Here is a 57,671-nt window from a genome sequence, read left to right on the forward strand (position 1 = left end):
GACGTGCTTGCGGCGGTCCTGAACGGGGACACCCCGGTTCATATCGCGCTCCGAAGGCAGGTTCCGCACCTCGGCGTGCGAGCGCGCTGCGCCTGTGGGTGTGGCACCGCCTACTTCGAGCTCGACACCAGCAAGGTGGAACCTGCGCCCACTGGCCCCGGCACGGCAGTAGCGGGCGAAGCGCGGCTCGTCACCGAAGCCGGCGAGTGTCCCGGTGAGGTCCTGGTCTTCACCCAGGGCGGCTTCCTGTCGTGGCTGGAAGTCTGTTCATGGAGCGACGGCATCGAAGTGACACTGGCCGCCGCGCGTCACTGGTTGCAGACACGCTCTTGATCCCCAACGACCGGCGCCCAGCGGGCTGCGCGACACAGCCGGCATCACGAGTTCAAGTTCAGTAGCCGGCTTCGAGTACGCCCTCTCCCCGTATGCGGTGCCACTCGTGTCAGTGGCAGCCTGCACCATTGCTTCCATGACCCACGACACCACCGACGATCTGCACTCGCTCGCTCGCACGCATCTCCCCGCCGACATCGCCGAGCGCTGGATCGGCCTGCTCAGGCCAGGATTGAGCCTGGAGCACGCCGCGCACTCGGATGTCCCTTCCCCGCCGGTCGTCGGCCGGCTGGGAGGCTTGCCGGCGCTTCCGGGGGACGTGGAGTGGCCCGAGTGGGAGGGCCATGGACCACTGTCGTTCATAGCGTCGGTGAACTGCACCGCGCTGCCCTCCGACGCCTTGGACATCGATCTGCCCACCGACGGCACGCTGGCCTTCTTCTATTTCGACGGGCAGTTGGACGACGGGCGGTCGAGGGTCGATCCCAGGGTGCCGGAGAGCCTGGCCGGAGCGCGGGTGCTGTACATACCGGCGGGCGTCGCCGTCGCCGAGCGGGAAGCGCCGGAAGGTATTCGGCCGTACTCGGAGGTGGCCCTGACGGCGCGCATGCGGATGACGGCGCCGTACCTCTGGCATCCCTTGGTCTACCGGGAGTTCGCGTCGGCATCCGACGACCATCCACTGTGGGACGAGGACTTCCGGGAAGCCCTGTGGGACATAGGAGCAAGTGTCCACCAGATCGGCGGTCATGCGGACCCGGACCAGGACGAGGTGGAGTCCGAGGTCGCCCACGGAGCACTGGGCTGCCCGCCGTGGAACGACCCTCGCATCCAGGAGGAGGCACTGCGCTGGGTGCTGCTCGCCCAGTTCGGCTCGGACGAGCACGCAGGCATGATGTGGGGCGACCTCGGCACGCTCTACTGGCTCATACGGCCGGAAGACCTGGCCGAACGCCGTTTCGATCGTGCCATGTTCACCTGGCAGTGCAGCTGACGAGGCTGCCAACGCGGATGTAGTGGCCGGGGGGTGCCAAGAGGCCCTGTGCAAGTCTGTGCCGGTCGGCTCGTCCGCGCCTCCCGTAAGGCAGGCACTCCGCCGTGAGAGCGGGCACGAGCGGTGTGGACCAAGGAAGGTGGGGCAGTCGGTGGAGCGAAAGCGCAGAAGACCTACACGCCGCCCAAGACTTGGAGACTGAGATGGTCATCGGCATCGTCATAGCCGCCTGTGTGGTCCTGGCCGTGCTGGCCTTCCTGCTGCCGCGACTGTCGCGGCACCCGCAGAACGGCGCCCAGCGTGGCCTCGGGGCTGGTGCGCGCGCCGGATCGCAAGCGCCTGGCGTCCTCGGCCGCCTGCTGAGCAAGCCGTTCAGCTCCAGCTCGCGGGCGATGGGCCGCAGCGGTGCCGCCGGACGGCGGGCCCGTGGTCGTATGCCGTTCTGAGCCCTGATCGGCCCCTCGTACAGCAGCGGGTCGATGCAGTCGATGCCCTCGGGTCCGCCGGCGGTGACAGCTGCGGTGACCGACGTCTGTGCGGCGGTACCGACGACAAGGGGTCTGCCGCCGTTGACGGATGCGGAGAGGATCTGCGTGTCGCCGACGCGGGAGCCCGCTGTGGCCGTCGAGGTGCTCAGGCACATGAGGGCGAGTGAGGCGACCACGGTCGCCGAGGCACGTATCGCCGTCGAGACCCCCAGGCGGAACAGCGGTCCCTGAATCCCGCGATGAGGCGGAACCCAAGCAGCGGCGTGATGCTGGTCGCCTTGCAGCCGCGCACCGGAGCGGGAGGTGGCCCGCCGCGGCGCACACCGGAACCGGCGCGGCCGGGCGCGTGCCGCTGTGCGTGCCCCACGCGGCATGGTGATCTTGGCTACGTGATGGCCGTTGCCCTGTGGTCATGTCTGGTTTCGCGGTGTAGCGTCGCTGGCAGATGTCGTGGTTCGCAGTTACCGCCCGCGCTCCGGCGCGGGCGCTTCGCTGTACGCAGTGCGAGGACCAGGACATCCCGGGTCCGCGCGGTGCGGGTCCGATCTCGACCGGAAGGCTCAGCATGGCCAGCGGAACCGTCAAGTGGTTCAACGCCGAAAAGGGATTCGGCTTCATCTCTCAGGACGGCGGCGGGCCGGACGTCTTCGCGCACTACTCCAACATCAACGCTTCCGGCTTCCGTGAGCTCCAGGAGGGCCAGAAGGTGACGTTCGACGTCACCCAGGGCCAGAAGGGCCCGCAGGCGGAGAACATCACGCCCGCCTGATCCCACATGGCGCCAGGTCCCGGAGCATCTCCGGGACCTGACCCATACCGCGCCCCCGGCTCCCGCCCCGGAGCCGGGCAGCGCTGATCGCCGGGGGATGGGGGGCGATTCCCGCCTTCGTCGACCGTGCGCCGAGGGCCGCGTGTACACGGCCCCCCACCGTACTTCCGAAGCTCGGTGCAGACACGGCAAGGTGTCCGTATGAGCGGTCCGTCGAGCCAGCCTCCGACCGGTGTCCACGGTGATCACGTCGAGATCCACGACAACGTCATCGTCGGCGACGTCGTGGGCAAGCAGGTCATTCACCAGCATCCGCCCCGCCCTCCGGCCTCGTGGCCGCACCAAGTCGGAGTGATCCCGCCGAAGGCGGGCTTCTTCCAAGACCGTGCCGAGGCCGCCCGGCTGCGCGAGGTGCTCTCGGGCAGCGCGGCTGCGGTGCTGGTCGGGCAGGACAGTGTGCGCGGACAGGTCCTGACGGGGATGGGCGGGGTCGGCAAGACCCAGCTGGCCGCCGACTACGCCCGCGCGGCCCGGCAGGCCGGTGAAGTGGACCTTCTGATCTGGATCACCGCGAACACCTCCTCGGCAGTGGTCAGCGGATACGCGCAGGCCGCGGTCGAGGCGCTGGGTGCCGATCCCACCGATCCGCAAGCGGCCGCACGCGCGCTCCTGGCCTGGCTCGAACCCGCGCCCCGGACCGAGCCACCATGCAGGTGGCTCATCGTGCTCGACGACGTCTCCGACCCCGCTGATCTACACGGACTGTGGCCGCCGAGCAGCCCGCACGGCCGCACTCTGGTGACGACCCGCCGCCAGGATGCAGCCCTCACCCGCCAAGGGCGTCAACTGGTCACCATCGGCTTGTTCACGGAGGCCGAATCCCTGGACTATCTGAGGGAGGCACTGGCCGCCCACGACCGCCACGATCCCGCCGAGCAACTTGCCGCCCTGGCCGGGCAGCTGGGCCATCTGCCCCTGGCCCTGTCCCAGGCCGCCGCCTATCTGGCAGACACCGGCATCAGCGTCAGCGCCTACCAGTCCCTTCTGGCCGACCGCGGTCTCACGCTCGCCGACGCCTCCCCCGACGCCCTCCCCGACGACCAGCCCCACACCATGGCCGCCGCCTGGGCACTTTCCATCGACCGGGCCGACACGCTGCGCCCGCACGGCCTGGCCCGCCCCTTGCTCCGCCTGGCCGCGTTCCTTGATCCCAACGGCATCCCGGAAGACGTGCTGACCAGCGGTCCGGTGCTCACCTACCTGACGGACAGCCTCCGCGCCGACACCGCCCAGGCAGCGCCGCCCGTCACCGCGGAGCAGGCCAAGCTGGCTCTGAGCGCACTGCGCCGTCTCAGCCTCGCCCACCGCACCTCTGCCGGCACCGGCTTCCCCACGGCCCGTATCCACCAGCTCATCCAGCACTCGGTCCGCGACGCCCTCACGCCCGATGAGCACTGCGCACTCGCCCGCACCGCCGCCGACGCCCTGTGCGCCGTGTGGCCCGACCTCGAACGTGACCCCACTCTCGCCCAGAGCCTGCGCTCCAACACCACTGCCCTCACCACATGCGCCGAAAGCGCCCTGTACCTGCCGGACGTCCACACGGTGCTTTTGCGGGCCGGCCGCAGCCTGGGCGAAAGCGGCCAGGTCAACGCCGCTGTCGAATACTTCCGGCATCTCGCCGACACCGCTCACGGCCATGTGGGCCGGGACGGTCCCAAAACCCTCAACGCCCGACACAATCTGGCCCACTGGCTGGGCGAGGCGGGGGACGCGGCCGGGGCGGCCCACGCCTTTGCCGCACTGCTCCAGGACATGGTCCGGGTGTTGGGACCGGACCACGTGGAGACCCTCATCGCCCGGAACAACGGGGCCTACTGGCAAGGGCAGGCGGGCGATGCGGCCGGGGCCGCCAACGCTTTCGCCGCACTGCTGAGGGATCGCCTGCGCGTGCTCGGAGTAACGCACCCGCACACCATGGAAACCTGTATCAACCTCGCCCACTGGCTGGGCGAGGCGGGGGACGCAGCGGGAGCGGCCGAGGCCCTCGCCGAACTGTTGCAGGTCATGTCGCCGGCGCTGGGACAAGACGACACCCGCATCCTGGCGATGTGCCGGCTCCTGGCCCACTGGCGCGGGACGGCGGGAGACGCGGCGGGGGCCGCCGCCGCGTACCCCGAGCTGGTGGAGCGCCTGGCACGCGTGTTGGGACCGGACCACCCGGACACCCTCACCGTCCGTTCGCAAAGGGCCTACTGGCGGGAGAAGGCCGGGGATGCGGCAGGGGCCGCTGCCGAGTTCGCAGAGCTGCTGGACGACATGGTGCGAGTGCTGGGACCGGACCACCCGAACAGCCTGGAGACGCGGAACCTCCTCGCGCACGTGCGAGGGCAGGCCGGCAACGCGGCTGAAGCCGCCGCCGCTTACCCCGAGCTACTCGACGACATGTACCGAGTGCTGGGACGGGACGCCCCGAGCACCCTCGCCGCCCGCAGTAATTTCGCCGACTGGACCGGCCAGAGCGGAGATGCGCGGGGGGCGGCCGACGCCTTCGCCGAATTACTCAGGGACATGACACGGGTCATGGGTGCGCATCATCCGAGCACACTCGTCGCCCGCGGCAACCTGGCCTACTACCGCAGGCAGGCGGGCGACGTCGACGAAGCGGTCACGGAGTACGGCGCCCTGCTGAAGGACATGCTGCATGTGCTGGGCGCAGCCCACCCGCACACCGTCTCCACGCTCGTCAGCCTCCTCGATTGCCGCCTGGAAAAAGCTGCGACGAGCGGAGAAGCCGCCACGCCCTCCGACTTGTTGCAGGAAATGACACAGCTGTTGGGACCGGAGCATCTACGCGCCATGGCGACCAGCAGGTACTTCAGGGACTGGGCGCGCGACATGTCCGGTGGCACGTGATCCTGACGACGCGGAGCACTCGTGTACACGCGGCGATGATGGTGTCGACGGCCTACTCGGCGTCGCGGGTGGTGGCCTCGGGTCCAGTCGGTTCCGCAGTTCGCGTGCCGGTGCTCTCGCTCTTCTTGTCCGCCTCGATGGGGGCGTGGTGCCGCCGTCGAAGCTCATCGCGTTCAGTGTCCGGGATCGTCATCGACTCGGCGAGCACGGCGGCGAGCGCGTCGACTTGAGTGCTGTCGATGTCCGCGTGGAAGAGCCACCGGACGTTCTCGTCGCGCGTGATCAGGTCGATCGCCAAGCGCGCGCTTCTGTCCTGTGTGGTCGCTGCTCGGACGTAGCGCACCCGGTCGACCGGGATGTCCTGACGGATCTCGCCCTGCTCGAGGAACGCGTTCGTCTTGGCCGTGAGGATGCGGCGATCCGTGACGGCGACCAGTGTCTTCGCCGCGGCCTTGTCCCTCGCTGCCGCCAACTTCTCCTTCGCACCGGTGAAGATCGCGGAAATCGGACCGAGGGCGTCGAGCTGGTCGGGGAAGCCGAGGACACGCAGGGCCTCACCGTCCTCCAGGAACCACCGCAGGATGCGGAGGTACGGCTCGAGGACCAGCGATCCGGGTGCGCAGACGATGCCCGGAGCCACGAGCGGAGAGGCCGGCGGACGGAGGGCGTCGGAAAGAGGCTCGATCGCCTCCAGAAGACGGGTGGAGGTCTGGCGGGCTTCCTTCGAGTCCCGCCGCTTTCCGGGCAGTTGCAGTGTGTCGCGTCCGGGAAGCTCGGCGAGGATGCGCAGCTCCCGGGTCAGCGAGGCGACGAGCCTCGTCGCCTCGGCGAGGGCGGAGTCGAGTTCCGTGCGAGTGTCGCGCGCGATGACGTCGACGAGTCGTGCCTCGTCAGCGTCCTCGCGTCCGGTGGCCCTCGCCTTCGCGGCCCGGAGCGCCTGATACCCGGTCCATGCCTTGAGGGAGGACAGGAGGGCGTTGGCGTCGAAGACGATCGCCTCGGCGTTCGCCTGAAGATACTCACGGAGGCGACGTGCATCGGGCTGATCGATGTGCCCGACGTGGCCGTGGACGTTCCGTCGGTAGGGTTCGAGCTGCTTGCGCAGCGCCGCTTCACTGCCCGCGACGTTGTCCCACAGGGAGGCGGGGACCGATTCGACCTTTCGCGCCTGGTCGACCGCACGGTCGATGGTGGCGACGAGCCCGGTCAGTTCCGCCCACTGCTCGTTGCGGATGGTGGTGAGTACCTGGCTCGTCAGCGCGATGTTGGTCCTGACGAGGCCCGTGATCTCGGTCAGCTGCATCTGGAGGGCGACCATGGCCAGCGCCGGCCCCACCGTGGCCGCGTTCTGCGCGGTGTTCACCGAAGCCACGGGGATGAGGCGGGCCTGATGGACTATTTTGCCGTTGAGGAACACCGCTCCGAGGTTCGCGCCGTCCTTGACGGCGAGCGTTCCGCCGGCTTTCAGCACGGCCTGTGTCGCGCTGCTGAACCTGTAGAGCCCCTGCGCGCCGGCGAACGCGTTTCCGAGGTGGCCGGCCACGGTCGCCGTGCTCGCGACCGAGGCGAGGACTGTGGAGATCTGCTTGCGGTCGGCGGCCGGTACAAGCCCGAAGTCGAGCAGACCGGGCTTGAGTTCCGGCCCCGCGAGGGCACGCAGCGGCGAGACGTCGTCGGCGCCCACTGCCCGAAGTGTACGGCTCGACACCCTGCGGGCACGCGCTCATGCGGGAGTTGAGTGCGATGCCCTGCGGGTGCGGCGCGGTTACCAGGCGTAGGCCTCGGGGGCGGGCTTGGCCCCATTCGGTGCCGGCGCCGGGAACAGCCGGTCCAGTTCGGCCAAGGTGCCGTCGTCCAGCGTCAACTGGAGCGCGCGCAACGAGCCCTCGAGGTGCCCGACGGTGCGCGGACCGATGATCGGCCCCGTCACACCGTTCTGCGCCAGCAGCCACGCCAGCCCGACGTGGGCCGGCTCTTCCCCGATTCCGGCGCACAGCTTCTCGTACGCCGCGATGGTCTCCAGGTGGTGGCCCAGCGCGACGGCGGCGCGCCCCGAGCCGCCCCGCGGTGATCCGCCCTGTTTCTGCTTGCGCAGGACGCCGGCGAGGACGCCGCCGTTCAGCGGTCCCCACGGGATCAGGCCGAGGCCGTAGGCGCGGGCCGCGGGCAGGACCTCCAGCTCGGCCCAACGGGTCATCAGGTTGTACCTCGACTGCTCGCTCACCAGCCCGAGGAAGTGACGGGACCGTGCGGCCTCCTGCGCCTGCGCGATGTGCCAGCCGGCGAAATTGGACGAGCCGAAGTACAGGACCTTGCCCTGCTGACGCAGCACGCTGAACGCCTCCCAGACCTCCTCCCAGGGTGTGTTCCGGTCGATGTGGTGCATCTGGTAGAGGTCGATGTAGTCGGTGCGCAGCCGTTTGAGCGACGCTTCGCACGCGCGCCGGATGTGCAGTGCGGACAGGAACGACTCGTTGGGGCCGTCCCCCGTCGGCAGATAGGCCTTGGTGGCCAGCACCGTCTTGTCGCGGCGCCGGCCGCCGGTGGCGAACCACCGTCCGATGATCTCCTCGGTGACGCCGTCTCCCGGCGTGACGCCGTAGACGTTCGCCGTGTCGAAGAAGTTGATGCCGTGCTGGTGGGCCCGGTCCATGATGGCGTGACTGTCGGCTTCCGACGTCTGCGGCCCGAAGTTCATGGTCCCCAGGACCAGCCGGGACACCGAGAGGCCGCTGCGGCCGAGGTGGGTGTACTCCATGCGCGTCAACCCTTCAGGCGGTGGGACCGAGCTGCTCGATGAACCGGCCGGTGAACAGGTCCGCGCCCTTGTACTCGGAGACCATCGACCGGGGAGCGACGAACGGGCCGTCGGGGGAGGGCAGTTGCCCGACGCCCCCGGTCGATCCGAGCGGCAGGAGCACCATGGGGTAGGGCAGGGGCCGGTAGGTCGCCGTGGGGCGCTCACCGTTGAGCTGGGCGGTGATGTTCTTGACGACCACTTCGGCGTGCTGCATCGCGTAGCCGGCCATCTTGGCCTCCGCGACGTCGGTGATGTCGCCGACCGCGTACACGTGGGCGTGGCCCTTGACGTTGAGGAGGTCGGTGACCGGGACGCGGCCGCGCGGGTCGAGGCCGGTGAGCCTGCTGTCGGCGAGGTAACCGCTGTTGACGGTCGTCCCGTGGGCGCGGAACCAGATGTCGGCGGTGATCCTCTCACCGCCGCTGGTGGCCACGGTGAACACGCCGGCCAGGCCGGGGCCGGTGTGCGGCGGCGCCTGTAGATCGGCCCCGAGATGCAATTCGATGCCCAGGGCGTCGAGCTGGCCGCGCAGGTCCTCGACCATGGCCGGCTGGAATCCGGGGAGCAGTTCCCCGGCCGGGTCGACGACGGCCACGTGTTTGCCGGGCCAGGCCTCCTTGATCTCCCCGGCGAGTTCCAGGCCGACCGGGCCGGCGCCGAGGATGAGCACCCGGGTGGCCCGGCGCAGTTCCTTGTGCGTCCGGCGGAGATCGTCCAGGGCCTCGGCGACGGAGTCGGACGTCGGCTTGGCCGGGTAGGCGTAGCCGGATCCGGTGGCGAGGACCACGTAGTCCGCTGCCACGTGTTCGCCCGAGGCCAGGGTGACACCGTGAGGGTCCACCGAGACCGCGCGGTCCCGGATCACCCTGCCCCGGCCGATGAGGGTGGCGAACGGAAAGAACATGTTGTTCGCCCACTCTGGTCGGGTCAGTGCCCTGAGTGAGGCCGCCGCGTTCACGAACGCCTCCCGTGGGTCGATGAGGACGACGTCCGCCTTCGATTCCAGTGCCTTGGCGACCGTGGCGCCCCCGTAGCCACCCCCGACGACCGCGACTGTACGACGCATGTTTCCCCCTCTGAGCGAACGTTCCGGCGGCTCCGGAACGAGTCCGCCGGCCAGGAGTGAAACGTAACGTTACGTTTCGAATCTGGACCGTACAGCTCGCGATGGGTGCTGTCAAAACTGAACGTTACGTTTCGCTAGACTGGCCGGGTGACCGCCACGAACACCGGCCGGGGGCCCCGCTCCCGGGACGCGATCCTCCAAGCCGCCAGCGACCTCTGCGGCGAACTGGGCTATGCCGCCGTGACCATGGAGGCCATCGCCACCCGGGCCCGCGTGGGCAAGCCGACGTTGTACCGCTGGTGGCCTTCCAAGGGGGCGGTCTTCCTCGACGTGGTCCTCGACAGGATCGTCGAGCCCGCCATCGAGCTTCCCGACACCGGAGACATGGCCCGCGACTTGCGCACATGGATCCGCGGCTTCGCCGATCTGTTCACCGACCCGCACGCGCGGCAGCTCCTCGTCGGACTGCTGGGCGCCGCCCAGACCGACACCGAACTCGCCACCATGCTCCGGGAGAAGGTGCAGCGGCCGCTCCAGGCCGGCAACCGGCAGCGGATCGCCGCCGCCCAGGCGGCTGGTGAACTGCCCGCCATGGACCCGGTCCTGCTCGAGGAACTCCTCATCTCGCCGCCTTGGTACCGGCTTCTGGTCTCCGGGGAGCCCGTCACACGGGAGTACGCCGACGAACTCGTCGACGCGGTCCTCAGCATCCGGCTGGAAAGGCCCTCGGCAAAACAGCCGCCCCGGTAGCCCCTGACAAAACACGTAGGGCGGGCCCGGGACACGGCCCGCCCGCCCTACGAGGCTGCACCTACTCGATGTTGATCTTGAATGTGCTGGTCTTGTTCCGGATGTCCTCGGCGTTGCCGCTCATCCGCAGGTTGCGGAACGTGGCTTCACCCACCGCCGGGCCCTGGCCGGGTTCCGGCAGTTCGTTGGCCCAGATGCCGAAACCGGACTTGGCGTCGAAGGCGTCTCCGCTCTTCTTGGAGCCGGTGATGGAGATGTCGGTGAAGATCGTGTCCTTCACCGGGAACTGCGGCTGTCCGCCGACGTAGTTGGTCTGGAACATCACGCCTCCGTAGGTGGAGTCGTCGATGTCGACGTCGTTGACCCGGATGCCCTGGAAGACCTTGGAGGCGGAGAAGGCCCAGATGGCGGGGAAGACCTGCGAGCCCCAGAAGTGGCCGCCCGTCCGTTCCAGGGAGACGTTCTCGATCGTCGTGGGATCGGTCCCGAAGCCGTTCATCGGGTAGCCGAAGTCCAGCGACGAGATCGTGATCCCGGAGTACACCAGGGTGTCGGCGACGCGTATGTTGCGGAAGGTGTTGTCGTAGCCGCCGTAGACGGCGATACCGGCCGCGCGCCATGTGAGTGTCGACGTCAGGTTCTCGTAGAGGTTGTTCTTCTCGTCGGCGCCGCCCGCGTCGATGGCCGAGAAGAGGGCGAAGCTGTCGTCTCCCGTCGCCCGGGCGTCGTTGTTGACGACGTGGTTGTCCGTGGAGCCGTTGGTCATGTTGATGCCGTCGGCGAACGTGTCCCGGATGCGGGAGTCGCTGATGGTCATGTGGTCGGTGTTGGCGCCCCAGTAGAGGCACACCATGTGCTCGGCCCAGACGTTGTCGATGGTGATGTCCGAGACGTTGGAGAAGTCGAACACCTTGCCCGGACCGTCGATCCGCGAGGTGTAGTTGCCGAAGTAGGCGAACCCGGCGAACGTGGAGCCCTTGGCGCCGGCATCGGCCCGGAAGCCGATATCGGTGTTCTCCTGCGAGGACGGTGCGTGGAAGCGGGTGAACCACGGCCCGGCGCCGATGACCTTCACCGCCTTGCCGTAGACCTGGAACTTGCCGGAGGTCTCGTAGTCACCGGCTGGCAGGTAGACGCCGATCAGCTTGCCCGTCGTGTCCATCCGGACCTTGTCGAGGGCGTTCTGCACGTCCTGGTGCGAGTAGCCCGCCGGAACCGCGTAGGCGGCCGGGTCCGGGTTCGGGGCGGCCGTCGCCTGCTCGGTGTTGACGAAGTCGATGGCGTAGCTGGAGGTGTTGGCCGCGTCCTTCTGGAGCCGGATCTTCGAACCGGCCGGAACCGTCTTGCCCAGCAGCAGGTTCGCCTCGTCGTAGATGTGCCGCGGCGCGCCGGAGCCGGGAGAGTTGCCGGGCGAGGTCTCGTTGCCGTAGAGCCAGGCGTACTTCGAGGTGAGGTCGATCGCCTTGAGGAACTGGCCGTCCACGTAGACGTCGAGCGTCGTGGTGGTGCCGTCCGGGATCGAGAAGCGGGTGACGAGCGTGTTGGTCGCCGCCCGGGTGGTCCACTCGACGTACTGGCCGGTTCCCGTGAGGGTCACGGCCTTGCGGCCGCTCGCCTCGCCGGCGAGGTCGCCGACGGTCCGGTTCGGGCCGACGATCTTGGCGCCGCCGCCGAGTGTGCCGTCCTCGGCCTCGTACATGTCGTACGGCATGTCCGCTCCGCGGCCGACGAACAGCGGTTGTGTGCTGGTGTTGTTGGCCCGCTTGGCCGGCAGCTCGTCGGCGTCGTCGGCGATGACCGTCCTGACGGTGTACTTGCCGTTGCCGGCCGTCCAGGAACCGAGTGCGACGGGTGCGGTCGTCCGGCCTGCCGCGATGGTGCCGTCGTAGGACCCGGTGAGGGTCTTCACGGTGGCGCCCTTGGCGTCCTGGATCGCGAGGGTCACGTTGTGGGCGCCGGAAGCCGAGTCCGCCGTGCCCTGGTTCTTGATCGCGACGGAGAACTTGACCTCGTCACCGGCCGAGGCGCTGGAAGGGGTCCAGGAGACCGGCGCGGCGAGCAGGTCGGAGCTGGACACGGGCTTGACGACGAGGGCGTCGGCACGGGTGAAGGCGTTGTTCGCCTCGTCCTGTTCGATGACCTTGTGGGACGGGTCCACCTCGGCGCCGAGGGAGTAGCTGCCCGCGTCCCGGGTGCCTATGCTCGCCGTGACCGTCCTCGACTCGCCGGCCGCGAGGGCCGGGACGTCCGCGGTGGCGGCCTTCGTGCCGCCGAGCGTGAAGTTCAGGTCGGTGGCCTTCGCCGCTTTGCTGCCGCTGTTCGTGACGGTGGCCGTGAGGCTGACGGCGTCCGACTCGACCGGTGCGGCGGGCGTGCTGGTGATGCCGGTGACCTGGAGGTCGGGGTTGGCGGACGGCGTCCCGATCACGTGGAACTCGGCGACCTGTGCCCCGGGTGCGCCGGTGTTCTTGGTGAACTTGAGCTGGATGTCGGCGGCGGAACCGGAGACCGGGATGGTCACCGAGTTGCCGGTGCCGGGGGAGAAGGTGTAGTCCTTCGCCGCCGCGAGGGTCGTGAAGGACGTCGCGTCCTGGTCGCGGCCGAGTACCTGGATGTTCTGGGTGCGCGTGGACCAGGCGGCGTCCGGGTTCAGCTCGACGACGATCTGGCCGAGGTCGGCGTTGGCGCCCAGCCTGGTGGTGAGGGTGGCCGGGTAGGCACCGCCCGCGCTTTCCCAGTAGGTGCTGGTGAGACCGTCGTTGGCGTTGGCGGCGACGTAGTTGTAGACGTCCGAGGAGGCCTCGATGGGCTTGCCCTGGGCGAGGTCGGAGCCCGACGTCCCGGGCCGGGTGACGCTGTTGCTCGGCGCCGATGTGTTGCCGGCCGCGTCCTTGGCCTTCACGTAGTAGGTGACGGTGGAGGTCGCCGGCGGGTTGTCGGTGTACGTCGTGACGTCCCCCGCGACGGACTTCACGAGCCGGCCGTCGGCGTAGACGTCGTAGCCGGTGACCTTGACGTTGTCGCTCGACGGCTGCCAGCTGAGCAACACGTCGCCGCCGGACTGCTTGTAGGCGAGGCCGCCGGGTGCGGTGGGTGCCTGGGTGTCGCCGCCGGACCCCTTGCGGGTGACGCTGTTGCTGTCGGAGGAGACGTTGCCCGCCGCGTCCTTGGCACGGACGAAGTAGGTGACGTCGCTGCCGGCGGGCTGGGTGTCGGTGTACGTCAGCACGTTTCCGGCAACGCTCGTCCGCAGCTCACCGTTGGCGTAGACGTCGTAGCCGGTGACGCCCGTGTCGTCGTCGGCCGCGTTCCAGGTGAGCTTGATCTGCCCGGTGCCGGGTTCGGTGTAGCTCAGGTTCGCCGGCGCGGTGGGCGACCGGGTGTCGCCGGTCGCCGGCCCGTACACCTCCAGCTCGGACACCTGCCCGGCGGGCCAGCCCGTGTTGGCGGTGAAGAGTACGCGCACGTACCGCGTCGTAGTCGTGTCGAAACGGATGGTCGCCGACTGGTCGTCGCCGCTGTCGAAGGTGTACGCCTTCGCCGCCGTCAGGTCGGTGAAGTTCTGGTTGTCGGTCGAGCCCTGGACCTTGAGCGTCTGGCTGCGGCTCGGCCATCCGCTCGGCAGCCGCAGCGTCACCTGGTCGACCTTGACCGAGGAACCGAGGTCGACCTGCACCCACTGCGGGAAGGCGTTGTTCTTGCTCTCCCAGTACGTGGCGCGATTGCCGTCGCCGGCGTTGGCCGCGCCGTACACGTCGGCATGCCCGCTCTCGGTGAAGGGCCTGCCCAGGGCGAGGTTCGGCGTCGAGGCGTCGGTCGTGAGCACCTGCATCTCGGCGAGCTGTGCGGTGCCGCCGACCGAGTTGCCGCTGAAGTCGGCCCGGACGTAGCGGGCGAGGGTGGCGGGGAAGGAGATCTTCACCGTGTTGCCGTTGCCGGGGCTGAAGACGTACGACGCCGACGATTTCAGCGTGGCGAAGCTCTTGCCGTCGGCGCTGCCTTGCAGGGCGAGGGTCTGCTCGCGGGTCTGCCAGTGGGCGGGCAGGCGCAGCACGACCTGTCGCACGCGCCGGGAGCGCCCGAGGTCGGTCTGCACCCACTGCGCCGACTTCCTCCCGGCCTGCCAGTAGGTGCCGGCGTCGCCGTCGTTCACGTTGGCGGCCGCGTGCTTGCCGAGGGCGCTGCCGGCCTTGGCCGTCGCGGCGGCGGTGTCCGGACCGCCGGTCGCGTGTGCGCCGAGGGCAGGCAGTCCTAGAACCATGATGGTGGAGGCCAGCGCAGCGGTGGCTGTGCGCCGTCTCCACGAGCTGGGTTTGTATCGAGTCATGTGGGGGTCACTCTCGTCGCGGTATACAGGATCGACCGTGCGCAGCTTCTTGCGTTTGTTCATCGAAATATTGCAGACGATTAGTGAGTTCGTCCACGGTCGCGGCAGCACGAGTTTCGACGGATCACCCTGTGGTCCGGTGAAGGAGGGGTTTGCGCGTTACACGGGTGCGACCTGGCCCCTGTGCTGCCGGGTTTACGCATCCTTCAATGGAGTCGAGAATTTGCGTGAAATAGCAATGTTTTTGCGCTCGATCTGTGTCGTGACGCGATGACTTGCGGTTCGCGGCCACCGCCGGGTCTTCACCCCCCGGCTACCCCTGGTTCTTCACCCTGCGGCTTCTGCCGGAAGCACCACACGGACTTCGTAGCCGCCATCGCTCGTCGGCCCCGAGGCCATCGTGCCGCCGAGGAGTTCGGCGCGCTGTCGCAGGCCGATCAGACCGTGGTGAGCACCGGGCAGGGGGAGGGGCGGCTGGGTCGGCGCGGTGTTGGTGACCCTGACGTGCACGGAGCCGTTCGTCTGGAACAGGTCGATGCGTGCGGTGGCACCGGGAGCGTGTTTGCGGGTGTTGGTCAGCGCTTCCTGGACCGTGCGGTAGACAGCGCGCTGGACGGTGGGGGGAAGACCCTGGGGCAGGTCCATCTTCAGCTCGGTCCGGATGCCGCAGTTGTCCGCCAGTCCCTGGATGTCGACGAGCGCGGGCTGGGGAGTCAGTTCGGTGGGGTGGCCGCCGGCGGCACGCAGGACGCCGACCATGTGGCGCAGCTCGTCCAGCGTCTGCACGCTCAGCCGCCGGATCGTCGCCGCGGCCTCCTTGGTGTCCGCGTCACGCGTGCCCACCTGCAGCGCTCCCGCGTGCACGGCGATCAGGCTGACCTGGTGGGAGACGACATCGTGCATCTCCCGCGCGAGCTGGGCGCGTTCCTTGGCCAGAGCGGCCTGGGCGGTCAGCAGTTGTTGATGGTCACGGGCCTCCGAGATCTCGGTCAGTCTCATCGACAGGTCGCGCCGGGTCTGCACGAGTTGCCCGAGGAAGACGGCGGCGGCCGCCGTGGCGGCGCTGTAGCCGAGCGCGATGAACGTCGCCGTACGGGTCAGATCCAGGTTCGCCGTCGGCAAGGACGTGACGTCGCTGAAGGCGAAGGCCAGGGCCCCCACGACCAGCAGCGTCCGAGGGCGGCCCAGGGAAGCGAGCGTGTACAGCGCGGCCAGGCAGGCGAACACGGCGTCGGACAGCAGCACGGCCGGAAGGGTGAGGAAGAACGTGAGCAGCGGCCGCCGGCGGCGCAGCAGCAGGGAGAGGGCGGCGCCGACGCCACAGGCCATCCGCAACGGCTCGTCGACATCCCAGTGAGCCCACACGTCGAGGAGGGCCATGGCCACCGCCACGCCGTCCAGGAGCAGGGGGGACGGGCGGTTCATCCTGATCCCTCCGCGAGGAGTCCGGCCCGCTGGGCGAAGAGGGCGGCCTGCACCCGGCCGCTCACCTCCAGCTTGGTGAGGATCGCGCTGACGTGATCCTTCACCGTGCCGGTGCTCAAGTGCATCCGGGTCGCGATGTCGGCGTTGGACAGGCCCTCGGCGACGAGGACGAGCACCTCACGCTCGCGGTCGGTCAGCCGTTCCAGCGCCTTCGACGGGCGCTCCTGCGGTCCCGCGCTCAGATAGCCGTCCACCACCGTGCGTGTGACCTTGGGCGACAGCACCGTGCCACCGTGGGCCAGGCTGTGCACCGCCAGCGGCAGCGCCTCGGGATCCGTGTCCTTGAGCAGGAAGCCGGCGGCGCCCGAGCGCAGCGCCGTCTCCACGTATTCGTCCATGTCGAACGTGGTCAGCATGGCCACCACGGGAGGGTCCGGCAGTCGACGGATCTCGCCAAGCACGGTGAGCCCGTCCACGTCAGGCATGCGGATGTCCAGCAGCACCAGGTCGGGGTGGCCCTCGCGCACCGCCGCGAGGGCCTGGCCGCCGGACACCGCCCCGACGACCTCGATCCCGTCGGCGGCGTCGAGGATGCGCCGGAAGCCCGTGCGGATCAGGGCTTCGTCGTCCACCACCAGTACCCGGATCACGTGTGCTCCAGCCTCTATCGGACCACTGTCCGATTCGTACCACGCCGGGGGCGGCTTCGCCGCTGGGCGCGGTCCGGCGCGGGAGGCAACAGGACCGGTCAGGGGCGGACGGCGTGGTCCCGTGTCCTCAGTATCGGTGCGCTCCGCCTCTTCGGCGGTGTTCACCTCGCCGTGGTGGTCGCACGGCTGGGACGGGAGGGACCAGGGAGGTCAGCCGGGATGGACGGGGAGGTGACGGTCGGCCGGTGAGGCACATGTGACGCCGGGTGGACCGGATGGTCGGCGCCGGGAGGGACCAGGGAGGTCAGGGTCGGCCGGTGAGGCACACGTGGCGGCGAGTGGACCGGATGGTCAGCACCGGGATGGGTGAGGAGCCGTCGATCGGCAGATGCTGCTGCGGGGCCGCCAGGCGGTCGAGCCGGACGTTCCAGCCGCCGTCGCGCATCGTCAGCGTCACCGAGGAGAAGCGCGGCACCTCCAGGTGCCAGAACGCGCGGAAGGGCACGGCCAGAGCATGCACCAGTGAGGCCCGGATGAGGGTCGACTCGGTGATCGCGAGTACGGATCCCGGCTCGGCGCGCAGCCGGTCCAGCCACGCCGCCGTCCGACGGCAGAGCTGCGCGATGGACTCGCCCCCGTGCGGTGCGGCGGCGGGATCCGTCAGCCAGGCGGAGAGCCCGAAGGGATCCTCGGCCGCGATTTCCGTGAGCGGGCGGCCGTCCCACGTGCCGTAGTCCAGATCGCGCAAGGCGTTCTCGGGCGTGGCTTCGACGGCCAGGGCCTCGGCGATCTGCGCGCAGCGGGCGGAGGGCCCCCGCAAGGCCCGCGAGTACGGCGGGAGCGCCGCTCGCGCGGCTGCGACCTCACGCCGGTCGTGCTCACTCAGGACACCGTCCCCGAAGACTTGGTCGTGGCTGCCTTCCGCGGCGGTTGCGCACAGCATCGTCAGTCGCCTCACGATCCGACCTCCTTCTCCGATGGGACGGCATTTTCGCCGGCCCGGTCAGATGATCAAGCGGGCGGGTTGGTGGCGCTCCGGAGAACCTGTTTCGACGGTTCCTCGGAAGGTGCCCGGCGTACGGACTGGCCTGACTGGGAACGGCCCGGCGTCTGACGACCCCGCCGCGCCCTCGTGCGCGGCTGTGACGGCGAGCGAACCTCGTCGTGGACGGACCGCCGGAGCAGAGAACTGCCCCATCGACCACCACGTTCCAGCAATGCTGCCGCTTCAACCATCCGGCATGTGGCCGGAGTACCCCCGCCGGGCGGGGGGATCCTCGTCCTCGGCTGGTCGGGCTGTCCGGCGTGGGGCGGGACGTCCCCGGCGGCCGGACGCGAGGCTGCACCGGGTGGGGGAGGGGCGCATGCCCGCCCCGGCCGGCAGGAAGCGATCCAAGGGGGCTCCGCCGGCACACCCGGAAAGGCGGCCGTGCGGCGCCGCCCGGCGGGCTACGTCAGGAACGCGAGGTCGCACTGGTACCAGGTGCCCCGCTTGCCGCCGAGATCGGTCACGTCGGCCGGGCCGATCGGGACGAATCCGGCCTTGGTGAGCACCCTGTGGGACGCGGCGTTCTCGTGGGCCGTGGCCGCCCGCAGCGTGCGCAGCCCGTGCCGCTGCGCCGCCAGGCGGCACAGCTCTCGGACGTTCGCGGTGGCCACTCCACGGCCGGTGACGTGCTGGGCGACCCGGTAGCCGAGTTGTGCGGTGCCGTTCTCGATGTCGACCAGGTTGAACCTGCCGAGTACGGAGCCGTCGTCGGCGACGAGTACGTAGAAGGCGCAGATGCCGTCCTCCTGCTCGGCCAGCAGGGCGTCGTACCGGTCGGTGAACCGGTCGAAGTAGTCGTCGCCGCGGTCGGGGACCGAGGCGGCGAAATAGGCGCGGTTCGCCAGCTCGAACGCCAGGACCGCCGGGGCATGGCTGGCATGCAGCCGCTTCAGCTCGGGCACTGCCCGACTGTACCCGGAGGGGGTGCCGGCACCACCTGAAATACACCGCCGTCGGCCGTCCGGTAACCAGGACCGTCGTCAGCCGTGGGTGACCGACCCCGTCAGCCGTGGGTGACCGCGACCCTCGTCGTCCGTGGGTGACCGCGACCCCCGTCGGCCGTGGGTGACGGCGACCCCCGTCGGCCGTCCGGCGACCGGGAGGTGGCCCGGTTGCGGCTGGTGGTCCCGCCGCTGCCCGGGTGGTCTGCGGCGACGCTTCATGCTCCGGTCAGCTCGGCGTTCGCCCTCTCCGTGACCAGGCCCAGCACGCGGCCCGCGATCGCCAGGTCCTCGGCCGGGATGTCGGCGTACAGCCGGGCCGCGATCTTGCCGGATTCGGCGGTCGTGGTCTCGTACAGCTCCCGTCCGGCGTTCGTGAGCCGTATCCGGGACGTCTTCGACGGGTCCGTCACCAGCAGCTTCGCGGCCGTCAGCTCCTCGATCACGCCGTGCACGACCGATTCGTCGGTCTTCAGCGAACCGATGACGTCGGCGACGAGGTCGTCGCGGTCGATGGAGTCGCCCGCGACCGCGACGACGCGGAGGGTCACGCTCTGGTTGAACGTGACGCCGTGCCGGGCCAGCACGTCCTCCAGGAGGGCACGCGAGGCGTAGTGCGCCAGGGCGACGACTCGGCCGTTGACGGCGGGTGCGGTGGTGGTCATGACTGCTCCTTCTGGTTTCAGGTACGTGGGACGAGTGGTGCGTCGGACTCGGTCGCCGGCTCGGAGCACGGCTGCCGGGTGTGCGAGCCGGTCCGTTTCCCGGCCTCACCTCCGATATAGTACATGGCAACTATGTACATGGCTACTATTTTCTCGCGGGCACCCGAAGCGGGATCACGATCGGCCCAGGATGCGGCACCACCGGTGGTGGATCACTCTGCCGATGGGGGGCCGCCCCCGGCGCCTGGCCGGGCTCCGGACGGCCGGACATCTGCCGGATCATTCGGAGGGTGTCGACCGGGCGCTTGAGGGTTCCCTGGCGTAGAGGGCGTGGTCGGGAAATCCGGGCTGCCCGGCTGTCAGGGGGTGCTCGGGATCAGGAGGCGGGCGGCCCGGACGGTGCCTTCGGGATCAGGAGACGGGCGTCCAGACGGTGCGCCAGGGATCAGGTGCGGCGGGCGGCCCAGACGGTGCGCTCGGTGCGCACCGCCAGGTCGTCGCGGCGCAGGATGCTGTGCGGGCTGCCGGTGTCGAGGAGCCGGTCGAGCGCGGCGAGGTCCTCGGGAGACAGTTCGGTGGCGACGGCGCCGCGGACGCGTTGCAGGCCGCCGAGGGCGTAGCGGCCGATCGCTTCGCTGCGCGAGCCCTCGATGTTCACGGCGATGGTGCGTTCGCCCTCGACCGTGAAGCCGGCGGCGGTCAGCATCGGGCCCCAGTCGGCACCGCGGTGGGGCATGCGCTCGGCGTGGAAGCGGTCGGTCGCGGCGTGGCAGCGCTCCTCCAGGCCGGGCCGGTCCTCGGGGGCGCTCTCGGGCAGGAAGCGGGGGAAGCCGGCCAGCTCGACGACGGCGAACAGGCCGCCCGGCGCGAGCACGTCGTGGACGGCGCGCAGTGTGCGATCGGGGTGGGTCAGGTGGTGCATCGACGCCGACGCCCACGCCAGGTCAGGTGAGCCGAGGTCGGGCCAGGCGGGGCCGTCGAGGTCGGCGTACAGGGTGCGCACGCGTCCCTCCACGCCGCGGGCGCATGCCTTCGCGCGCAGGTGCCGGAGGTGTCCGGCGGACGAGTCGACGGCGGTGACGTGCGCGTCGGGGAAGCGGTCGAGGAGGGCGAAGGTGCCCGCACCGGTGCCGCAGCCCAGATCCACGATCCGGCGCGGGCCGGTCTCCAGCGGCAGCCAAGCGGTGATGGAGGCCAGGTGCTCGGCGAGGACCTCGGCGTCCAGGTCGAGGATCTCCGCCTGATCGTCGGCGCCGTGCCCTTGGTGCCGGCCGTGCGCGTGGTCGGGGCCGTGTTCCTGCCGGCGGTCGTGTTGTTGGTCGCGGTCGTGCTGGGTGACGTGGTGAGGGGTGTTCGGGTGCGCTTGGTCCATGCCGTCACGGTAGGGCGGTCATGCTCCTGGGGCATGGCCTCTCCCTATTTACGCAAGGTCGGGCCCGGATGTGCTGCCCGACGCGCAAGAGGATGTCGCCGCCGCTCGGTCATGCACGGGTGGTGTCCTCGGTGTCGCTGTCGCCGCTCTCGCGCTGGTGGCCGCGGCGGGCGTCGCGGTCGAAGATGCCCAGGATCTCGCAGGGGCCGCCCTCGGCGCCGATCGCGTGCGGCATCATCGTGGGGAACTCGGCGGCCTGGTTGGTCTCGATGCGGAAGCGGCGGTGGCCGAGCATGAGGACCGCGGTGCCGGACAGGACGACGAGCCATTCGCGTCCCGGGTGGGCACGCATGCGCGCCGGGTTCTCGGGTGGCGGTTCGGTCATGCGCTGACGCACCACACTCATGCCGGGATCGCCCTTCACGGGCCAGCGCATCAGACCGTGCGCGCTGTCGATCACCGGGCTGGTGACGACGTCGTCGGCGCCGGTCTCCACGAGCTGATCCAGCGTGGTGTCCAAGGCGCGGGCGAGGATCACCAGTTGATCCAGCGCGAGGCGGCGCCGGCCGGTCTCGATGCGGCTGAGGGAGGACTGGCTCAGGTTAGCGCGAGTGGCCAGCTCCTCCAGTGACCAGCCCTGCGCGACCCGCAGGGCGCGGATGCGTTTGCGTACGAGGCTGTCCAGATCGCCTTCTTCTTGCGTCATGGGCAACATCGTATGCTCACGCCGCAAACCGTGATTAGCGTCGTGGGCGGGATGAACGGAACCCGGTCCACCGCTGACCGCCCCGACGAAACGCGCGGTGGCCGGGCCCCGCCCCCTACCCGTCACTCGTCGACCGGCCCTGCTCCGGCGCCGACTCGGCAAGGTCGGCGGAGTCGTCGTGGCCCTCGTGGCACGGTCGATCAGGGCGACGCGGGCCGCTTGTCATCCGTCAGGTGGTACACGCTGTCACCCGTCGGGTGGTACACGGCGAATGATCTTGCTACATACGCTGAGAAACATGAACCTTTCCCCGCTTCGTCGGACCACTTTCCGTGCGGGACCCGTCGTTCTCGCGACCGTTTTCGCCCTGCTGCCGACCGGGACGGCCGCGGCGGCCCCCGGCCGGGTCAAGGCGGAGCTGGAACTCGGTTGTGACCCGGGCACGTGGCACGTGGAGTACACCGCGGGAAGCAGCGGCCACGTGCCCGGTTCGACGGTGCGGACGCGGATCGACGTCCACACCGTCGACGAGTACGGTCCGGACAAGGAGACCGGCGAGGGCCCGTACGGTCTGGGCGCCGCCGTCACGACCGGCGACGTGAAGCGGAAGGTGGACGCCAAGGGGCGGTGGTCCACCCACGAGGTCCTGAGCCGGGGTCCTCGCCCGGCCGGCTACCCCCGCTCGCACACCCGGACCACCACGGTCATCCTCCAGGTGGCTGACGGAACCGGTTGGGCCACAGTCGAGAGCGAGTGCACGCTGACGGTGTGACGACGTTGCTCGGCCCGATCGACGCATTCGGCGCGTGGGCCTTCGAACATGGCGATGAGGTCACGGCCGCCAGGCAACGGCTCCTCGCCAGGCTTCGGAGCGCCCACCAGGGCGGCCCGGCGGCGGCCCCGTTCGGTGCCCGCCGGTGTCGATGTCTGTTTCTGCAAGTTGGACGGCATTGCTGACGCATCGTGCGTCCACGTAGCGTTCAGGGCGGGCCGCAATCGCCGGTCCAAATCCTTCCCGCGACGTATGACTTGAGGTACAGGCATGCCTACGACCACCCTGCGCCAGCTCAACGCGTTCGACGACTCTCCTGCGTCGCTCGCCTCCGCCACGGTGATCCTGATCGACTACCAGAACACCTACACCCAGGGCGTCATGGAGCTGTCCGGCTGGGAGGCCGCGCTCGACGCCGGCGCCCAGCTGCTCGCGAAGGCCCGCGCGGCCGGTGCGAAGGTCATCCACGTCATCAACGACGGTGGCGAGGGCACCCCCTACGACATCCGCGCGGAGATCGGCCGCATCCACCCGAAGGTCGCGCCGGTGGACGGCGAGGTGACCGTGGTGAAGACGAAGCCGAACGCGTTCCTCGACACCGACCTCGGGGATCTGGTGGACGCGGCCGGGAACAAGGACCTGGTGATCGCCGGGTTCATGACCCACATGTGCGTCGCCTTCACCGCTCAGGGCGCGTTCCTGCGCGGCAACCGGCCGACCGTGGTGGCGGACGCCTCCGCCACCCGGCCGCTCGAGACCTCCGTGGCCGAGGTGTCGGCCGAGGCCCTCCACCTCGGTGCGCTCGCCACGATCGGCGACCTGTACGGCGTCGTGGTGCCGTCGGCGGCCCAGCTCGGCTGACACCGGTGACGTGCCGTCGCGGGGGCCGGTGTCGCGTGCCGTCGGCGCGTGGTCCCCGCAACGGCCATCGGTACGTAATGTTCCGTTTGCCCGAAACGAAAGCGGAACTTCCATTCGTGAAAAATGACCCGTGATCACACAGTGTGTGGCGAGAACTGCGGTGTGATCCACTAATAGCCCGGCCAACTCCCGTACAAATACGGTCATGTGGTGGCGGGCGCGGACCGATCCGCGCCCCCTTCGGACAGAAGGAACTACCTCACGTGACCACACGAAGAACCGTTCTCACCGGTGCGACCGCCTTGAGTGCCGCCGCCGCGTTCGGCACCGCCACCCAGGCGTCGGCCACCGACGGGCCCGGCACTCCCACGACGTCGAGCGCGGCCCAGAAGGAAGCCCGCGACGCGATACGCAGGGTCAACGCCGACATGCGCGGCAACTACGCCGCGCTCAAGGCGGACCTGTCCAAGCGGCTGTCGCCGATGATCGTCGTCACGAACACGGCCACCGGCGGCCAGTTCACCCTCCTGTACAACGGCACGACGGACACCGTCCAACCGGTCCCCGAGTACTTCGAGCTGGCCAAGTCCATCGCGCACGTCCCGCTGGGCATCTACTCCGTTCTCGCCCAGTACCTCGGCGACCAGGTCCCCAACGTCCCCAACCGGGACCGCATCGACGCCCACGACCTCGACATGGTCGCCGCCAAGGGCCAGTCGGACCACTCCTAGGTCACGCCGCTGACCAATTTCAGGACGACCCTCACCGCGGCCCGCGACAAGCTCACCGCCGCCGGCCTGCCCAAGGACCTGCACGACAGCTGCAAGTTCATCCTGGACGAGGCGATCCACTACATCGACGGCGTCCTGCACGACCAGACGTTCGACATCCCCGGCTACGACGTCTTCTCGAACAAGGTCTACCCGAAGATCCGCACCAACATGGTCTTCTCGGCCAGGGCCCAAATCGACGGTATCGAGGGCCAGTTGAAGAAGTGGCGCACCAAGCTCGGCGAGGCCGCCTGGAGCGACCTGTACGTGGTCGTGTTCTCCATCTGGACCACCAGCGTCCTGAACCAGGCGTCCATCATCATCAAGCGGTGCATGGACCAGTCCAAGGTCGACTCGCACCTGATCGACGTGCCCACCGCCGAGACGCTCAGCGACCCCATCGCCGTCGCCCGTGACAACCTCGCCCGGATCGTCCAGGACAACATCGCCGCCGAGATGGTCTTCGCGAGCGATGCCGAGATCGCCACCGCCCTCAAGGGCCGCCAGGACCTGCTCTCGGAGGAGATCCTCAACCAGATCGGCACCAACGGCACCACCGACCCGGCCTCCTACAAGGGCACCGCCGCAACGGCCGCAACGGCCGCCGCGCTCGCGGCCGGCAAGGACGCCTGCCCCTGGCGCCAGGCCCAGAAGGCCGCCGCGGGCGTCTGACCCGACAGCCACACCCCCGTCACGGCTCCCTCCGGACACCGACGCGGACCACACCCCGCACCGGCACCCCGGAGGGAGCCGTTTCCCGATGTCACCCACCGATCAGCGCAGCACCTCACCCCAGGGAACAACCCGTGCCGTCCACCACCAGGACCCGACGCACCCGCACCACCGCCGCCCCGCGCTCCGGCCGCCGCGCCGACGCCCTCACCCTTGTGGGCCTCGTCCTCCTGGCCCTGAACCTACGCGCGGCGATCACCGGCATCCCGCCCGTCCTCGCCACCCTCCAGTCCGCCCTCCGCCTGACGGGCGCACAGGCCGGCGTCCTCACCACGCTCCCTGTGCTGTGCCTCGGCGTCTTCGCCCCCGTCGCCCCCGTCCTGGCCCGGCGCATCGGTACGGAAGCCGTCCTTGCCGTCGCCCTCGCGCTCATCCTCGCGGGCGTCCTCGTCCGCACCCTGCCCACCCCGGCCGGCCTCTTCGCCGGCACCCTGCTCGCCGGAGCGGGCATCGCCCTGGGCAACGTGCTGATGCCCGCGGTCATCAAGCGCGACTTCCCCGACCGCATCGGCCTCATGACCGGCCTCGCGATGACCCTCATGGCCGCCACCGGCGCTCTCGCCGCGGGCCTCGCCGTGCCCCTCACGACCGCCACCGGGCGGCGTACGGCCCTCACCGTCTGGGCGGCGCCCGCCCTGGCCGCGGCCACCACCTGGACCCTCCTCGCGGCCCGCCGTACCCACTCCCGGCCGCCGGCCACGACCCCGCTCACCCCGGTTCCGGCAGGGCCTCGGACGTCCGTACTGCGCTCCCCGCTGGCATGGGCCGTCTCCGCCTTACTCGGCATCGTCTCCCTGTGCTTCTACGTCCTGGTGGCGTGGACACCCCAGATCATGAGCGACGAGGGCTACCCCACGGCCGAGGCCGGCGCGATGACCTCCGTCATGCTCACCATCGGCATCCCCTTCGGCCTGGCCGTCCCCGTCACCGCCGCCCGGCTCGCCGACCAGCGTCCCCTCGTCGTCATGGTGATCGCCCTCAAGGCCGCCGGACTCACCGGGATCCTGCTCGCCCCCGAGCACGCCTGGGCCTGGACCGGGCTCCTCGGTATCGGCATCGGCGCCGGATTCCCCCTCGCCATGACCCTCCTCAGCCTCCGCTCACCGGACCCGGTCACGGCCGCGGGCCTGTCCGCCATGGCGCAGACCGGCGGCTACCTCCTCGCCGGATGCGGCCCCCTGGCCATCGGCCTCCTCCACACACTCACCGGTAGCTGGGACACACCGCTCCTGCTGCTGATCGCCTGCACGGTGCCGGAACTCCTGGTCGGCCTCGTCGCCGGCCGCCCCGGCTTCGTCGGCGCCCGCTGACCCGCCGGCCGCCCCGGCTTCGTCCGCGCCCGCTGACCCGCCGGCCCCTGCCGCGCGCCGCACACCACGCACCACGGCAGGGGCCACCCTCGGAGCGACGCCCCCCGGCCGCGTGCCGGTCTTCTCGCAACCGGAGCTTGAACCAAGCGCGTTGGCGAACGACCTGGTGACAGGAGTCGTACCGCCCGGGGTGGCGGCGTGGTGGCGGGATGCCTGGGATAGCGTCCTTCTCACTCCGGTCAAGTGAGAGGGACGGCGTGCAGGTTCAGGTGCGAGGGCGGCGTGCCCGCCGATGGATCACGTTCGGGGCGATCGCGTTCGGGGCGCTGTTCCTGGTCGTCGGGCTGATCCTCGCGGGGGTGTCGGTCTCGCTTCTGGCGCACGCGGAGCGCGCCCCCGGCACGGTGGTGGCCCTGGAGTGGCGGGACGACGACAACATCGGCGTCTCCCACAAGAAGCGGGCGCACGACGGGCCCGTGGCGTACCCGGTGGTCGAGTTCACCGCCGAGGACGGCACGCGGAGGACGTTCCGCAGCTCCACGGGTTCCAATCCACCGTCGTACGAGAAGGGTGACCGGGTCGAGGTGCTCTACCGCGCGGATTCCCCCGAGGACGCGCGGATCAACGGCTTCGCCTCGCTGTGGCTGTTGCCCCTCGTCTTCGGCGGGATCGGGTTGGTGTTCGCGGGGGTCGGGACGGTCGTCGCGTTCGTGATGCGCGGACGCTCCTGAAAGGCGGACCGGTCACAGTCCCCGGCCCGTCACAGCCCCCGCCCCCGGCCCGTCACCGTTTCCGCCCGGTCACCGCTTCCGTCCCGTCACCGCATCCGCCCGGTGTCCAGGTGAAGAAGCGCTCGCCAGCCTGGCGGGCCGCTCCTGACGCGGGACCGTCCGGCGGGCCGCTCCTCGACCGGGACCGCCCGGCGGGCTGCTCCTCGCCCGGGACCGTCCGGTGGGCCGCTCCTCACCCGGGATCGTCCGAGGGTGTGTCGTGTCAGATGGCCGCGCGGATGGCCTGTTCGAAGCCCTCGACGTGGCTGCGGGCGCGCCGTGCCGCCGTGTCCGGATCGCCGGCGACGATCGCCTCGATCAGCGGGCCGTGCTCCTCGACGTGGCCGGCCATGTCGGACAGCCGGTCGACGAACAGGCACCAGATGCGGGTGGCCAGGTTGTCGTGGCGGACGAGGGTGTCCTCCAGGTACGGGTTGTGCGTGGCGGCGTAGACGGCGCGATGGACCTGAAGGTCTAGGTGCATGAGTTCGGCGGGGTCCCGACCCGAGGACCCGGCCCCGTCCAGCTCCCGCCGCAGGCCGGTCAGGGTCGCGCGGTCCGCGGCCGTCGCCCGCCGCGCCGCCTGGGCGGCGGCCAGCGGCTCCAGCTCCTGGCGCACCTCGGAGATGTGGGCGAGGTCGGTGATGTTGACGTCGGTGGCGAAGGTCCCGCGCCGGGGATAGGTGGTGATCATGCGCTCGTACTGGAGCCGTTTGAGCGCCTCGCGCACCGGGGTCCGCCCTACACCGAGGGACTGGGCCAGCTGCTCCTCGTTGATCGGCGCACCGGGGCGGATCTCGAGCATGACGAGCCGGTCGCGGATGGCGCGGTAGGCGCGCTCGGCGAGGGACAGCTCCTCACCCCCGGGGTCGGTTGCCACCTGCTGCATGGATGCCCCCTTGACCTGGCCGGCGAGCTACCATACCTTACCGCAGAGGCTGATATATCAGTTGCCCATTAGATGGCTCTCAGGATGGTGCACAGATGGCAACGACCCCGTCGATCAGCACATCGGTCAGCACATGCGCTTCCTCGCTCGCCCTCCCGCTCCGCAGGCTCGACCCGGACGTCGCCGCCGCGCTGGACGCCGAACTGCGCCGGCAGCGGTCCACCCTCGAGATGATCGCCTCTGAGAACTTCACCCCGGCCGCGGTCATGGAGGCCCAGGGGTCGGTGCTGACCAACAAGTACGCCGAGGGCTACCCGGGCCGCCGGTACTACGGCGGCTGCGAACACGTTGACGTCGTCGAGCGGCTGGCCATAAACCGGGTGAAGGAGCTGTTCGGCGCCGAGGCCGCGAACGTGCAGCCGCACTCGGGCGCCCAGGCCAACGCGGCCGCGATGTCCGCGCTGCTGGAGCCCGGCGACACGATCCTCGGCCTCGACCTGGCGCACGGGGGACACCTGACCCACGGGATGCGCGTCAACTACTCCGGCAAGCTGTACGACGTCGTGCCCTACCACGTGCGCGAGTCCGACATGCGCATCGACATGGACGAGGTCGAGCAGCTCGCCCTCGCCCACCGGCCCAGGATGATCGTCGCCGGCTGGTCCGCGTACTCCCGGCACCTGGATTTCGCCGCGTTCCGCCGGATCGCCGACGCGGTGGGCGCGTACCTGCTGGTGGACATGGCGCACTTCGCCGGGCTGGTCGTCGCGGGCCTGCACCCGAACCCGGTGCCGTACGCCGACGTCGTCACGACCACCACGCACAAGACCCTCGGCGGCCCGCGCGGAGGAGTGATCCTCTGCCGTGCCGGCCTGGCCACGAAGATCAACTCCGCGGTCTTCCCGGGCCAGCAGGGCGGTCCGCTGGAGCACGTCATCGCCGCGAAAGCGGTCGCGTTCAAGGTCGCGGCGAGCGCGGACTTCAGGGAGCGCCAGCAGCGCACCCTGGACGGCGCCCGCATCCTTGCCGGACGACTGCTGGCCGACGACGTGGCCGAGGCTGGGATCACGGTGCTGACCGGCGGCACCGAGGTGCACCTGGTCCTGGTCGACCTGCGGAACTCCGCGCTCGACGGGCGGCAGGCCGAGGACCGGCTGCACCGCGTCGGCATCACCGTCAACCGCAACGCGGTGCCCTTCGACCCCCGCCCGCCGATGGTCTCCTCGGGGCTGCGGATCGGAACCCCGGCCCTGGCCACCCGTGGCTTCGGCGCGACGGAGTTCCGGGAGGCCGCCGACATCATCGCCGAGGTCCTGAAGGCCGAGCAGCTCGGCGACGAACGCGCGAGGGCGCTGAGTGACCGCGTCGAGGAGCTCGCCGGCGCCTTCCCCCTCTACCCCCACCTGTCCCGCCCGAACGGAGACGCGGCATGAGCGCCCAGCCGCTGCCGGAGCACCCGGACTTCCTCTGGCGCAACCCCGAGCCGCGCTCCTCCTACGACGTCGTCATCGTCGGCGCCGGAGGCCACGGCCTGGCCACCGCCTACTACCTCGCCAAGAACCACGGCATCACCGACGTCGCCGTCCTCGAGAAGGGCTGGCTGGCCGGCGGCAACATGGCACGCAACACCACGATCATCCGCTCCAACTACCTGTGGGACGAGAGCGCGGCGATCTACGAGCACGCCCTCGGACTGTGGGAGGGCCTCCCGCAGGAGCTGGACTACGACTTCCTGTTCAGCCAGCGCGGTGTCCTCAACCTCGCGCACACCCTCCAGGACGTCCGCGAGGGCGTGCGCCGCGTCAACGCCAACCGCCTCAACGGAGTCGACGCCGAGTGGCTCGAACCGGACGAGGTCGCCAAGGTCTGTCCCATCCTCAACCTCTCGCCCCGCACCCGGTACCCGGTCCTCGGCGGCACCTTCCAGCCGCGGGCCGGCATCGCCAAGCACGACCACGTCGCCTGGGCACTGGCCCGCCGGGCCGACGAGATGGGCGTGGACCTGATCCAGGGCTGCGAGGTCACCGGATTCCTCAAGGACGGCAACCGGGTCGTGGGCGTCGAGACCAACCGCGGCCGCATCCTCACGGGCCGGGTCGGACTCGCGGCCGCCGGGCACAGCAGCGTGCTCGCCGAACGGGCCGGGTTCCGGCTGCCGGTGCAGTCCCACCCGCTCCAGGCGCTCGTCTCCGAGCTGCACGAACCGGTGCACCCCACCGTGGTCATGTCCAACCACGTGCACGTCTACGTCTCCCAGGCACACAAGGGCGAGCTGGTGATGGGCGCGGGGGTCGACGCCTACAACGGCTACGGACAGCGCGGGTCCTTCCACGTGATCGAGCAGCAGATGGCCGCAGCCGTCGAACTGTTCCCGGTCTTCGCCCGCGCGCACGTGCTGCGCACGTGGGGCGGCATCGTCGACGTCACCCCGGACGCCTCCCCGGTCATCGGTACCACCCCCGTCGAGAACCTCTTCGTCAACTGCGGCTGGGGCACGGGCGGGTTCAAGGCCACCCCGGCCGCCGGCTGGACCTTCGCGCACACCATCGCGACCGGCGAGCCGCACCCGCTGAACGCCCCCTTCGCCCTCGACCGATTCCGGACGGGCGCGCTGATCGACGAGCACGGTGCGGCGGCCGTGGCCCACTGAGGAGGACACCGTGTTGCTGATCAGCTGCCCGTGGTGCGGTCCCCGCGACGAGACCGAGTACCACTACGGGGGACAGGCCCACGTCCCCCACCCCGAGAGCCCCGCGGACCTCACCGACGAGCAGTGGGCCGAGTACGTCTTCTACCGCGACAACCCCAAGGGCCCCTTCGCCGAGCGGTGGGTGCACAGCACCGGCTGCCGCCGCTGGTTCAACGTCCTGCGCGACACCGCCACCCACGAGGTGCTCGCCGTCTACCGGCTCGACGAGCCCCGCCCCGAACTGCCCCAGGCCGGAGGGAACCGATGACCGACCAGCGATTCAGGCTCCGGCACGGGGGCCGCGTCGACCGTGGAACCGTGCTGCGGTTCACCGTCGACGGGCGGGAGCTGACCGGGCACCCCGGCGACACCGTCGCCTCCGCCATGCTGGCGAACGGGCTCGTGGAGGTCGCCCCGTCTCTCTACCGTGGCCGCCCGAGAGGCATCGTCGCCGCCGGCGTCGAGGAGCCCAATGCCCTGGTACAGCTGGACGGCCCCTGCTCGGAGGGCATGCTGCCGGCGACGACCGTGGAGCTGTACGACGGCCTGGCCGCCACCACGCTGTCCGGGATGGGCCGGCTCGACCCGACCCCCGACCCGGCCGTCTACGACAAGAAGTACGTCCACACAGACGTCCTGGTGGTCGGCGCCGGCCCGGCCGGACTCGCGGCCGCGGTCGCCGCCGCCGGCTCCGGCGCCCGCGTGATCCTCGTCGATGACCAGCCCGAGCCCGGCGGTTCGCTGCTCGGCGGGCGCACGGAGACGGTCGGCTCGCGAAGCGCCCTCGCCTGGGTCGCCGAGGCCCGCGCCGCACTCGACGCCGCCCCCGAAGCCGTCGTCCTCCGACGCACCACGGCGTTCGGCTCGTACGACGACAACTACGTGCTGGCCCTCCAGCGGCGCACCGACCACCTCGGAGCCGACGCCCCCGACCCCTCCGAAGGCGTCTCGCGCCAGCGCCTGTGGCACCTGCGCGCCCGCCAGGTGGTCCTGGCGACCGGCGCACACGAACGCCCGCTGGTCTTCGCCGGCAACGACCGCCCCGGGGTGATGCTCGCCGCGGCCGTGCGCACGTACCTCAACCGCTACGCCGTGGCCCCCGGTGCACGGGCCGTGGTCGGCACGAACAACGACAGTGCCTACGACACGGTCGCCGACCTCCACGCCGCCGGGATCGACATCGCCGCCGTCGTGGACGCGCGCCCCGAGCTGTCCCCGACGGCCGCGGAGACCGCCGCGGCGACCGGGGTGCGGGTGCTGACGGGCAGCGCGGTGGTCGACACCGCGGGCGCCGGCCGGCTCACCGGTGTCACCGTCCAGGCGCTCGACGGGAGCGGCCGACTCGCCGGTGAACCGGAGTCCTTCGGCTGCGACCTGCTCGCCGTCTCGGGCGGCTGGAGCCCGGTGGTGCATCTGCACAGCCAGCGCCAGGGGCGGCTGCGCTGGGACGAGGACCTGGTCGCCTTCGTCCCCGACGGCACCGTACGGGACCAGCAGACCGTCGGCGCGGCACGCGGGACGTACGACCTCGACGGCTGTCTGGCCGAAGGGGCGCGGGCGGGTGCACGGGCCGCGACGGACGCCGGGTTCCCGGTTCCCGTACCGGCGACCGGCGGTGGGCCCGCGACGACCGCGCCGTCGCCGGACGCCGGGCGGAACGCGGCCGGCCCGACGCGTGCCCTGTGGCTCGTGCCCGCCACGAGCGGTGAGCCCGGCAGCTGGGACACCCACTTCGTCGACCCGCAGCGAGACGTCACCGTCGCCGACGTCTGGCGGTCCACCGGCGCCGGCATGCGCGGTGTCGAGCACGTCAAGCGCTACACGTCCCTCGGCACGGCGAACGACCAGGGCAAGACGTCCGGCGTCAACGCCATCGGGGTGATCGCCGAGGCACTCGGCGCCGGCGCGTCACCCGGCGACATCGGCACCACGGCCTACCGGGCGCCGTACACCCCGGTGGCCTTCGCCGCCCTGGCCGGACGCGAACGGGGCGAGCTGTTCGACCCCGAGCGGACGACGGCCGTCCACCGCTGGCACGTGGCGCACGGCGCGGAGTTCGAGGACGTCGGGCAGTGGAAACGTCCCCGGTACTACCCCCTGCCCGGCGAGGACATGGACACCGCCGTGGCCCGGGAGTGCCGCGCGGCCCGCGAAGGGGTGGCGTTCATGGACGCCTCCACCCTGGGCAAGATCGAGATCTGGGGCGCGGACGCCGGCGAGTTCCTCGACCGCGTCTACACCAACGCCTTCAAGAAGCTCAAGCCCGGCACGGCCCGCTACGGCGTGATGTGCAAGCCCGACGGCATGATCTTCGACGACGGGGTGACCCTGCGCCTCGACGACGACCGCTACTTCATGACCACCACGACCGGTGGCGCCGCCGCGGTCCTGGACTGGCTGGAGGAGTGGCTTCAGACCGAGTGGCCCGGACTCGACGTCCACTGCACCTCGGTCACCGAACAGTGGGCGACGATCGCCGTCGTGGGCCCGCGGTCCCGACAGGTCGTGGCCCGGCTCGCGCCGGACGTGGACCTGTCCGCCGAGGCGTTCCCCTTCATGGCCTTCCGCGAGACCACCCTGGCCTCGGGCATCCCCGCCCGCATCTGCCGGATCTCCTTCTCCGGCGAACTCGCCTACGAGATCAACGTCTCCGCCTGGTACGGCTTGGCCGTCTGGGAGCAGGTCCACGAGGCGGGCCGGCCGTGGGGCATCACCCCGTACGGCACCGAGACCATGCACGTCCTGCGGGCCGAGAAGGGCTACATCATCGTCGGCCAGGACACCGACGGCACCGTCACCCCGCAGGACGCGGGCATGTCCTGGGTCGTCTCGAAGCAGAAGGACTTCATCGGCAAGCGGTCCCACTCCCGCGCCGACACCTCCCGCACCGACCGCAGGCAACTGGTCGGCCTGCTGCCGAGCGACCGCACGACCCGGCTGCCCGAAGGCACCCAACTCGTCGCGCCGGACGTGCCGGTCACCCCCGGGGCCGGGCCGGTGCCCATGCTCGGCCACGTCACCTCCAGCTACCACAGCCCGGCCCTCGGCCGCCCCTTCGCCCTCGCCCTCGTCGCCGGCGGCCGGGCAAGGATCGGCGAGACCCTGCTCGCCCCCGTCGGGGACGACCTGGTGCCCGTCGAGGTGGCCGACTTCGTCCTCTACGACCCCGAAGGGACCAAGCGCGATGGCTGAGCCCACGACGATCGACGCGGGCGCGGGCCCCGTCGCCCTGCGCACCAGCCCCCTGGCACATCTGGCGGAGCGGATGCGCGCCGCCGCCGTCACCGGCGCACGGGGCGTAGCGCTGACCGAGCGGCCGTTCGTCACCATGGTGAACCTGCGCGTCGACCCCGGATCCGACGCGGCCGTCCGCATCGGGAAGGCCCTGGGCGCGCCGCTGCCGCTACAGTGCGGCCACACCACCGCGTCCGGCCCCCACACGCTCGCCTGGCTGGGCCCCGACGAGTGGCTCGTGCTGTCCCACGCCGACGCGACCACCGTGGCCGGCGAGCTGCGGGAGGCACTCGCGGCAGACCCCGGCTCGGTCGTGGACGTCTCGGCCAACCGCACCACGCTGGAGCTGAGCGGCCCGGCCGCCCGGCAGGTGCTGGAGAAGGGGTGCCCACTGGATCTGCATCCACGGGCCTTCGGACCCGGCCGGGCGGTGTCGACCACGGTGGGCCCAGTGGCGGTGCTGCTCTGGCAGGTCGACGACACACCTGCGTACCGGTTGTTCCCGCGCTCCTCGTTCGCCGACTACTTGGCGCGCTGGCTCATCGACGCGATGACCGAGTACCGCGGCCCGGATGTGCCCTGAGGGGGTCACAGAACCCTGAACCCGCCCCCGGTCGGCAGCGGCCCCTCCTCCCGCGTGGCGGTGGCCGATGCGGGAGCAGGAGCGTCGGCAAGGCATGGATCCTGGCCGGTGGCCGGTGGCCGGTGGCCGGTGGCCGGTGGCCGGCGGGCGGTGGGTGGTGGCCGGCGGGCGGCCGGGCGGCTTCGGGCGGCTTTGAGAAGATCACCTCATGGCGGACAGAGAAGACGAACTGGCCAGGGTCGCGTTCGGCACGGCGGAGGTGACGGACGCGGCTCGCGCCGCCGCACTGCGGCTGCTCGAGGCCGACCCCGCGGTGCACGCGGAGTGGATCGCGGGGATCGCGGTGAACAGGGCGGCACCCGACGCGGTGCTGCGGCGGGTCTTCACGGTCGACCCGCTGCCCGACACGGCATGGCTCGCCTACCGCCAGCTGTCGCCCGCGGCGGCGAAGGCGGCCGTCGCGCACCCGGACCCACGAGTCCGCAGGACCCTCGCCGAGAACCCGTACCTGCCGCCGGACGCGCTCGCCGTGCTGGCCGAGGACGCGGACCCCGGGGTGCGGCGCGTGGCGCTGGTGATGGCCTGTGAATACCAGGTCGAACTGCCGACGGAGGTGGCGGTGCGGCTGGCCGCCGACGAGGAGGCCCGGCTGAGGTCCTTCGCCACCGCTCTGCCCGGCCTGCCGGCCGAGACGCTGCTGTCGCTCGCCGAGGACCCCGATCCCCGGGTCAGGGCCGCCGCCATCAACTTCCGGACCTGGCCCAGGCTGCGGCCGGAAGTCCGGGCCGCGGCCGAGGCGGACCCCGACCCCCAGGTCCGCGCGGCGGTCGAGCGCGCCACCCACGTCGACGCACCCCTGCCGACGACGATCGAGGAGTTCCTCGCCGAACCGGACGAACGCCGCTGTCGCGACGCCGCGTCCACCGCACCCGTCGACGCGGGCCTGGCCGCGCTCCTGGTCGCCCACGAGGACGGCTGGCTGCGCCACGGCGCCGTCCGCAACCCCCACGTGCCCACGGCACTCGCCCTCACCCTCGCGGCCGACCCCGACCCCTCGGTCCGTCTCGCCCTGTCCCTGCGCGCGGATCTGACCGAGGAACAGCGCGTGTCGATCGACTACACGGTGTCCCCGGGCCGCCATCCGGTCCCGGACTGGGTGAGGGAGCGCTTCGGCGACCCGGACGCGCTGCGCGAGATCGCGGCCTCCAGCCACGTCCTGCTGCGCCGGGGGGTGACGTGCGCGCCGGAGCTGCCCGTCGACGTGGTCGAACTGCTGGCCGCCGACGACGACTACTTCGTGAGGCTGATGCTCTGCGAGAACGACCATGCCCCGCACGAGCTGCTCGTCGAGATGTTCGCCGACTGGGACGGGCTGAGCTGGGGCATGCTGGCGCACTGCCGCAACTTCGCGCGCCCCGGCCTCGCCCGGTTCGCGGACCACCCGGACCACCGGATGCGCTACGCCGCCCTCTTCGACCCGCAAGCCGGACCGGAACTCATCGAACGGCTCACCCGTGACGCGGACTGCACGGTGCGCCTCCATGCGGGCGGCGACCCGCGCCTGCCCCGCCCCAGACTCGTCGAACTGCTCGGCCCGGACGGCATGCCCCGAACGGCCGCCTGCAACCCCGCGCTGCCCGTCGGCCTGATGCACGGACTGCTCGACATCGCGGGCGTGGAACGCTGACGACGGCCGGGCCCGGGCCGACCCCGGGATGCCCGTGATCTGAAGGTGCCGGGCGGTGGGAAGGTCCCCGTTGTCCGGAGGTGCCGGGCGGTGGGAGGTTCCCCGTTGTCCGGAGGTGCCGGGCGGTGGGTGAGCGGCCCGGCACTGCGCGGACCGGTACCCCGTCGCCCGCGCGGGTCACGACCGAGGCGGCGGCCGGGCGGAGCCGGACGGGGCCGTGACCGAGACGGCGGACGGCGGGGCGGACTTGTGCAATCCGCCTGCGAGACCGCACTGTTGCCCGGTATTCGTTCAAACGGTCAGGAGTCCCGGCTTGTCCTCGCACATCCCCGCTTCCGCGCCCGCCCACGTCGTCGACTCCGTCGGCGGCTGCCCGCACGCCCTGAACGCCGAGCTGCGCGGCCGGGGGCCCGTCGCGGACATCGTCCTGCCCGGCGGGGTACCCGCGGCGGTGGTCCTGGGGCACGAGGAGCTGAAGGAGTTCCTTTCCCACCCCGACGTGGCCAAGGACGCCCGCCACTGCCCGGCCCTGAACGACGGCACGATCCCCGCGGACTGGCCGCTGCGGGTCTTCGCCAACGCGCAGGGCATGCACACCGCCGACGGTGCCGACCACCGCCGGCTGCGCTCCCTCGTCGGCAACGCCTTCACCGCCCGCCAGGTGGAGCGGCTGCGGCCGCGTATCGAGGAGCTGACCACCGGCCTCCTCGACGACCTCGGCCGGGCCGCCGCCGAGGACCCGGACGGCATCGCGGACCTGCGCACCCACTTCGCGCTCCCGCTCCCGATGAGCGTCATCTGCGAGCTGCTCGGAGTGGACCCCGAACACCGCGGCCGGCTGCACGACCTCACCTACACGGTGGTCATCGCCACCGACACCACACCGGCGGAGGTCATGGCCGCCGTACGCGAACTCGTCGAGCTGCTCGGCACGATCGCCGCGGCCCGCCGGACCGCCCCGGGCGACGACCTGACCAGCGCCCTGATAGCCGCCCGCGAGGACGACGGCGACCGGCTCAGCGAGGCCGAACTCATCGGTACCATGCGCCTGATGCTGGTCGCCGGCCACGAGACCAACCTGAACCTGATCAGCAATGCCGTACGGGCCCTGTGCACCCACCGCGACCAGCTGGCGCTGGTCCTGGAGGGCAAGGCCACCTGGTCGGACGTGGTGGACGAGACGCTGCGCTGGGACGGCCCGGTCAGCTGGTTCCCCTTCCGCTACCCCACCCGCGACCTGTCCCTCGGCGGAAGCGTGATCCCGCGGGGCACCCCGGTCCTCGCCGGCTACACCGCGGCCGGGCGCGACGAGGCCTTCCACGGCCCGGACGCCGACCGCTTCGACGTCACCCGGCCCGGCGCGGCCCGGCACCTCTCCTTCGGTCAGGGCGCGCACTACTGCGTGGGCGCCCCGCTCGCCCGGCTGGAGGCCACCATCGCCCTGGAACGGCTCTTCACCCGCTTCCCGGACCTCGACCTCGCCGTCCCCGAAGGCGAACTGCCCCGCCAGCGCAGCTTCATCGGCAACAGCGTCGAAGCGCTCCCGGTCCGCCTCGTCCGGAGCTGAAGCCCGCCGCCCGCCGCGCCCTGCCCGCCGCCCCCTGCCGGCCCGCGGCGGGCGGTACGGTTCCGTGCCCGGCCGGCCCAGCGCACCGGGTGTCCCGCCCCGGGGCCGGGCGTCGCGGCGCCGGAGCTCCGGAACACTCACTCAGCCCTGCACGTCGCCCCTGGTGGAGGAGTCGACGGTGTCGCGGTGAGAGAAGTCACCGGGCGGGATGCCGGGGTGATGTCCCGGCGGGGGAGCGGGGGTGGCCGCGGTCGGGCCGAGTGTGAGGTGGGAGACGATGCGATAGCGGTCCCCTCGGTAGAGCGAGTGGACATACTCGACGGGCCGCCCGGCCGTGTCCGAGGTGAGCCGTTCGAACAGCAGGGCCGGGGACAGCTCGGGCACATCGAGAAGCTCGGCCTCGGAGCGGGTGACGACGGTCGGCTCGATCGCCTGGACGGCTTCGCGGACGTGCACGCCGTGATGCTCACGCAGATGCTCGTACAGGTCGCCGCTCTCCAACTCCTCTGCGCTCAGCCCGGGAACGAGGTCCGCACGGATGTGCAGGTGCTCGATGGCCATGGGCGCGCCGTCGACGAGGCGCAGCCGGGCCACGTAGACGATCTTTGCGGCCGGGGAGAGGCGCAGCTTGCGGCCGACGCGGGCCCCGGCCTGGATGGTGGTGAACTCCAGCAGCCGGCTGGACCAGGCGCCCGCGGCCCGGGCGACGGCCAACGCGTTCTCCTGGGACACGAGTTCCTGCGTGATCTTCTCCGGTGCGACGAACATACCGCGCCCGTGTTTGCGGACGAGAAGTCCCGCGGCGACGAGTTCGTCGACGGCGGCGCGCAGTGTGGGCCGGGAGACGCCCAGGTGTGCGCAGAGCGTGCGCTCGGAAGGGATGGGGTCGCCGGGGCGCTGGGTCTCGATGAGTTCGAGGATGTGGTCGCGCACGCGCTCGCGTTTGAGCACCACCCCCGGCGCGTTCCCGTTCGCGTCGGCGTTCACCTTCCGCCCCCCTCGCGCCGTCTGACCAGTTGCCTGTCCAGTTGACCATGGCCCGGTCCTGATCGACAACCGTCCCGTGTTTCCAAGGGGGTTGACGTGTGTAGTGGTCTATGCCAGCTTTCTCCACCACCAGAGGTCACCTGACCAGTCGAACCACTGGTCAGGTCCGGCGCTCCAGAGGTGAACAGTGACATTCCGCTTACTCGCCGGCCCGCCCGCGCTCGTCGCGGTCACCCGGCTCGGCGCCTTCCGCCCCTTCGGCCTTCCGTCCCTCGCGCCCGCCCTCCCGGTCTCCCAGGCGCTCGCGCGGCACGTCACGTCCCGCTTCGCGGGCGGCGCCGTCAAGGGCTGACCTGCTCCCCGTCTGGAGGCACCCGTGCCGACGAACCACGCCCCGCTCGTCCCCGCACCCACCCATCTCACCCCCCACTCGGGCCACTTCACCCTGCACACGGAGACCACCATCCGGGCAACACCCGGCGCCGAACCCGCTGCGGCCCTGCTCCGCACGCTCCTGTCGCCCGCTACCGGGCTGCCACTGCCCCTGTCCGCCAATGGCCCCGTCGTGTTCGCGCTCGACCCGCAACCGGATGCAACGGGCGAGGAGGGGTACCGGCTGACGGTCGCCCCGGAGTCCGTGCTGCTGCGGGCCACCGGACTGCCCGGGCTGCTGAACGGCATCCAGACCTTGCGCCAACTCCTGCCCGCCGCCGCCCTCGCGGGTACGCCGCAGCCGGGGCCGTGGCGGCTGCCCTGCCTGGAGATCACCGATGAGCCGCGCCACCCCTGGCGCGGCCTCCTGCTGGACGTGGCCCGGCATTTCCAGCCGGTGTCGTTCCTGCGCCGGTACGTCGATCTGCTGGCCCTGCACAAGCTGAACGTGCTCCACCTGCACCTCACCGACGACCAGGGCTGGCGGATGCCGGTCACGGCGTTCCCACGGCTGACGGAGGTGGGCGGACGGCGGGCCGAGTCGATGGTGGGCCCCGCCGGCAGCCGCCGCTTCGATGGCATTCCGCACGAAGGGGCCTACAGCAAGGAGGAGTTGACCGGTCTGGTGGCCTATGCGGCGGCGCGCGGCGTCACCGTCGTACCCGAGATAGACATGCCCGGACACACCCGGGCCGCACTCGCCGCCTACCCGGAGCTGGGCAATGTGCCCGGGCGGCGGCTGGACGTGTGGACGCGGTGGGGGGTGTGCGAGACCGTCCTCGGCGTCCACGAGCCGGTGCTGGACTTCTGCCGCACCGTGCTGGACGAGGTCCTCGACGTCTTCCCCTCCCGGCACGTGCACATCGGCGGCGACGAGTGCCCGACCACGGAGTGGGCGGTGAGCGACGCGGCACGGGCCCGGGCCGCCGCCGAGGGTCTGCCGGACACCGACGCGCTGCACGGCTGGTTCCTGGGCCGGATCGGCGCCTACCTCACCGAACGTGGTCGCGTTCCCACCGCCTGGGCGGAGAACGGCGAGGGGCTGCCGCCCGAATGCGCGGTCATGACCTGGCGCGACCCCGAACACACGCGGATCGCGCTGAAGCGGGGCCACGCCGTGATCAGCGCCCAGCACCGCTCGGCCTATCTCGACTACGCCCAGTCGTCCGGGCCGGCCGAACCACAGGCCCAGCCCGGTGCCGTGGTCGACCTGCGCGCCGTCCACGGCCACACTCCGCCCGACGACACCGACACCCCCGGCCGGCTCCTCGGTCTCCAGGCCGCGTTGTGGACCGAGTTCGCCCCGACGCCCGGAAACGTCGACTACCTGACCTTCCCCCGTCTGTGCGCACTCGCCGACCGTGCCTGGCACGGCACCCCGTCCTGGCCCGGCTTCCGGGCCCGCCTCCGAGCACACGCCGCCCGGCTGGCCACCCTCGGCGTACGGCACGGGCCGCTCGACCCGCACGTCCCCGACCCGCACGTCCTCGACCCGCATGTCCTCGACCCGCACGTCCGAATCCCCACCGCTTCGGAAGGGAACAGTCATGAACAGGACGACCAAGCCCCGGCCCACCCGCGGTAGCACCACGAGGAAATCGCTGACCTTCGCGATCGCCGCCGTGCTCGGCTGCGCGGGCCTCGCCGCGTCACCGGCGACCGCCGACGCGGCCCAGGGCGACCTGACCGTGCAGTACCACACCGGGTCGACCGGCAGCGACCAGGCCGAGCCCTGGCTGAAGGTGAAGAACAGCGGCGCCGCCGGTGTCGCGCTCAGCGGCGTCAAGGTGCGCTACTACTTCAAGTCCGACACCGCGAGCGCCACCTACCGCTTCGCCTGCTCGTGGGCGGTCAAGGGCTGCGGCAACGTCACCGGCACGTTCGGGACTCTGGCGCACCCCACGCCGACCGCCGACCGCTACCTGGAGATCGGCTTCACCCCCGGCGCCGGATCGCTCGCCCCGGGCGCCGACTCGGGCGACCTGCAACTGCGCTTCCACCGCTCGGACTGGCAGCCGCTGAACCAGGCCGACGACTACTCCTTCGGCGCGGCGCAGAACTCGTACGCGAACTGGTCCAAGGTCACCGCGCAGCTCGACGGCGCCGTGGTCTGGGGCAGCGCGCCCGAGGGCAACGACCCGACCGACCCGACGGATCCCACTGATCCGACCGACCCGCCCGCCGAAGGAGCCACCCTCTTCGACGACTTCGACTACACGGGACACAACGACCCGAGGATCTCGGCCAACGGGTGGAGCGTGCGCTCCAACCCCGGCGGTCCCGGCGTGGCGGGCGCCACCTGGGCACCGGAGAACGTGACGTTCCCCTCCTCCGGCGGGAACTCGGTCATGAACCTCGAGACGTCGACCTCCGGCACCGGCGAGAGCACCAAGCAGACCGAGGTCCTCACCAAAGCAACGAAGTTCAAGAACGGCACCTACGCGACGCGGATCAAGTTCAGCGACGCGCCCACGAGCGGGCCGGACGGCGACCACCTGGTGCAGACCTTCTTCACCATCAACGACCTCAAGGCACCGATGGCCGACGACTACTCGGAGTACGACTTCGAGTACCTGCCCAACGGTGGCTGGGGCGAGCCGTCGAACATCCTGTACACGACGTCCTGGGAGACCTACAACCCCGATCCGTGGCAGGCGGTCAACCAGCACACGGAGGGCCGGCAGAGCTACGCGGGCTGGCACGACCTCGTCCTCACCATCGACAACAGCACGATCCGCTACTACGTCGACGGCCGGCTCTTCGGCACGCACGACGCCGCCTACCTGCCGGAGCGGCCCATGTCGATCAACTTCAACCAGTGGCTCATCGACCTCGCGGGCCAGACCGGCACCGGCCCGCGGGCCTACGACGAACAGGTCGACTACATCCTGCACGTCAAGGACCAGGTGCTGACCCCGGCGATGGTGGCGGCCAAGGTAGCCGCCTACCGGTCGGCGGGCACCACGTTCGAGGACACCGTGCCGACGGCCTGACCCGGCCGCCGACCCGAGGACCCCGGCACCTCGCGTGCCGGGGCCCTCCCGGTCCCGCACGCCCCCGGCCCGGTCACGCCCCCGGCCCGGGGGAGAGGAGCCGGGCCCCTGCGCGGCGGTCGACCGGGCCGCCGCGTCCGGTCCGGCCCGCTGGGAGGCACACCGCCTCCGGGGCGGTGACCATGAGAAGAAGGCGATACGCCGCTGCGGCGCGCGCTCCCACCGAGTGGGAGAGGAGAACGACCTATGGGCAGAACGGGCCCCGCGCAACCCGGCGCCCCGGACCGGCCCGGTGCCGACTCGTCGCCCACCGGCCTGCTCGATCTGCTGAGCGTCGCCGCGGTCGTGCTGGACGCACACGGACGCGTGGTGTTCTGGAGCCCGCAGGCGGAGGAGTTGTTCGGGTACAGCGCGCAGGAGGCGCTGGGCCGGTTCGCGGCGCAGCTGCTGGTGCACCAGGAGCACTGGGACGAGGTGATCTCGCTGTTCGGCGAGGTCATGGAGTCCGGCACCGACTGGGCCGGGGCGTTTCCGGTCCGGCACAAGGACGGCAGCACCCGGCTGGTGGAGTTCCGCAACATGCGGCTGCTGGACGATCTGGGAGACACCTACGCCCTGGGCCTGGCCGTGGACCAGGCGACGGTGGCCCGGGTCGAGCGGGGCGTGGCCCTGTCGGCCCGGCTGGTGTCCCAGTCGCCGATCGGCCTGGCCATCCTGGATCCGGACCTGCGCTACGTGACGGTGAACCCCGCACTTGAACGCATCCACGGCATCCCCGCCGCCGAACATCTGGGCCGGCGCGTGCGCGACGTCCTGACCTTCCTGGACACCGAGGCCGTCGAGGGCCGTCTGCGCCAGGTCCTGGAGTCCGGACAGCCGGTGTCCGACCGGTACGTGGTCGCCCGTACGGCGGCCGATCCGCACCGCGAGCACGCCTGGTCGGTGTCGTACCACCGGCTGGAGGACGCCCTCGGCCGGGTGATCGGTCTGGCCACGTCCGTCATCGACATCACCGAACGCCACGAGGCCTCCCTGGCGACGACACGCGCCCGGAACCGCCTGGCCCTGATAGCCCACGCCTCCGCGTCCATCGGTACGACCCTCGACGTGGAGCGGACGGCACACGAGCTGGCCGGTGTCGTCGTACCCGACCTGGCCGACGTGGCCGCGGTCCACGTGCTCGACAGCGTGCTGTGCGGGCGCACCCCCTCGGACACCGGCCCCGCCCGCTTCCGCGTCGCCGCCGTCGCGGCGGCACCCGCCTGCGCAGCGGCACAGGCGGCGGCCGACCCGCCCGGAGGACTCGCCGCCTACGACAGCGACCGTCTCCTCACGCAGTGCGTACGCACCCGCCGACCGGTGCTGGTGGCCGAGACCACCCGCGGGGACCTGCGGCACATCGCCCGCACCAGCGAGGCCGCCTCCCTGCTGGAAACGGCCGGTGTGCACTCCTACCTCGCGGTGCCGCTCCTGGCCCGCGGTGAGATCCTCGGCGCGCTCAGCCTGGAGCGCGCCGGCACACCCGCGGCGTTCGACGAGGACGATTCGCTCCTCGCCTGCGAACTGGCGGCACGCGCCGCGACCTGCATCGACAACGCCCGCTGGTACCAGAGCGTGCGCGACACCGCCCTCACCCTCCAGCGCCGCCTGCTCCCCGAGCTGCCGTCCCGCCTGCCCGGACTGCGGATCGCCTGCCGCTATCTGCCGGCCGGAGCCGTCACCGGGATCGGCGGAGACTGGTTCGACGCCATGCGCCTGCCGGGCGACAAGACCGCTCTGGTCGTCGGGGACGTGATGGGCAGCGGCATCAACGCCGCCGCGAGCATGGGCCAGTTGCGCAGCGCCACCCGCGCCTTCGCCCAACTGGACCTCGATCCGGCCGAGGCCCTCCACCACCTCGACCGGCTGACCGAGGACGTCGAGCACACCATCGCCACCTGCGCCTACTGCCGGTACGACCCCGAGCGGGGCGAGTGCCGTGTCAGCGTGGCCGGTCATCTGCCGCCGGCCCTCGTCCGGTCCGGCCGGCCGGCCGGGCTGCTGGACGTCCCCTCCGGCGTGCCGCTGGGCGTCGGCGGATGGGCCTTCGGGACGACGGCCTTCCCCTTCCGCCCCGGCGATCTGCTCGCGCTGTACACCGACGGGCTGGTCGAGACGCGTGAGGACCCCATCGACGCCCGCCTCGGCCTCCTCTGCGAAGCCCTGAGCGACGCGCACGGCCCAGATCTGGGGGAGACGTGCGACAGGGTGCTGGACACTCTCCGGCCCCCTGCCGGCGACGACGTCGCCCTCCTCCTGGCCCGTGCCCAGCCCTGACCGGCACCCGGCGGGCACGATGCCGGCAGGTCTTCGCGGCCACCCCCGCCGCCGCGCCGCCCGTCCGCGACGTGCGCGGGTCGCGTGGGCCGCGCGGGCTCACGTGTCGAGATCATCGAACTGGTCGAGGAGGAAGTCGACCGGTGCGTGGCTCGTGGCCGGAGACCCGTCGCCGAGGAGCTGTTCCGCCCAGATGACCTTGCCGCGTGGCGTGTACCGCGTCCCCCACCGCTGGGCGAACTGCGCCACCAGGAACAGGCCCCGTCCACCCTCGTCCGTGGTGGCCGCCCGCCGCAAGCGCGGCGAGGTGCCGCTGCCGTCGGACACCTCGCAGATCAGACAGCGTCCGTACAGCAGCCGCAGTCTGACCGGCGGTGAGCCGTACCGGATCGCGTTCGTGACCAGTTCGCTCAGGATCAGCTCCGTGGCGAACCCGATCTCCTCCAGCCCCCACTCCCGCAACCGGGTCCTGCCCTGGGCCCGCACCGAGGGAACCACCGCCGGGTCCGACGGCACGTCCCACTCCGCCACGCGCTCGGGCGGGAACCTCCGGGTACGTGCCGCCAGCAGCGCGATGTCGTCGTCGGCGTGCGACGGCTTCAGCGCGTCGATCACCGCCTGACACGTCTCCTCCGGAGTGCGCTCCCCGGATCCGTCCAGCGCCGCGATAAGCCTCTCCATCCCGAGGTCGGCGTCCTGGCTGCGGTCCTGGAGGAGGCCATTGGTGTAGAGCACGATCTGCGAGCCCTCGGGAAGGGACAGCTCGGCGGTCTCGAACGGATAGCCGCCCAGACCGAGCGGTGTCGAAGCCGGCACGCCGGAACAGACGACCGTCCCGTCCGGGTGCACCACCACCGGCTCCGGGTGTCCCGCGCGGGCCATCGTGAAGACCCCCGACACCGGGTCGTAGACCGCGTAGAGGCAGGTCGCCCCGGTCATGCCCGTGCCCTCCTGGCCCGGCGCGGCATCACCCGTGTCCTCCTCGTCATCCATGCGGACGACGAGGTCGTCCAGGTTCCCGAGCACCTCGTCCACGGGCAGGTCCAGGGTGGCGAAGTTGTGCACCGCGGTGCGCAGCCGGCCCATCGTCGCCGCCGCGTGCAGCCCGTGGCCGACGACGTCCCCCATCACCAGGGCCACCCGGACGCCCGGCAGCGGGATGACGTCGAACCAGTCCCCGCCCACCCCCGCCTCCGCGGGCAGATACCGCCAGGCCACCTCCAGCGCGTCCTGATCCGGCTGCCCCCGCGGCAGCAGGTTGCGTTGCAGCGTCACCGCCATGGCGTGCTCGCGGGTGAACCGGCGGGCGTTGTCGATGGCCACCGCCGCCCGCGCGGCCAGCTCCTCCGCGAAACTGAGGTCTTCGGGCTCGAACGCCGGGGAGTTGGCCATCCGGTAGAAGTTCACCACGCCCAGCGGCACGCCCCGCGCCCGCAGCGGCACGGCCACCAGCGACTGCAACCCACCCTCCAGGGCCTTCTCGGCACGTTCCGGATCCTGTTCCCACCAGCCGAGCGCCTGCCGCAGGTCCGCCTCCGACACGATCCGCCCCTCCCGGAGCGTGCGCAGCTGCGGGGTCCGGGCCGAGTACGTGATCACCTCGCCGATCGGATACACCGGCACCACCTGCTGATCGCCGCCGATCGCCGCCCGGCGCAGCCGCCGCCAGCCCTCCGGCGTCGGCTCCCAGCCGCGCAGTACCGCGTCGAGCAGGTCCACCGTCACCAGGTCGGCCAACCGAGGAGCCGCGACGTCGGCCAGCTCCTGGGCCGTCCGCTCCACGTCCAGCGTCGTGCCGATCCGCACCCCGGCCTCGTACAGCTGCTTCAGCCGCTCCCGCGCCACCTCGGCCCGCCCCGAGACCGCCGCCAGCTCCGTGGTGTCCCGCAGGGTCACCACGATGCCTCCCCGGTCGCCCTGCGGGTACGCCAGCCGCTTGTTCACCAGCAGCACCCGGTCGCCGGCGACATGGACCTCGTCGGTGACCGCCTCCGGCGACGACAGCAGACGCGTGATCGGCTCCGGCAGTCCCAGCTCCCGCACCTGGCGTCCCCGCACGTCCGCCGGCAGTCCGAGCAGCCGCGTCGCCTCGTCGTTGGCCAGCAGCAGCCGCCCGTCGGCGCCGGTGATCAGCACTCCTTCCCGCACCGCGTGCAGGACCGCGTCGTGGTGCTCGTACAGCTGCGCCAGCTCGGCCGGAGCCAGGCCGCGGGTCTGCCGCCGCAGCCGCCGCGCCACCATCGCCGTTCCCGCTACGGACAGCGCCAGCGCGGCGGCTCCGCTGCCCAGGATGATCGGCAGCTCCGGCAGCCACAGGGCGGCCACGTTCTTGACCGTGATCCCGGCGGAGACCAGGCCGACCACCGTGCCGTGAGCATCGGTCACCGGGACCACCGCCTGCACGGCTGTCCCCCTGCCCGTGGGAAGGGGTGGCCCGCCGGCGTGCTCGATGACGGTACGGCCGTGCAACGCCGGGGCGATGGTGCCGACGAACTTCTTCCCGATCTCGCGCGGATAGGGGTACGTGTAGCGGATCCCCTGTGTGTTCATGACGACGACGAAGTCCAGGTCCGTCCGTTTCCGTGCCGCCTCGGCACGCGGCTGGAGAAGCGCCGTCGGATCACGGCTGCGCAGCGCCGCGGCCGTGCCGGGGGCACTCGCGAAGGACTGTGCCGCGACCACCGACTCACGACGCCCCTGCTCCAGGGCGTCCTGCGCCGTCTGGAACACCATGGCCACCACCGCGGCCACCACCAGCAGGAACACGATGGTGACCTGGAGAAGCAACACCTGTCCGGCCGTGCTGCGCAGCTCCAGCAGGCCAGCCGGGTGTCGCCGCGAGCGCCCGGTGAGCGGACGACGTTCCGGGGACCGAGGCCGCCCGGAAAATACCTCCATACACCCTTGATAACACCGCTACGGGTCGCCCGACGCGAATCACACCCCCCGGCCTGAATCACCGGACGACGACCCTCCTCATCGCCCGGCGGAGGAGTCCTCATCGGCGGGGGTGATCATGCCGGCCGCCGTCCCACGACGGGACGGCGCACGGGCCTGCGCCTCCATACCCGGGATGCCCAGGTGCACCCGGTCCGGTCGGCCCGCCGAGGTGCGGACCGCGGCCGAGGGCGAAGTGCTGGACCGGCTCAAAAAACCGGAACCCGTTCGGGGGTGAACATGCATGGGATCATAACGACGGGGTAACCGCCGCCTTGTCGGCCGTTCCGCGGCGGGCAGTGGCAATTGGACCGAACTCGGGAGGGGAAGCCTCATGGCGCTCATGAGCACGCCGGCAACGCTTACGCAGACGAACGAGCTGCCGGAAGTGGCGGACCCCTCCCAGGTGGCACCTCAGGACGCGCGGGAGTTGTCCCGGGTGTTCTTCGAGCAACTCGCGGTGCTGGAGGAGGGCACGGCCGAGTACAGCTACGCCCGTAACACGCTGATCGAGATGAACATGTCCCTCGTCCGCTTCGCGGCCGGCCGGTTCCGCAGCCGCGGCCCGGAGGAGATGGAGGACATCGTCCAGGTCGGCATGATCGGCCTCATCAAGGCCATCGACCGGTTCGAGCTGTCGCGGGAGACGGAGTTCACCTCCTTCGCCATCCCCTACATCGTCGGCGAGATCAAACGGTTCTTCCGTGACACGACCTGGGCCGTGCACGTGCCGCGCCGTCTACAGGAGGCTCGGGTCCAGCTCGCCCGTGCCACGGAGGAACTCCGCAGCCGCCTGGGCCGCAACCCGACGGATCGGGAACTGTCGGAGCTGATGAGCCTGCCGGAGGAGGAGGTCCGCGAGGCCCGGCTGGCCGCCAACGGCTACAACTCCGCCTCCCTGGACGCCACGATCGGCAGCAGCGAGGACGGCGAGGCCGCCCTCCAGGACTTCATCGGCACCGAGGACACGGCCCTGGAGCTGGTGGAGGACTTCCACGCGCTCGCACCGCTGATCGCCGAACTCGGTGAGCGGGACCGGCAGATCATCCACATGCGGTTCGTGGAAGAACTCACCCAGGCCCAGATCGGCGAACGTCTCGGCGTCTCCCAGATGCACGTCTCCCGGCTGCTGTCGCGCACGCTGGCCCGGCTGCGTGAAGGCATGCTCACCATGAGCTGAGGGCCGCCCGGCATGAGTTGAGGGCCGCCCGGCATGAGCTGAAGGCCGGCCGACAGGAGTTGAAGGCCGTCCGTCGCGACGAGGCCCGCCGCACTCGCGGCGGGCCTCCTTCGTCGTACAGGTAGCGCACTCGTACAGGTAGCGCACTCGTACTGGTAGCGCACCCGCGAGAAGCCGAACCCCGGGCCGGATCCCGCCGCCAGGCCGGAGCCGGCGTGAAGGCGCGGTCAGTAGGAGAACTCAGTGGACCGGAAGTTCTCCTGCCGGCCGTTGGCTCCGTCCTGGATCCATACTTCCAGGCTGATCCTGTCGCCGCGCCTCGGCGTGGACCAGAACGGATCGATTCCCAGGCCACCGCCGGCAGTGCATCCGTTCGCCCCGTCCTTGTCCTCCGCCCAGCCCACGATGGCCCCCGTGGTCAGGTTCGTGGCCAGGGCCATGGCACGTCGGCCGTCAGCCTTGGTGTCGCAGACCTCGACGCGTTGGTAGTAGCTGTGCACGAACGCTTTGGCACCCGTGGTGTACAGGGGGTTCTCCGCCGCGTGGGCAGGTGTCGTCGCCGCCACCACCGCCCCGAGTACCAAGGCGGTGGTGGCAGGAACGAGTCCGAACAGACGACGCTTTCGCATGTGCCCTCCTGGTCTCCTTGCCGCTGTGGCCCTGCGGCAGCGGTTGCGCTGACGCGTGCGCCGGGCCGTGCGGCGTCGGTTTCGGCGGCCGGGGGTGGCGCGTGCTTCCCGGCTGGTGGGGAGCATGCTGTCCACCAGCGGGCCGGAGCAACGGAACGCGGGTGTCCCGGACAGTCCGCCGGCGTCCGGACCGGTCAAAGCCCTGTCCGGATGTTCTCCGGACAGGCGCGGCGAACCCGGTTTCCCCTCGACCCGGTACGTGCCGGCCGATGCAGCAGCCGCGTTCGCGGGTGGGGAGGGTCACTTGACGGAACCGCCGGTGATGCCGGCGGCGACGTACTTCTGGGCGAGGACGAGCAGGATCACCGCGGGCACCGCGAGCACCGCGGACAGGACGGACGCGGCCATCACCGAGCCCCAACTCACCGACGTGCGCGCCCATGTATGCGGCGGCGCAGCCGGGCCGGGCCCGGCGCGTCCGGCCGGACGAGTCCTACGGCAGCCAGTCCGCGAAGACCTCCGGCAGGCGGTTCAGGTCCTCGGCCGTGACCGTCACGAGACGCAGGCCGTGGTGGCGGGCCAGCTCCCGCTTGCGTGCCACCTTCGCCGCGTACGCCTCCTGCGTCATCAGCCCCAGGGCCTCGACGAACGTGCCGTCCGCCAGCCGCCAGTCCGCCCGCAGGCCCGTCGTGTTGAGTTCCGGGTGGCGCGGATAGGCGGGCTCCGGCTCGTGGGCCACGCCCCAGTGGTGGAGGAAGTCGTCCACGTGCCGCTCGAACAGGGAGCGGCACAGGTGCCCGTCCGTGGCCTTCGTCGCCGTACCCATCGACGTCCGCACCCCGTCCGTGAGCAGTTCCGCGTACCCCAGCCACTCCGTCCAGGTGCGGGCCGGGCGCACCGGGCGGTGGCTCAGCAGCGCGGAGCCGGGCCGCGGCACCAGGAAGCGGCACAGCAGCGCCTCGTCGACCAGGCCGGGATCCCCGAACGGCACACAGACGCGGTCCAGTTGGGCGAGCGACGGCGGCCCGGAGAACTCGATCTCCGCGAGCCTGCGCAGCGCGTAGACCATCGCCTCCGTCCACGGGCCGTCGTTGCCGGTGTCCCGCAGTACCCCGGCCCGCGCGAGGGTGCAGCAGCCGTGGCAGTAGAAGAGCCCCGGGCGTGCCGACTGCGCGGGGCGTCCACAGAGCCGGCACGGCCCGCGTTCCACCAGGTTCACGGGGGCCGCGAAGAGCCCCTCCAGGGCACGCCGGTAGTACGGGTTGTCCGCCGCGTCGTCGACGAGCCGCGGCAGCAGGCTCCCGGTGCTCGCGGCCGGCGACCGCCCGCCGTCGGGCTTCGCGGCGAGCCAGCGGCGGTGGGGCTCCGGGATCAGCCGCTGCACGGCGGCCGTCACCCGGCTGGAGCGGCTGACCGGGCTGATCTCGGCCGGCGCGACCGCGGCCCGGAGGTTGTGCCACTCCACCTCCTCGCGCGGCGCGCCCCGAGTCACGAGCAGCGGCCGCACTCCGTGCCGCCGCAGCAGCACCGTCAACGGTTCGGCGAACGCCGCGGCGTACACGGTCAGCGTGCCCGAGTCCGGGTCGAACCAGCCGGCTTCGGCAAGGACCTTGCGCGCCACCCCGGGCTTCGAGAGCCGGATCGACCACGTGTCGCCGCCCACGACGACCATCGCGTCCGGGAAGTCGCCGAGCGCCGTCAGGTCCTCGGGCGCGTCCGCCTCCACCCCGTGCGCGCGCAGCGCGTCGAGCGCCTCGGCGCGGACCCGCTCGTCCACGAGGGTGAGCGGACCGTGCGGATGGTGGTACTGCCCGACCTCCACGCCGGACTCGTCCAGCACCAGGATCCGGGTGTGCTGGAAGACGGACCGGGTGACGGCACGCAGGTCGCGGAAACCGTGCGCCGAGTTCCGGTACGTCTCCCAGGCGCCCAGGAGCGGCCGTGCCTCGGCGTCCCGGCGCTGCCGCGCGCGGTCCCGCTCGGTCTCCCGGCCCCAGCCGCCGCCGGCGGCGCGATGGCTCAGGCCGGTCCGCAGCCGGACGGCGAACCGCTCGGCCAGCGCCCGGCGCAGGCCCCGCTCGACACCGTCCGGAGCCGGCTCCGGCTCCGGGTTCCGCTGGGCTTCCCGCTGGTGCTCGGCCAGGTAGGCGTCGACGAGGGCTCGCACGGTCTGCCGCTCGGGCAGCAGCACCCGTACGGAGCCGATGGCGTATCCGAACGCCTTCTGCTTCGCCCAGGACACCAGCTCGTCGCGGCTGGGCTCCCAATCCGCGCCGGCCTCGGCAGCGTCGTACTCGTCGGCCTCGTCATCACCGTATTCCTCGTACTCGTCGTACTCGTCGTGGAAGCGGCTGTCGGATTCGAGGTCGTACAGCTCGATCCACCCGTGACAGCCGACGGGGGTCCCGGTCTCCTCGGTGAGTCTGCGGATGCTCTCGCTCGTGACGTGCAGCGCACTGCTGTAGAGGTAGCCCATGTGCCGGTCGAGAACGGAACCGCCGTGTCCCGGCAGGGCGGCGACCGAGACGGCACGCGTGTCGTAGTCGTTGTCGGGCCGGGGGACGAGACCGACGCGCACGGGTATGACGGCATCGCACTGCGCCTTGGAGGGCGCCGGCCTGACGGCCTCCTTCCGCAGCCGGCTCAGGAGGTACGAGCGCAGCGCGGGGACGGAGTCGTCGAAGACCGCGAACGATGAGGCGAAGTCCTTCGCCGGGTCGCCCGGGAGCATGAGCAGGCCGACGTCGGAGGCGTAGCGGATGGTGTCTCGGCGCGACATGCGCGGATTATGTCAAAGGCATATGCATATCCGGTGATCGGGTCGGGTGGAGAGACCTGGTCGGCTCGTGGCGAGGCGTCCGCGGTCGTACGGTGGAAGAAGCCGGAGGCGCGCCCCGCATCACCCGCGGTGGTGTCGGCCCCGCCACAGGCCTGGGCGCCAGGGCTCGGACGGGTCCAGCGGCCCGTCCCGCAGGGAGAAGGCCGGATACCCGCCCCAGGAGGCGTCCGCGGAGAACGTCTCCGGACCCGGCTACGGCTCCTCGAAGGCCCACGTCGACGGGTGGATGGCCGGCAACCGGGGGCGCCGGTCCACCATCCTGGACTGTGAGTACAAGGAGACGGGGATCGGTGCGAAGGGTGCGTACGCCGTCCAACCGTTCGCTGTCAGGTCGGCGTAGCCGGCCGGCCGCGCCGGCGACGAAGGAGGAGACCACACCTCGCCGAGCGCCGCTCGGCGCCGTTCCCACGCGGATGCGGCACCACCTGAGCCGTATCGGCGTGCCGATCCCGGAAAGCAGGTGCGTCCCATGCGCACGACGACCCGTATCGCCGGTGTGCTCACCGGACTTACCCTCGCGCTCGGCGGCGCCGCACTCATGGCGCCCGCCGCCCACGCGGACATCGCGTCCTGCGTCAACCAGGTCGAGCGCGAGCTGCGCGGCGGTGAGGCCCCGGACTCCGTCAGGATGGCGTGCTACGTCGGTCTGACCGGCAATCACGACCAGTGCGTGTCCGACCTGGCCAGGGACGGCGTCACGAACGCGACCGCGGTGAGCGCCTGCCGGGTCGCCCCCGAGTAGGAGGTCCGCCGACACGGCCGCCGGCCGGCCGTGGGACCGCCGCGAGGGGCGTGCCGGCGCCGGGTCCCCGCTCGGGTCACCCGGCGGGGAGTCGGTGAACAGTGGTGTCGTCGGCGTCCAGCCGTCGCCCGTTCGCGGACCGATCGGCAAGGACCACCGGTCGCCGATCGCGTCCACCGACCGGGCGACGGGGTATCCGCTGTCAGCTCCCCGTACGGGCGGTGATCAGCTTCCCGTGCCGACCAGGTCATGCGGGCTGAAGGTGCGACGGTAGGCGGCGGGGGAGACGCCGAAGGCCGTTCTCATGTGCGCCCGCAGGGAGTTCGCGGAGCCGAAGCCGGCCCGGTGCGCCACCAGGTCGATCGGCAGGTCGGTGGTCTCCAGCAACTGCTTGGCCAGTTCCAGGCGTTGCGCGGTGAGCCACTGCACCGGGGTCATGCCGACCTCGTCGCGGAACCGGCGGGTGAAGGAGCGCAGGCTCATCCGGGCGTGCTCGGCGAGCCGGGCGAGGGACAGCGGCTCGCCGAGATGCTCCAGGGCCCAGGCCCGGGTGTCGGTGGTGCTGGCGACGGTGGGTTCCGGGACCGGGCGGTCGATGTACTGGGCCTGTCCGCCGTCCCGCCAGGGCGGCACTACGCACATGCGGGCGGCCCGGTTGGCGGCGGCCGCGCCGTGGTCGCGACGGATCATGTGCAGGCACAGGTCGACACCCGCGGCCACGCCCGCGGAGGTCAGTACGTCGCCGTCGTCCACGAACAGCACCTCCTCGTCGAGCTTGACCCTGGGGTAGGCCCGGCGGAACTCCGGAGCCAGGTTCCAGTGGGTGGTGGCCGGCCGGCCGTCGAGCAGCCCGGCGGCGGCGAGCACATAGGACCCGGTGCAGATGGACACCAGCCGGGTGCCGGGACGGATGCGGGCGATGGCCGCGGTGACGTCGGCGGGCAGCGGGCCGCCGAGGCCCAGTTCGGGCATGGCGTGCGTGGGCGGGACGATCACCGTGTCCGCGGCGGCCAGGGCCTCCGGCCCGGCCGCCGGCTGCACGGTGAAGCCGGCGTCGCTGAGCACCGGGGCGCCGTCGGCGGTACAGACGGTGACTTCGTAGAGCGGGCGTCCCTCGGCGTCCTGCACGCTGCCGAAGACGCGCGAGGGGATGCCCAGCTCGAAGGGCGGGACCCCGGGCAGCGCGAGCACGGCGATCCGGTGCGGCCGGGGCACCGCATCGGCCTGGCCCCGCGCGTCGTCGTCCGTCTCCCACCGCGTTCCACTCATGGCCCGATCCTGTCACATAGTGGCCGGACGGCCAACACCGCGGAGGGTCGGGGTGCCGGATCGTGGACCGTGTCGCGCCGGGGACCACCCGGTCCGGCGAACCGATCGAGACAGAGAGCAAGGCGGAACAGCATGCGTGCGGTGGTCGTGGAGCAGTGGGGCGGACCCGAGAACCTCGTCGAGCGTGAGGTGGAGCGCCCGGAGCCGGGACTCAACGAGGTCCTGGTCCGGGTACACGCGGCCGGAGTGAACCCGGTGGACTGGAAGACCCGCGCCGGCGGGGCCCTCATCGAGTGGGGCACCGTCCCGGCGGTGGGCTGGGACGTGTCCGGCACCGTCGAGGCCGTCGGCCCCGGTGTGGGGATGTTCCGTCCCGGTGACGAGGTCTTCGGAATGCCGCTGTTCCCGCGCCAGGCGGGCGGCTACGCCGAGTACGTGGTGGCGCCGGCCCGGCACCTCGCCCCGAAGCCGGCCGGTCTGACGCACGTCGAGGCGGCGGCCCTGCCGCTCGCCGCGCTGACCGCCTGGCAGGCGCTGGTGGACGCGGCGGACGTGCGCCCCGGTGAGCGGGTGCTGGTGCACGCGGCGGCCGGCGGTGTGGGCCACTTCGCCGTGCAGATCGCCAAGGCCCGCGGCGCGTACGTCATCGGCACGGCCAGCGCCGGCAAGCACGACCTGGTGCGTCAGCTGGGCGCGGACGAGGTGATCGACTACCGGGCGGTACGGTTCGAGGACGTCGTGTCCGACATCGACGTGGTGCTGGACGGGCTCGGCGGGGAGACGGCGGAGCGGTCCCTGAAGGTGCTCCGAGCCGGCGGCCGGCTGATCACCCTGCCCGGCCCGGACGACGTCCCGGCCGCCCCGGAAGGGGTGCGAGCGGTGTGGGTCCTGGTCGAGCCCGACCACCTGGGCCTGCGCGAGATCGCCGCCCTGGTGGAGCGTGGCGCGCTGAAGCCGGTCGTCGAGACGGTCCTGCCCCTGGCGGAGGCGGCGAGGGCGCACGAGATCGGCGAGCAGGGCCGCACCACCGGCAAGATCGTCCTGACGGTCGCCTGACCGCGGCGCAGTCGGCGGGGGCGTGGAATGGACAGCCCCGGCGGATCCCCGCCGGGGCTGCCACCCGCGGCGCGGGGGATGGGGCTGCCACCCGCGGCGTGGGGATGGGGCTGCCACCCGCAGCGGAAGGACTCCTCCCTCCCGGGTTCCCTCCTCTCCTCTCCTCCCGCACGGCTGCCGGGCAGTTGATCGATGATCGGTGGCCGGTGGCCGGTGGCCGGTGGTGGACTCTCCCACCGTGGGAGAGTCCACGATGGTGGCGTGCGAGACGAACTCCTCACCATCGGGCGCTTCGCCCGCCTGTGCCGGCTCAGCGTCAAGCAGCTACGGCACTACGACGAGACGGGGCTGCTGGCTCCGGTCCGCGTGGACGGCGTATCCGGGTACCGCTACTACGCACCGGAACAGGCCGGTGATGCCCTGACCATCGCCCTGCTCCGAGAGATGGACGTCCCCCTGGCGGTGATCGCCCAGGCGCTGGGCGCCGAGCCCGAGTCCAGGGCGCGGATCCTGCGCGCCGAACGGGACCGGCTGGCCGAACGGATCAGCCGGGACCAGGCGCGGTTGGAGATGCTGGAGCGGCTGGCGGAGGCCGGTCTGCCCGGCCACGAGGTGGTGATGGGCGGAGAGCCGGAGCGACGACTCGCCGTGGTGCGGACGGTCTGCACCCCCGCGGAGATCGGGCAGAAGGTCGAGCAGTGTGTGGGCCGGCTGTTGCCGGCGCTCGGCAGGGCAGGAATCGCATGGGAGCCGCCCCTGTGGGCGCTGTACCCGCTGGATCTCGAAGAGCGGACGCGGATCGCCGTCGGAGTGCAGACGTCGCACGGGGAAGGGGTGCCCGGTCTGGAGTTCGAGACGCTGCCCGCGGGTCCGGTCGCCGAGACGACGCACATCGGGCCGTATGCCCAACTTCCCTTGGCCTACCACGCCCTCTTCGCTGCCGTCCACGAACGCGGACTGCGCCCGCGAGCGCCCGTACGCGAGGTCTACCTGGTCGGGCCGACAGCGGCGCCACGGGAAGCACTGAAGACCCGGCTCCTTCTCCCCGTCCAGGAAAGGACAGCATGAGCACGATGATCGACGTCGACGCCCGCGGTACGCAGCACTGCGAGACGACGGCTCTGGGCGTGCTGCTGCGGCACCAGGGAATCGCGCTGTCGGAGCCCATGCTCTTCGGCCTCGGCTCCGGTCTGTCCTTCATCTACTGGGACGGCAAGAACCTGGGTTTCCCCTTCCTCGGGGGCCGGGTCAAGCCGTTCGACCTCACGAGAAACCTGGCCGCCGGACTCGGACTGGAACTCCGGGTCCAGGAGACCGCCTCGCCACGCAGGGCATGGCAGAACGTGACGGCCCGCATCGACGCCGGCCACCCCGTGGGATTACAGCTGGACAGTCATCACCTGGAGTACTTCGGGTCGAAGGCGCACTTCGGCGGTCACGTCGTCGCCATGTACGGCTACGACGACCGCGACGCCTACCTGGTGGACACCGACCAGCAAGGCGGAGCGGTGACCACCAGCCTGACCAGCCTCGCCCGGGCCAGGGCCGCGCGCGGCCCGATGACCGCCAAGCACCGCTCCTTCACCCTCACCGTTCCGCCGAAGCCGTGCTCCCCGCAGGACCGGATCGTTCCCGCCATCACCGCGTGCGCCGACGCCTTCCTCAACCCGCCCATCGCCAACCTCGGTCATCGCGGCATCGAGAAGGCCGGCAAGCTGGTCCGCACATGGCTCCAGCGGACCGACAACCCGGAGCGGGACCTGCCCCAGGCCGCCCTCCTGATGGAGGAGGCCGGCACCGGCGGCGCCCTCTTCCGCAACCTCTACCGTGACTTCCTCGCCGAATGCGCCGGACGAATCGACAGCAGCCACCTGCGCACCGGCCACGGGCTGTACGCCGAGGCGGCCACCTTGTGGACGGAAGTCGCGGCACTGATCACGAAGGCCGCTGCGGCAGGCGATGCGCGGTGCCTCGCACAGGCAGGCACCGTCCTCGGCGATCTCGCCCGGATGGAGCGCGAGGCCATGCAGGCACTGATCCGCCTGGGGAGACGAGCGCCGAAGTGACGGCCGGCCAGGGAGCCGCACGGCCCCTGCTGCGACGCTGCGACTCGTCGGCTGGCACGGGCGCGGACGGCGCCGAAGTGGTCGATGCCCGACGTCACTGGGACAATCGGCCACTGAGGCAATCGGCCTGTCCGGCGATCGAGGAGGAAGCCCGTGTGTCGCCTGTTCGGCCTCAGCAGCGCACCGAACCGCACCCACGCCACCTTCTGGCTGCTCGACGCACCCGACAGCCTCAGTCGGCAGAGCCATCACGACCCCGACGGTACGGGCCTGGGGTACTTCGCCGCTGACGGCACCCCTCACATCGACAAGGCCCCCATCGCCGCCTACCAGGACCGTGCTTTCGCCGAGGACGCCCGGCAGGTGCAGTCCGCCACGTTCCTGGCCCACGTGCGTTTCGCCTCCACGGGCGGCCTGGACCCCCGCAACACCCATCCCTTCGAGCAAGACGGACGGCTGTTCGCCCACAACGGGGTCATCGAGGGCCTGGAGCAGCTCGACGACCACCTGGGCGACGACCGGTCCCTGGTCGCGGGCGACACCGACTCCGAGCGGTTCTTCGCCCTGATCACGCGGGAGACACGCAAGTACGGTGGCGACGTCACCGCCGGGATCGAGCACGCCGCTCACTGGATCGCCCGGAACCTGCCCGTCTACGCCCTCAACCTGATCCTGATCACCACCGACGAGCTGTGGGCGTTGCGCTATCCGGAGACCCATGAGCTGTACGTGCTCGAGCGTCCGGCGGGCGGCCAGCACGGGGACCGCCATCTGGATCACAGTGGCAGCCACGGCCGCATGCGCGTCCACTCCGCCCATCTGGCCGAGCACCCCGCCGTCGTCGTCGCCAGCGAAAGAATGGACGACAACCCCCGATGGCGCCTGATGGAGCCCGGTGAACTCTTCCACGTCGGCCCCGACCTGCGCACCGACCGGCGAGTGATCCTGCCCTCGGCGCCGACACACCAGCTCAGCCTCGACGACCTGCGCCCCGACGCCGCCGCCTCCCAGAAAGCCGCATAGCGCACAGCCGCACGAACCCCGGCGGGCCGCGGAGACGGGGCGGGCGGGTTGCGACGCGGTTCGGGCGCGCGGATTCGGGCCGGCGGTG

The 57,671-nt window shown here is 71.3% G+C and carries 46 protein-coding genes and 2 pseudogenes (1 of these 48 cut by a window edge); 30 read left to right on the top strand and 18 right to left on the bottom strand.

Annotated features, from left to right (window positions below):
- The 5 genes from JK361_RS07810 to JK361_RS07830 all read left to right on the top strand — a co-directional run.
- Positions 1 to 333, top strand: partial view of a hypothetical protein gene (locus JK361_RS07810; protein ID WP_201814897.1) — the 3' portion only. 30 nt of this gene lie to the left of the window's left edge; 333 of the gene's 363 nt are visible here — the last part of the coding sequence; the start codon falls outside the window, past its left edge; its stop codon occupies positions 331 to 333.
- A 136-nt stretch (positions 334 to 469) separates the two neighbouring features.
- A complete protein-coding gene (locus JK361_RS07815; protein ID WP_201814898.1) occupies positions 470 to 1,327 on the top strand; it encodes a YwqG family protein in 858 nt (285 codons plus the stop codon).
- Between the two features lie 203 nt (positions 1,328 to 1,530).
- Positions 1,531 to 1,773 carry a DUF6411 family protein gene (locus JK361_RS07820; RefSeq protein ID WP_201814899.1) on the top strand — a complete coding sequence of 81 codons (243 nt, stop codon included), beginning with the start codon at positions 1,531 to 1,533 and terminating at the stop codon, positions 1,771 to 1,773.
- A 607-nt stretch (positions 1,774 to 2,380) separates the two neighbouring features.
- The gene (locus JK361_RS07825) at positions 2,381 to 2,584 is read left to right on the top strand and encodes a cold-shock protein (protein WP_128379750.1); all 204 of its coding nucleotides are present in this window, start codon (positions 2,381 to 2,383) and stop codon (positions 2,582 to 2,584) included.
- Positions 2,585 to 2,785: 201 nt separating this feature from the next.
- Positions 2,786 to 5,500, top strand: a complete 2,715-nt coding sequence (locus JK361_RS07830) for a tetratricopeptide repeat protein (protein WP_201814900.1) — start codon at positions 2,786 to 2,788, stop codon at positions 5,498 to 5,500.
- 52 nt (positions 5,501 to 5,552) lie between these two features.
- On the opposite strand, the gene JK361_RS07835 is transcribed toward JK361_RS07830, so the two are convergent.
- From JK361_RS07835 to JK361_RS07845, 3 genes are all read right to left on the bottom strand, one after another.
- Complete coding sequence (locus JK361_RS07835) at positions 5,553 to 7,184, bottom strand: hypothetical protein (RefSeq protein ID WP_307787209.1); 1,632 nt, start codon at positions 7,182 to 7,184, stop codon at positions 5,553 to 5,555.
- A gap of 81 nt (positions 7,185 to 7,265) precedes the next feature.
- Positions 7,266 to 8,258 carry an aldo/keto reductase gene (locus JK361_RS07840; RefSeq protein ID WP_201814901.1) on the bottom strand — a complete coding sequence of 331 codons (993 nt, stop codon included), beginning with the start codon at positions 8,256 to 8,258 and terminating at the stop codon, positions 7,266 to 7,268.
- A gap of 13 nt (positions 8,259 to 8,271) precedes the next feature.
- Positions 8,272 to 9,366 (bottom strand): NAD(P)/FAD-dependent oxidoreductase, encoded by a 1,095-nt coding sequence (locus JK361_RS07845; RefSeq protein ID WP_201814902.1) that lies wholly within the window; start codon positions 9,364 to 9,366, stop codon positions 8,272 to 8,274.
- A gap of 147 nt (positions 9,367 to 9,513) precedes the next feature.
- Between JK361_RS07845 and JK361_RS07850 the strand changes: the two genes are divergently transcribed.
- Positions 9,514 to 10,116 carry a TetR/AcrR family transcriptional regulator gene (locus JK361_RS07850; RefSeq protein ID WP_201814903.1) on the top strand — a complete coding sequence of 201 codons (603 nt, stop codon included), beginning with the start codon at positions 9,514 to 9,516 and terminating at the stop codon, positions 10,114 to 10,116.
- 61 nt (positions 10,117 to 10,177) lie between these two features.
- Here JK361_RS07850 and JK361_RS07855 read toward each other — a convergent pair whose 3' ends face one another.
- From JK361_RS07855 to JK361_RS07890, 8 genes are all read right to left on the bottom strand, one after another.
- The gene (locus JK361_RS07855) at positions 10,178 to 14,443 is read right to left on the bottom strand and encodes a discoidin domain-containing protein (RefSeq protein WP_201814904.1); all 4,266 of its coding nucleotides are present in this window, start codon (positions 14,441 to 14,443) and stop codon (positions 10,178 to 10,180) included.
- 327 nt (positions 14,444 to 14,770) lie between these two features.
- Positions 14,771 to 15,868: a sensor histidine kinase gene (locus JK361_RS07860; RefSeq protein WP_201814905.1), complete on the bottom strand. Its 1,098-nt coding sequence runs from the start codon at positions 15,866 to 15,868 to the stop codon at positions 14,771 to 14,773.
- Complete coding sequence (locus tag JK361_RS07865; protein WP_201814906.1) at positions 15,865 to 16,518, bottom strand: response regulator; 654 nt, start codon at positions 16,516 to 16,518, stop codon at positions 15,865 to 15,867. The genes JK361_RS07860 and JK361_RS07865 overlap by 4 nt, the downstream gene beginning before the upstream one ends.
- Positions 16,519 to 16,822: 304 nt before the next feature.
- Positions 16,823 to 17,476 (bottom strand): histidine phosphatase family protein, encoded by a 654-nt coding sequence (locus JK361_RS07870; RefSeq protein WP_307787210.1) that lies wholly within the window; start codon positions 17,474 to 17,476, stop codon positions 16,823 to 16,825.
- A 491-nt stretch (positions 17,477 to 17,967) separates the two neighbouring features.
- The gene (locus tag JK361_RS07875) at positions 17,968 to 18,468 is read right to left on the bottom strand and encodes a GNAT family N-acetyltransferase (protein WP_201814907.1); all 501 of its coding nucleotides are present in this window, start codon (positions 18,466 to 18,468) and stop codon (positions 17,968 to 17,970) included.
- 257 nt (positions 18,469 to 18,725) lie between these two features.
- Complete coding sequence (locus tag JK361_RS07880; protein WP_201814908.1) at positions 18,726 to 19,172, bottom strand: MarR family winged helix-turn-helix transcriptional regulator; 447 nt, start codon at positions 19,170 to 19,172, stop codon at positions 18,726 to 18,728.
- A 445-nt stretch (positions 19,173 to 19,617) separates the two neighbouring features.
- Positions 19,618 to 20,544 (bottom strand): class I SAM-dependent methyltransferase, encoded by a 927-nt coding sequence (locus JK361_RS07885; protein ID WP_201814909.1) that lies wholly within the window; start codon positions 20,542 to 20,544, stop codon positions 19,618 to 19,620.
- A 109-nt stretch (positions 20,545 to 20,653) separates the two neighbouring features.
- Positions 20,654 to 21,250: a helix-turn-helix domain-containing protein gene (locus tag JK361_RS07890; protein ID WP_201814910.1), complete on the bottom strand. Its 597-nt coding sequence runs from the start codon at positions 21,248 to 21,250 to the stop codon at positions 20,654 to 20,656.
- 298 nt (positions 21,251 to 21,548) lie between these two features.
- On the opposite strand from JK361_RS07890, the gene JK361_RS07895 reads away from it, so the two are divergent.
- From JK361_RS07895 to JK361_RS07915, 7 genes and pseudogenes are all read left to right on the top strand, one after another.
- Complete coding sequence (locus tag JK361_RS07895) at positions 21,549 to 22,022, top strand: hypothetical protein (RefSeq protein WP_201814911.1); 474 nt, start codon at positions 21,549 to 21,551, stop codon at positions 22,020 to 22,022.
- Positions 22,023 to 22,024: 2 nt separating this feature from the next.
- Positions 22,025 to 22,207: pseudogene (locus JK361_RS41075) on the top strand (hypothetical protein); the annotation flags it as partial.
- Between the two features lie 85 nt (positions 22,208 to 22,292).
- Positions 22,293 to 22,883, top strand: a complete 591-nt coding sequence (locus tag JK361_RS07900) for a cysteine hydrolase family protein (protein WP_201814912.1) — start codon at positions 22,293 to 22,295, stop codon at positions 22,881 to 22,883.
- A 263-nt stretch (positions 22,884 to 23,146) separates the two neighbouring features.
- Positions 23,147 to 23,614, top strand: coding sequence for a hypothetical protein (locus JK361_RS41080; RefSeq protein WP_236052533.1), 468 nt, complete (start codon positions 23,147 to 23,149; stop codon positions 23,612 to 23,614).
- A gap of 210 nt (positions 23,615 to 23,824) precedes the next feature.
- A complete protein-coding gene (locus tag JK361_RS41085) occupies positions 23,825 to 24,325 on the top strand; it encodes a hypothetical protein (RefSeq protein ID WP_236052534.1) in 501 nt (166 codons plus the stop codon).
- Positions 24,326 to 24,459: 134 nt separating this feature from the next.
- Positions 24,460 to 25,695, top strand: coding sequence for an MFS transporter (locus JK361_RS07910; RefSeq protein ID WP_307787211.1), 1,236 nt, complete (start codon positions 24,460 to 24,462; stop codon positions 25,693 to 25,695).
- A 257-nt stretch (positions 25,696 to 25,952) separates the two neighbouring features.
- Positions 25,953 to 26,426: a DUF3592 domain-containing protein gene (locus JK361_RS07915; RefSeq protein WP_307787212.1), complete on the top strand. Its 474-nt coding sequence runs from the start codon at positions 25,953 to 25,955 to the stop codon at positions 26,424 to 26,426.
- Positions 26,427 to 26,688: 262 nt separating this feature from the next.
- Here JK361_RS07915 and JK361_RS07920 read toward each other — a convergent pair whose 3' ends face one another.
- Positions 26,689 to 27,354 carry a GntR family transcriptional regulator gene (locus JK361_RS07920; RefSeq protein WP_201814914.1) on the bottom strand — a complete coding sequence of 222 codons (666 nt, stop codon included), beginning with the start codon at positions 27,352 to 27,354 and terminating at the stop codon, positions 26,689 to 26,691.
- Positions 27,355 to 27,449: 95 nt separating this feature from the next.
- Here JK361_RS07920 and glyA point away from each other — a divergent pair, with 95 nt between their 5' ends.
- From glyA to JK361_RS07955, 7 genes are all read left to right on the top strand, one after another.
- A complete protein-coding gene (glyA, locus tag JK361_RS07925; protein ID WP_201814915.1) occupies positions 27,450 to 28,787 on the top strand; it encodes a serine hydroxymethyltransferase in 1,338 nt (445 codons plus the stop codon).
- Positions 28,784 to 30,004: a sarcosine oxidase subunit beta family protein gene (locus tag JK361_RS07930; protein WP_201814916.1), complete on the top strand. Its 1,221-nt coding sequence runs from the start codon at positions 28,784 to 28,786 to the stop codon at positions 30,002 to 30,004. Before glyA ends, JK361_RS07930 begins: the two co-directional genes overlap by 4 nt.
- 10 nt (positions 30,005 to 30,014) lie before the next feature.
- Positions 30,015 to 30,311 carry a sarcosine oxidase subunit delta gene (locus JK361_RS07935; protein WP_201814917.1) on the top strand — a complete coding sequence of 99 codons (297 nt, stop codon included), beginning with the start codon at positions 30,015 to 30,017 and terminating at the stop codon, positions 30,309 to 30,311.
- Positions 30,308 to 33,235, top strand: coding sequence for a sarcosine oxidase subunit alpha family protein (locus tag JK361_RS07940; protein ID WP_201814918.1), 2,928 nt, complete (start codon positions 30,308 to 30,310; stop codon positions 33,233 to 33,235). Before JK361_RS07935 ends, JK361_RS07940 begins: the two co-directional genes overlap by 4 nt.
- Positions 33,228 to 33,860 carry a sarcosine oxidase subunit gamma gene (locus JK361_RS07945; RefSeq protein WP_201814919.1) on the top strand — a complete coding sequence of 211 codons (633 nt, stop codon included), beginning with the start codon at positions 33,228 to 33,230 and terminating at the stop codon, positions 33,858 to 33,860. The genes JK361_RS07940 and JK361_RS07945 overlap by 8 nt, the downstream gene beginning before the upstream one ends.
- Positions 33,861 to 34,068: 208 nt before the next feature.
- Entirely contained in the window at positions 34,069 to 35,547 is a 1,479-nt protein-coding gene (locus JK361_RS07950) for a hypothetical protein (RefSeq protein WP_201814920.1), read from the top strand.
- A 313-nt stretch (positions 35,548 to 35,860) separates the two neighbouring features.
- Positions 35,861 to 37,114 (top strand): cytochrome P450 family protein, encoded by a 1,254-nt coding sequence (locus tag JK361_RS07955; RefSeq protein ID WP_201814921.1) that lies wholly within the window; start codon positions 35,861 to 35,863, stop codon positions 37,112 to 37,114.
- A 141-nt stretch (positions 37,115 to 37,255) separates the two neighbouring features.
- On the opposite strand, the gene JK361_RS07960 is transcribed toward JK361_RS07955, so the two are convergent.
- Positions 37,256 to 38,101 (bottom strand): GntR family transcriptional regulator, encoded by an 846-nt coding sequence (locus JK361_RS07960; RefSeq protein WP_201814922.1) that lies wholly within the window; start codon positions 38,099 to 38,101, stop codon positions 37,256 to 37,258.
- 187 nt (positions 38,102 to 38,288) lie between these two features.
- Here JK361_RS07960 and JK361_RS07965 point away from each other — a divergent pair, with 187 nt between their 5' ends.
- From JK361_RS07965 to JK361_RS07980, 4 genes are all read left to right on the top strand, one after another.
- Entirely contained in the window at positions 38,289 to 38,453 is a 165-nt protein-coding gene (locus tag JK361_RS07965) for a hypothetical protein (protein ID WP_201814923.1), read from the top strand.
- Positions 38,454 to 38,477: 24 nt separating this feature from the next.
- On the top strand, positions 38,478 to 40,118 hold the full coding sequence (locus JK361_RS07970) for a beta-N-acetylhexosaminidase (RefSeq protein ID WP_201814924.1): 1,641 nt from the start codon (positions 38,478 to 38,480) through the stop codon (positions 40,116 to 40,118).
- Positions 40,081 to 41,526 (top strand): cellulose binding domain-containing protein, encoded by a 1,446-nt coding sequence (locus tag JK361_RS07975; protein ID WP_201814925.1) that lies wholly within the window; start codon positions 40,081 to 40,083, stop codon positions 41,524 to 41,526. The genes JK361_RS07970 and JK361_RS07975 overlap by 38 nt, the downstream gene beginning before the upstream one ends.
- A 246-nt stretch (positions 41,527 to 41,772) precedes the next feature.
- Complete coding sequence (locus JK361_RS07980) at positions 41,773 to 43,842, top strand: SpoIIE family protein phosphatase (RefSeq protein WP_201814926.1); 2,070 nt, start codon at positions 41,773 to 41,775, stop codon at positions 43,840 to 43,842.
- A gap of 99 nt (positions 43,843 to 43,941) precedes the next feature.
- Here JK361_RS07980 and JK361_RS07985 read toward each other — a convergent pair whose 3' ends face one another.
- The gene (locus tag JK361_RS07985) at positions 43,942 to 46,740 is read right to left on the bottom strand and encodes a SpoIIE family protein phosphatase (RefSeq protein WP_201814927.1); all 2,799 of its coding nucleotides are present in this window, start codon (positions 46,738 to 46,740) and stop codon (positions 43,942 to 43,944) included.
- 373 nt (positions 46,741 to 47,113) lie between these two features.
- On the opposite strand from JK361_RS07985, the gene JK361_RS07990 reads away from it, so the two are divergent.
- A complete protein-coding gene (locus JK361_RS07990) occupies positions 47,114 to 47,959 on the top strand; it encodes an RNA polymerase sigma factor SigF (protein ID WP_201814928.1) in 846 nt (281 codons plus the stop codon).
- Positions 47,960 to 48,186: 227 nt separating this feature from the next.
- Here JK361_RS07990 and JK361_RS07995 read toward each other — a convergent pair whose 3' ends face one another.
- The 3 genes and pseudogenes from JK361_RS07995 to JK361_RS08005 all read right to left on the bottom strand — a co-directional run bounded on the left by JK361_RS07995 (position 48,187) and on the right by JK361_RS08005 (position 51,367).
- Positions 48,187 to 48,588, bottom strand: coding sequence for a hypothetical protein (locus JK361_RS07995; protein WP_201814929.1), 402 nt, complete (start codon positions 48,586 to 48,588; stop codon positions 48,187 to 48,189).
- Positions 48,589 to 48,888: 300 nt separating this feature from the next.
- Positions 48,889 to 49,033: pseudogene (locus tag JK361_RS08000) on the bottom strand (carbohydrate ABC transporter permease); the annotation flags it as partial.
- Between the two features lie 48 nt (positions 49,034 to 49,081).
- Positions 49,082 to 51,367: a hypothetical protein gene (locus JK361_RS08005; RefSeq protein ID WP_201814930.1), complete on the bottom strand. Its 2,286-nt coding sequence runs from the start codon at positions 51,365 to 51,367 to the stop codon at positions 49,082 to 49,084.
- Positions 51,368 to 51,896: 529 nt separating this feature from the next.
- On the opposite strand from JK361_RS08005, the gene JK361_RS08010 reads away from it, so the two are divergent.
- Positions 51,897 to 52,169, top strand: a complete 273-nt coding sequence (locus tag JK361_RS08010) for a hypothetical protein (protein WP_201814931.1) — start codon at positions 51,897 to 51,899, stop codon at positions 52,167 to 52,169.
- A gap of 225 nt (positions 52,170 to 52,394) precedes the next feature.
- On the opposite strand, the gene JK361_RS08015 is transcribed toward JK361_RS08010, so the two are convergent.
- Positions 52,395 to 53,438, bottom strand: coding sequence for a GlxA family transcriptional regulator (locus JK361_RS08015; RefSeq protein WP_236052535.1), 1,044 nt, complete (start codon positions 53,436 to 53,438; stop codon positions 52,395 to 52,397).
- A gap of 132 nt (positions 53,439 to 53,570) precedes the next feature.
- On the opposite strand from JK361_RS08015, the gene JK361_RS08020 reads away from it, so the two are divergent.
- From JK361_RS08020 to JK361_RS08035, 4 genes are all read left to right on the top strand, one after another.
- The gene (locus JK361_RS08020; protein ID WP_201814932.1) at positions 53,571 to 54,494 is read left to right on the top strand and encodes an NADP-dependent oxidoreductase; all 924 of its coding nucleotides are present in this window, start codon (positions 53,571 to 53,573) and stop codon (positions 54,492 to 54,494) included.
- 261 nt (positions 54,495 to 54,755) lie between these two features.
- Positions 54,756 to 55,562, top strand: a complete 807-nt coding sequence (locus tag JK361_RS08025) for a MerR family transcriptional regulator (protein WP_201814933.1) — start codon at positions 54,756 to 54,758, stop codon at positions 55,560 to 55,562.
- Entirely contained in the window at positions 55,559 to 56,560 is a 1,002-nt protein-coding gene (locus JK361_RS08030; protein ID WP_201814934.1) for a BtrH N-terminal domain-containing protein, read from the top strand. Before JK361_RS08025 ends, JK361_RS08030 begins: the two co-directional genes overlap by 4 nt.
- 153 nt (positions 56,561 to 56,713) lie before the next feature.
- Complete coding sequence (locus JK361_RS08035) at positions 56,714 to 57,583, top strand: class II glutamine amidotransferase (RefSeq protein WP_201814935.1); 870 nt, start codon at positions 56,714 to 56,716, stop codon at positions 57,581 to 57,583.
- Positions 57,584 to 57,671 lie beyond the last annotated feature (88 nt).

The sequence above is a fragment of the Streptomyces musisoli genome, assembly GCF_016741855.1.
In the GTDB taxonomy this organism is placed as follows: domain Bacteria; phylum Actinomycetota; class Actinomycetes; order Streptomycetales; family Streptomycetaceae; genus Streptomyces; species Streptomyces musisoli.

Bases quoted from the DNA above. Each gene is read 5' to 3' on its own strand.
- JK361_RS07885 (WP_201814909.1), bottom strand. From the start codon at position 20,544: ATGGACCAAGCGCACCCGAACACCCCTCACCACGTCACCCAGCACGAC.
- JK361_RS07985 (WP_201814927.1), bottom strand. From the start codon at position 46,740: ATGGAGGTATTTTCCGGGCGGCCTCGGTCCCCGGAACGTCGTCCGCTC.
- JK361_RS07845 (WP_201814902.1), bottom strand. From the start codon at position 9,366: ATGCGTCGTACAGTCGCGGTCGTCGGGGGTGGCTACGGGGGCGCCACG.
- JK361_RS07830 (WP_201814900.1), top strand. From the start codon at position 2,786: ATGAGCGGTCCGTCGAGCCAGCCTCCGACCGGTGTCCACGGTGATCAC.
- JK361_RS07895 (WP_201814911.1), top strand. From the start codon at position 21,549: ATGAACCTTTCCCCGCTTCGTCGGACCACTTTCCGTGCGGGACCCGTC.
- glyA (WP_201814915.1), top strand. From the start codon at position 27,450: ATGGCAACGACCCCGTCGATCAGCACATCGGTCAGCACATGCGCTTCC.
- JK361_RS07920 (WP_201814914.1), bottom strand. From the start codon at position 27,354: ATGCAGCAGGTGGCAACCGACCCCGGGGGTGAGGAGCTGTCCCTCGCC.
- JK361_RS07950 (WP_201814920.1), top strand. From the start codon at position 34,069: ATGGCGGACAGAGAAGACGAACTGGCCAGGGTCGCGTTCGGCACGGCG.
- JK361_RS07945 (WP_201814919.1), top strand. From the start codon at position 33,228: ATGGCTGAGCCCACGACGATCGACGCGGGCGCGGGCCCCGTCGCCCTG.
- JK361_RS08005 (WP_201814930.1), bottom strand. From the start codon at position 51,367: ATGTCGCGCCGAGACACCATCCGCTACGCCTCCGACGTCGGCCTGCTC.
- JK361_RS07890 (WP_201814910.1), bottom strand. From the start codon at position 21,250: ATGACGCAAGAAGAAGGCGATCTGGACAGCCTCGTACGCAAACGCATC.
- JK361_RS07930 (WP_201814916.1), top strand. From the start codon at position 28,784: ATGAGCGCCCAGCCGCTGCCGGAGCACCCGGACTTCCTCTGGCGCAAC.
- JK361_RS07815 (WP_201814898.1), top strand. From the start codon at position 470: ATGACCCACGACACCACCGACGATCTGCACTCGCTCGCTCGCACGCAT.
- JK361_RS07980 (WP_201814926.1), top strand. From the start codon at position 41,773: ATGGGCAGAACGGGCCCCGCGCAACCCGGCGCCCCGGACCGGCCCGGT.
- JK361_RS07900 (WP_201814912.1), top strand. From the start codon at position 22,293: ATGCCTACGACCACCCTGCGCCAGCTCAACGCGTTCGACGACTCTCCT.
- JK361_RS08020 (WP_201814932.1), top strand. From the start codon at position 53,571: ATGCGTGCGGTGGTCGTGGAGCAGTGGGGCGGACCCGAGAACCTCGTC.
- JK361_RS07855 (WP_201814904.1), bottom strand. From the start codon at position 14,443: ATGACTCGATACAAACCCAGCTCGTGGAGACGGCGCACAGCCACCGCT.
- JK361_RS07860 (WP_201814905.1), bottom strand. From the start codon at position 15,868: ATGAACCGCCCGTCCCCCCTGCTCCTGGACGGCGTGGCGGTGGCCATG.
- JK361_RS08015 (WP_236052535.1), bottom strand. From the start codon at position 53,438: ATGAGTGGAACGCGGTGGGAGACGGACGACGACGCGCGGGGCCAGGCC.
- JK361_RS08010 (WP_201814931.1), top strand. From the start codon at position 51,897: ATGCGCACGACGACCCGTATCGCCGGTGTGCTCACCGGACTTACCCTC.
- JK361_RS07825 (WP_128379750.1), top strand. From the start codon at position 2,381: ATGGCCAGCGGAACCGTCAAGTGGTTCAACGCCGAAAAGGGATTCGGC.
- JK361_RS07990 (WP_201814928.1), top strand. From the start codon at position 47,114: ATGGCGCTCATGAGCACGCCGGCAACGCTTACGCAGACGAACGAGCTG.
- JK361_RS07840 (WP_201814901.1), bottom strand. From the start codon at position 8,258: ATGGAGTACACCCACCTCGGCCGCAGCGGCCTCTCGGTGTCCCGGCTG.
- JK361_RS07975 (WP_201814925.1), top strand. From the start codon at position 40,081: ATGAACAGGACGACCAAGCCCCGGCCCACCCGCGGTAGCACCACGAGG.
- JK361_RS41085 (WP_236052534.1), top strand. From the start codon at position 23,825: ATGGTCTTCTCGGCCAGGGCCCAAATCGACGGTATCGAGGGCCAGTTG.
- JK361_RS07820 (WP_201814899.1), top strand. From the start codon at position 1,531: ATGGTCATCGGCATCGTCATAGCCGCCTGTGTGGTCCTGGCCGTGCTG.
- JK361_RS07995 (WP_201814929.1), bottom strand. From the start codon at position 48,588: ATGCGAAAGCGTCGTCTGTTCGGACTCGTTCCTGCCACCACCGCCTTG.
- JK361_RS08030 (WP_201814934.1), top strand. From the start codon at position 55,559: ATGAGCACGATGATCGACGTCGACGCCCGCGGTACGCAGCACTGCGAG.
- JK361_RS07940 (WP_201814918.1), top strand. From the start codon at position 30,308: ATGACCGACCAGCGATTCAGGCTCCGGCACGGGGGCCGCGTCGACCGT.
- JK361_RS07880 (WP_201814908.1), bottom strand. From the start codon at position 19,172: ATGACCACCACCGCACCCGCCGTCAACGGCCGAGTCGTCGCCCTGGCG.